This window comes from Leifsonia stereocauli (assembly GCF_038432415.1).
Lineage (GTDB): Bacteria > Actinomycetota > Actinomycetes > Actinomycetales > Microbacteriaceae > Orlajensenia > Orlajensenia stereocauli.
Genome location: NZ_JBCAUN010000003.1, coordinates 1 through 54,873 on the forward strand (window position 1 = coordinate 1; position 54,873 = coordinate 54,873).

The 54,873-nt window shown below is 69.4% G+C and carries 57 protein-coding genes and 1 rRNA gene (1 of these 58 only partly in view); 30 read left to right on the forward strand and 28 right to left on the reverse strand.

From position 1 onward, the window contains the following. From rrf to AADV74_RS14200, 4 genes are all read left to right on the forward strand, one after another. A 5S ribosomal RNA gene (gene rrf, locus AADV74_RS14185) occupies nt 1–96 on the forward strand; the annotation flags it as partial. Between the two features lie 131 nt (nt 97–227). Next, nucleotides 228–2,153 (forward strand): primosomal protein, encoded by a 1,926-nt coding sequence (locus tag AADV74_RS14190; RefSeq protein ID WP_342115224.1) that lies wholly within the window; start codon nt 228–230, stop codon nt 2,151–2,153. After that, nucleotides 2,134–3,150 carry an HAD-IIA family hydrolase gene (locus AADV74_RS14195; protein ID WP_342115226.1) on the forward strand — a complete coding sequence of 339 codons (1,017 nt, stop codon included), beginning with the start codon at nt 2,134–2,136 and terminating at the stop codon, nt 3,148–3,150. The genes AADV74_RS14190 and AADV74_RS14195 overlap by 20 nt, the downstream gene beginning before the upstream one ends. 120 nt (nt 3,151–3,270) lie before the next feature. Further along, nucleotides 3,271–4,554 (forward strand): mechanosensitive ion channel family protein, encoded by a 1,284-nt coding sequence (locus AADV74_RS14200; protein ID WP_342115228.1) that lies wholly within the window; start codon nt 3,271–3,273, stop codon nt 4,552–4,554. A gap of 24 nt (nt 4,555–4,578) precedes the next feature. On the opposite strand, the gene AADV74_RS14205 is transcribed toward AADV74_RS14200, so the two are convergent. After that, nucleotides 4,579–6,180, reverse strand: a complete 1,602-nt coding sequence (locus AADV74_RS14205) for an AMP-binding protein (protein ID WP_342115230.1) — start codon at nt 6,178–6,180, stop codon at nt 4,579–4,581. A gap of 281 nt (nt 6,181–6,461) precedes the next feature. On the opposite strand from AADV74_RS14205, the gene AADV74_RS14210 reads away from it, so the two are divergent. Next, the gene (locus tag AADV74_RS14210) at nt 6,462–7,298 is read left to right on the forward strand and encodes a hypothetical protein (protein ID WP_342115231.1); all 837 of its coding nucleotides are present in this window, start codon (nt 6,462–6,464) and stop codon (nt 7,296–7,298) included. A gap of 39 nt (nt 7,299–7,337) precedes the next feature. On the opposite strand, the gene AADV74_RS14215 is transcribed toward AADV74_RS14210, so the two are convergent. The 5 genes from AADV74_RS14215 to purS all read right to left on the reverse strand — a co-directional run bounded on the left by AADV74_RS14215 (nt 7,338) and on the right by purS (nt 9,711). Then, a complete protein-coding gene (locus tag AADV74_RS14215) occupies nt 7,338–7,670 on the reverse strand; it encodes an SHOCT domain-containing protein (protein ID WP_342115233.1) in 333 nt (110 codons plus the stop codon). A 19-nt stretch (nt 7,671–7,689) separates the two neighbouring features. Further along, nucleotides 7,690–8,118 (reverse strand): DUF6325 family protein, encoded by a 429-nt coding sequence (locus AADV74_RS14220; RefSeq protein WP_342115235.1) that lies wholly within the window; start codon nt 8,116–8,118, stop codon nt 7,690–7,692. Between the two features lie 98 nt (nt 8,119–8,216). Continuing rightward, a complete protein-coding gene (locus AADV74_RS14225) occupies nt 8,217–8,747 on the reverse strand; it encodes a DUF3817 domain-containing protein (protein WP_342115238.1) in 531 nt (176 codons plus the stop codon). 2 nt (nt 8,748–8,749) lie between these two features. Then, nucleotides 8,750–9,454, reverse strand: coding sequence for a phosphoribosylformylglycinamidine synthase subunit PurQ (gene purQ, locus AADV74_RS14230; protein WP_342115240.1), 705 nt, complete (start codon nt 9,452–9,454; stop codon nt 8,750–8,752). Continuing rightward, on the reverse strand, nt 9,454–9,711 hold the full coding sequence (gene purS, locus AADV74_RS14235) for a phosphoribosylformylglycinamidine synthase subunit PurS (RefSeq protein ID WP_342115242.1): 258 nt from the start codon (nt 9,709–9,711) through the stop codon (nt 9,454–9,456). The genes purQ and purS overlap by 1 nt, the downstream gene beginning before the upstream one ends. A gap of 150 nt (nt 9,712–9,861) precedes the next feature. On the opposite strand from purS, the gene AADV74_RS14240 reads away from it, so the two are divergent. The 11 genes from AADV74_RS14240 (at nt 9,862) to AADV74_RS14290 (ending at nt 19,097) form a co-directional block, all read left to right on the forward strand. Next, a complete protein-coding gene (locus AADV74_RS14240; protein ID WP_342115244.1) occupies nt 9,862–10,266 on the forward strand; it encodes a DUF6325 family protein in 405 nt (134 codons plus the stop codon). A gap of 52 nt (nt 10,267–10,318) precedes the next feature. Then, nucleotides 10,319–10,666 (forward strand): SHOCT domain-containing protein, encoded by a 348-nt coding sequence (locus tag AADV74_RS14245; RefSeq protein ID WP_342115246.1) that lies wholly within the window; start codon nt 10,319–10,321, stop codon nt 10,664–10,666. Continuing rightward, a complete protein-coding gene (locus tag AADV74_RS14250; protein ID WP_342115249.1) occupies nt 10,667–11,422 on the forward strand; it encodes an IclR family transcriptional regulator in 756 nt (251 codons plus the stop codon). A gap of 105 nt (nt 11,423–11,527) precedes the next feature. Then, entirely contained in the window at nt 11,528–12,706 is a 1,179-nt protein-coding gene (locus AADV74_RS14255) for a 4-hydroxybenzoate 3-monooxygenase (RefSeq protein WP_342115251.1), read from the forward strand. 13 nt (nt 12,707–12,719) lie between these two features. Further along, entirely contained in the window at nt 12,720–13,511 is a 792-nt protein-coding gene (pcaH, locus tag AADV74_RS14260) for a protocatechuate 3,4-dioxygenase subunit beta (protein ID WP_342115253.1), read from the forward strand. Beyond that, nucleotides 13,504–14,088: a protocatechuate 3,4-dioxygenase subunit alpha gene (pcaG, locus tag AADV74_RS14265; protein WP_342115256.1), complete on the forward strand. Its 585-nt coding sequence runs from the start codon at nt 13,504–13,506 to the stop codon at nt 14,086–14,088. The genes pcaH and pcaG overlap by 8 nt, the downstream gene beginning before the upstream one ends. After that, complete coding sequence (locus tag AADV74_RS14270) at nt 14,081–15,253, forward strand: lyase family protein (RefSeq protein ID WP_342115258.1); 1,173 nt, start codon at nt 14,081–14,083, stop codon at nt 15,251–15,253. Before pcaG ends, AADV74_RS14270 begins: the two co-directional genes overlap by 8 nt. After that, nucleotides 15,250–16,440: a bifunctional 3-oxoadipate enol-lactonase/4-carboxymuconolactone decarboxylase PcaDC gene (gene pcaDC / locus AADV74_RS14275; protein ID WP_342115260.1), complete on the forward strand. Its 1,191-nt coding sequence runs from the start codon at nt 15,250–15,252 to the stop codon at nt 16,438–16,440. The genes AADV74_RS14270 and pcaDC overlap by 4 nt, the downstream gene beginning before the upstream one ends. Continuing rightward, the gene (locus AADV74_RS14280; RefSeq protein ID WP_342115262.1) at nt 16,433–17,233 is read left to right on the forward strand and encodes a CoA transferase subunit A; all 801 of its coding nucleotides are present in this window, start codon (nt 16,433–16,435) and stop codon (nt 17,231–17,233) included. Before pcaDC ends, AADV74_RS14280 begins: the two co-directional genes overlap by 8 nt. Then, nucleotides 17,233–17,886, forward strand: a complete 654-nt coding sequence (locus AADV74_RS14285; protein ID WP_342115264.1) for a CoA transferase subunit B — start codon at nt 17,233–17,235, stop codon at nt 17,884–17,886. Before AADV74_RS14280 ends, AADV74_RS14285 begins: the two co-directional genes overlap by 1 nt. Then, nucleotides 17,883–19,097 (forward strand): acetyl-CoA C-acetyltransferase, encoded by a 1,215-nt coding sequence (locus tag AADV74_RS14290; RefSeq protein WP_342115266.1) that lies wholly within the window; start codon nt 17,883–17,885, stop codon nt 19,095–19,097. The genes AADV74_RS14285 and AADV74_RS14290 overlap by 4 nt, the downstream gene beginning before the upstream one ends. 49 nt (nt 19,098–19,146) lie before the next feature. On the opposite strand, the gene AADV74_RS14295 is transcribed toward AADV74_RS14290, so the two are convergent. The 3 genes from AADV74_RS14295 to AADV74_RS14305 are packed head-to-tail and all read right to left on the reverse strand — an operon-like array spanning nt 19,147 to nt 22,383. Continuing rightward, on the reverse strand, nt 19,147–20,445 hold the full coding sequence (locus AADV74_RS14295; protein WP_342115268.1) for a kynureninase: 1,299 nt from the start codon (nt 20,443–20,445) through the stop codon (nt 19,147–19,149). Then, nucleotides 20,442–21,479: an amidohydrolase family protein gene (locus AADV74_RS14300; RefSeq protein ID WP_342115270.1), complete on the reverse strand. Its 1,038-nt coding sequence runs from the start codon at nt 21,477–21,479 to the stop codon at nt 20,442–20,444. The genes AADV74_RS14295 and AADV74_RS14300 overlap by 4 nt, the downstream gene beginning before the upstream one ends. Nucleotides 21,480–21,498: 19 nt before the next feature. Then, nucleotides 21,499–22,383 carry a tryptophan 2,3-dioxygenase gene (locus tag AADV74_RS14305; RefSeq protein ID WP_342115272.1) on the reverse strand — a complete coding sequence of 295 codons (885 nt, stop codon included), beginning with the start codon at nt 22,381–22,383 and terminating at the stop codon, nt 21,499–21,501. Nucleotides 22,384–22,550: 167 nt separating this feature from the next. On the opposite strand from AADV74_RS14305, the gene AADV74_RS14310 reads away from it, so the two are divergent. Together AADV74_RS14310 and AADV74_RS14315 are read left to right on the forward strand one after the other, a co-directional pair. Continuing rightward, entirely contained in the window at nt 22,551–23,066 is a 516-nt protein-coding gene (locus tag AADV74_RS14310; RefSeq protein ID WP_342115274.1) for a MarR family winged helix-turn-helix transcriptional regulator, read from the forward strand. Between the two features lie 12 nt (nt 23,067–23,078). Continuing rightward, nucleotides 23,079–23,501 (forward strand): organic hydroperoxide resistance protein, encoded by a 423-nt coding sequence (locus AADV74_RS14315; RefSeq protein ID WP_342116362.1) that lies wholly within the window; start codon nt 23,079–23,081, stop codon nt 23,499–23,501. A 102-nt stretch (nt 23,502–23,603) separates the two neighbouring features. Here the strand turns inward: AADV74_RS14315 and AADV74_RS14320 are convergent, their stop codons facing one another. The 4 genes from AADV74_RS14320 to purD form a co-directional block, all read right to left on the reverse strand. Then, the gene (locus AADV74_RS14320; protein ID WP_342115276.1) at nt 23,604–24,497 is read right to left on the reverse strand and encodes a VOC family protein; all 894 of its coding nucleotides are present in this window, start codon (nt 24,495–24,497) and stop codon (nt 23,604–23,606) included. A 67-nt stretch (nt 24,498–24,564) separates the two neighbouring features. Next, nucleotides 24,565–24,990, reverse strand: coding sequence for a YybH family protein (locus AADV74_RS14325; protein WP_342115278.1), 426 nt, complete (start codon nt 24,988–24,990; stop codon nt 24,565–24,567). A gap of 111 nt (nt 24,991–25,101) precedes the next feature. Further along, nucleotides 25,102–26,031: a phosphoribosylaminoimidazolesuccinocarboxamide synthase gene (locus AADV74_RS14330; protein WP_342115279.1), complete on the reverse strand. Its 930-nt coding sequence runs from the start codon at nt 26,029–26,031 to the stop codon at nt 25,102–25,104. Between the two features lie 145 nt (nt 26,032–26,176). After that, nucleotides 26,177–27,460: a phosphoribosylamine--glycine ligase gene (gene purD, locus AADV74_RS14335; RefSeq protein ID WP_342115282.1), complete on the reverse strand. Its 1,284-nt coding sequence runs from the start codon at nt 27,458–27,460 to the stop codon at nt 26,177–26,179. 122 nt (nt 27,461–27,582) lie between these two features. On the opposite strand from purD, the gene AADV74_RS14340 reads away from it, so the two are divergent. Both AADV74_RS14340 and AADV74_RS14345 read left to right on the forward strand, forming a co-directional pair. Then, nucleotides 27,583–27,945 carry a sterol carrier family protein gene (locus AADV74_RS14340; RefSeq protein ID WP_342115284.1) on the forward strand — a complete coding sequence of 121 codons (363 nt, stop codon included), beginning with the start codon at nt 27,583–27,585 and terminating at the stop codon, nt 27,943–27,945. Nucleotides 27,946–28,318: 373 nt separating this feature from the next. Beyond that, nucleotides 28,319–28,681 carry a potassium transporter Trk gene (locus tag AADV74_RS14345; RefSeq protein WP_342115286.1) on the forward strand — a complete coding sequence of 121 codons (363 nt, stop codon included), beginning with the start codon at nt 28,319–28,321 and terminating at the stop codon, nt 28,679–28,681. A gap of 109 nt (nt 28,682–28,790) precedes the next feature. Here AADV74_RS14345 and AADV74_RS14350 read toward each other — a convergent pair whose 3' ends face one another. Beyond that, a complete protein-coding gene (locus AADV74_RS14350; RefSeq protein WP_342115288.1) occupies nt 28,791–29,072 on the reverse strand; it encodes a hypothetical protein in 282 nt (93 codons plus the stop codon). 104 nt (nt 29,073–29,176) lie between these two features. Here AADV74_RS14350 and AADV74_RS14355 point away from each other — a divergent pair, with 104 nt between their 5' ends. Continuing rightward, nucleotides 29,177–29,962: a maleylpyruvate isomerase N-terminal domain-containing protein gene (locus AADV74_RS14355; protein WP_342115290.1), complete on the forward strand. Its 786-nt coding sequence runs from the start codon at nt 29,177–29,179 to the stop codon at nt 29,960–29,962. Nucleotides 29,963–30,117: 155 nt separating this feature from the next. On the opposite strand, the gene purF is transcribed toward AADV74_RS14355, so the two are convergent. Together purF and AADV74_RS14365 are read right to left on the reverse strand one after the other, a co-directional pair. After that, the gene (gene purF, locus AADV74_RS14360; RefSeq protein WP_342115292.1) at nt 30,118–31,575 is read right to left on the reverse strand and encodes an amidophosphoribosyltransferase; all 1,458 of its coding nucleotides are present in this window, start codon (nt 31,573–31,575) and stop codon (nt 30,118–30,120) included. 131 nt (nt 31,576–31,706) lie between these two features. Then, the gene (locus AADV74_RS14365; RefSeq protein WP_342115294.1) at nt 31,707–32,198 is read right to left on the reverse strand and encodes a carboxymuconolactone decarboxylase family protein; all 492 of its coding nucleotides are present in this window, start codon (nt 32,196–32,198) and stop codon (nt 31,707–31,709) included. Between the two features lie 46 nt (nt 32,199–32,244). Here AADV74_RS14365 and pdxR point away from each other — a divergent pair, with 46 nt between their 5' ends. Then, nucleotides 32,245–33,657, forward strand: coding sequence for a MocR-like pyridoxine biosynthesis transcription factor PdxR (gene pdxR / locus AADV74_RS14370; RefSeq protein WP_342115296.1), 1,413 nt, complete (start codon nt 32,245–32,247; stop codon nt 33,655–33,657). Here pdxR and AADV74_RS14375 read toward each other — a convergent pair. After that, nucleotides 33,638–34,252, reverse strand: coding sequence for a zinc-binding alcohol dehydrogenase (locus tag AADV74_RS14375; RefSeq protein ID WP_342115298.1), 615 nt, complete (start codon nt 34,250–34,252; stop codon nt 33,638–33,640). The two genes, pdxR and AADV74_RS14375, sit on opposite strands and share 20 nt — an antisense overlap. Before the next feature lie 92 nt (nt 34,253–34,344). Between AADV74_RS14375 and purM the strand changes: the two genes are divergently transcribed. After that, nucleotides 34,345–35,451 (forward strand): phosphoribosylformylglycinamidine cyclo-ligase, encoded by a 1,107-nt coding sequence (gene purM, locus AADV74_RS14380; RefSeq protein ID WP_342115300.1) that lies wholly within the window; start codon nt 34,345–34,347, stop codon nt 35,449–35,451. Between the two features lie 118 nt (nt 35,452–35,569). Here purM and AADV74_RS14385 read toward each other — a convergent pair whose 3' ends face one another. After that, the gene (locus tag AADV74_RS14385; RefSeq protein WP_135121239.1) at nt 35,570–35,800 is read right to left on the reverse strand and encodes a DUF3073 domain-containing protein; all 231 of its coding nucleotides are present in this window, start codon (nt 35,798–35,800) and stop codon (nt 35,570–35,572) included. 144 nt (nt 35,801–35,944) lie between these two features. Between AADV74_RS14385 and AADV74_RS14390 the strand changes: the two genes are divergently transcribed. Next, nucleotides 35,945–37,012: an NAD(P)-binding domain-containing protein gene (locus AADV74_RS14390; protein WP_342115304.1), complete on the forward strand. Its 1,068-nt coding sequence runs from the start codon at nt 35,945–35,947 to the stop codon at nt 37,010–37,012. A 48-nt stretch (nt 37,013–37,060) separates the two neighbouring features. Here the strand turns inward: AADV74_RS14390 and AADV74_RS14395 are convergent, their stop codons facing one another. The 6 genes from AADV74_RS14395 to AADV74_RS14420 all read right to left on the reverse strand — a co-directional run bounded on the left by AADV74_RS14395 (nt 37,061) and on the right by AADV74_RS14420 (nt 42,087). Further along, nucleotides 37,061–37,429: a fluoride efflux transporter FluC gene (locus tag AADV74_RS14395; protein ID WP_342115306.1), complete on the reverse strand. Its 369-nt coding sequence runs from the start codon at nt 37,427–37,429 to the stop codon at nt 37,061–37,063. After that, the gene (locus AADV74_RS14400; RefSeq protein WP_342115307.1) at nt 37,426–37,845 is read right to left on the reverse strand and encodes a fluoride efflux transporter FluC; all 420 of its coding nucleotides are present in this window, start codon (nt 37,843–37,845) and stop codon (nt 37,426–37,428) included. Before AADV74_RS14400 ends, AADV74_RS14395 begins: the two co-directional genes overlap by 4 nt. 8 nt (nt 37,846–37,853) lie before the next feature. Then, nucleotides 37,854–39,968, reverse strand: coding sequence for an APC family permease (locus tag AADV74_RS14405; RefSeq protein WP_425287308.1), 2,115 nt, complete (start codon nt 39,966–39,968; stop codon nt 37,854–37,856). 75 nt (nt 39,969–40,043) lie between these two features. Continuing rightward, complete coding sequence (locus tag AADV74_RS14410; protein WP_342115309.1) at nt 40,044–40,571, reverse strand: GNAT family N-acetyltransferase; 528 nt, start codon at nt 40,569–40,571, stop codon at nt 40,044–40,046. A gap of 32 nt (nt 40,572–40,603) precedes the next feature. Further along, on the reverse strand, nt 40,604–41,218 hold the full coding sequence (locus tag AADV74_RS14415) for a PadR family transcriptional regulator (RefSeq protein ID WP_342115311.1): 615 nt from the start codon (nt 41,216–41,218) through the stop codon (nt 40,604–40,606). Then, entirely contained in the window at nt 41,215–42,087 is an 873-nt protein-coding gene (locus AADV74_RS14420; protein WP_342115313.1) for a DUF4097 family beta strand repeat-containing protein, read from the reverse strand. The genes AADV74_RS14415 and AADV74_RS14420 overlap by 4 nt, the downstream gene beginning before the upstream one ends. Before the next feature lie 212 nt (nt 42,088–42,299). On the opposite strand from AADV74_RS14420, the gene AADV74_RS14425 reads away from it, so the two are divergent. Then, nucleotides 42,300–43,058: a MerR family transcriptional regulator gene (locus AADV74_RS14425; RefSeq protein WP_342115315.1), complete on the forward strand. Its 759-nt coding sequence runs from the start codon at nt 42,300–42,302 to the stop codon at nt 43,056–43,058. A gap of 399 nt (nt 43,059–43,457) precedes the next feature. On the opposite strand, the gene yczE is transcribed toward AADV74_RS14425, so the two are convergent. After that, nucleotides 43,458–44,153 (reverse strand): membrane protein YczE, encoded by a 696-nt coding sequence (gene yczE, locus AADV74_RS14430; protein WP_342115317.1) that lies wholly within the window; start codon nt 44,151–44,153, stop codon nt 43,458–43,460. A gap of 61 nt (nt 44,154–44,214) precedes the next feature. Between yczE and yczR the strand changes: the two genes are divergently transcribed. Beyond that, complete coding sequence (gene yczR / locus AADV74_RS14435; RefSeq protein WP_342115318.1) at nt 44,215–45,693, forward strand: MocR-like transcription factor YczR; 1,479 nt, start codon at nt 44,215–44,217, stop codon at nt 45,691–45,693. A 19-nt stretch (nt 45,694–45,712) separates the two neighbouring features. Here the strand turns inward: yczR and AADV74_RS14440 are convergent, their stop codons facing one another. Then, nucleotides 45,713–46,279 (reverse strand): HhH-GPD-type base excision DNA repair protein, encoded by a 567-nt coding sequence (locus AADV74_RS14440; RefSeq protein ID WP_342115319.1) that lies wholly within the window; start codon nt 46,277–46,279, stop codon nt 45,713–45,715. Nucleotides 46,280–46,487: 208 nt separating this feature from the next. On the opposite strand from AADV74_RS14440, the gene AADV74_RS14445 reads away from it, so the two are divergent. Both AADV74_RS14445 and AADV74_RS14450 read left to right on the forward strand, forming a co-directional pair. After that, entirely contained in the window at nt 46,488–49,625 is a 3,138-nt protein-coding gene (locus AADV74_RS14445) for an efflux RND transporter permease subunit (protein WP_342115322.1), read from the forward strand. Between the two features lie 93 nt (nt 49,626–49,718). Then, the gene (locus AADV74_RS14450; RefSeq protein WP_342115324.1) at nt 49,719–50,192 is read left to right on the forward strand and encodes an NUDIX hydrolase; all 474 of its coding nucleotides are present in this window, start codon (nt 49,719–49,721) and stop codon (nt 50,190–50,192) included. 36 nt (nt 50,193–50,228) lie between these two features. Here AADV74_RS14450 and AADV74_RS14455 read toward each other — a convergent pair whose 3' ends face one another. Further along, nucleotides 50,229–52,421 carry a heavy metal translocating P-type ATPase gene (locus AADV74_RS14455; protein WP_342115326.1) on the reverse strand — a complete coding sequence of 731 codons (2,193 nt, stop codon included), beginning with the start codon at nt 52,419–52,421 and terminating at the stop codon, nt 50,229–50,231. 134 nt (nt 52,422–52,555) lie between these two features. On the opposite strand from AADV74_RS14455, the gene AADV74_RS14460 reads away from it, so the two are divergent. Continuing rightward, complete coding sequence (locus tag AADV74_RS14460) at nt 52,556–53,521, forward strand: arginase family protein (RefSeq protein WP_342116368.1); 966 nt, start codon at nt 52,556–52,558, stop codon at nt 53,519–53,521. Nucleotides 53,522–53,642: 121 nt separating this feature from the next. On the opposite strand, the gene AADV74_RS14465 is transcribed toward AADV74_RS14460, so the two are convergent. Next, nucleotides 53,643–54,446 (reverse strand): dienelactone hydrolase family protein, encoded by an 804-nt coding sequence (locus tag AADV74_RS14465; RefSeq protein WP_342115327.1) that lies wholly within the window; start codon nt 54,444–54,446, stop codon nt 53,643–53,645. 64 nt (nt 54,447–54,510) lie between these two features. On the opposite strand from AADV74_RS14465, the gene AADV74_RS14470 reads away from it, so the two are divergent. Next, nucleotides 54,511–54,873, forward strand: partial view of a SixA phosphatase family protein gene (locus tag AADV74_RS14470; protein ID WP_342115330.1) — the 5' portion only. Its footprint extends 165 nt past the window's final position; 363 of the gene's 528 nt are visible here — the first part of the coding sequence; its start codon is at nt 54,511–54,513; the stop codon falls past the right edge of the window.

Here is a 54,873-nt window from a genome sequence, read left to right on the forward strand (position 1 = left end):
GAAACGCCCGGTCACATTCCGAACCCGGAAGCTAAGACTCTCAGCGCCGATGGTACTGCAGGGGAGACCCTGTGGGAGAGTAGGACACCGCCGGACTTAACTCAACGAAAAGGCCACCCACCACCGGGTGGCCTTTTCGCATTTAACACCAATTCAACAGAGACCCCGCGATAATGGCGAGGGCGGCGCGCCTGTTCGCGCGCCCTGCGCAAGAGAAGGACTTCCTCGTGAGCGACTATCCACCCAGAGACCGTGCGCCGAAGCGCGACGACGATCGGCCGGCACGTTCGGGCAGCTCCGGAGGTTCCCGCGGGGACGGCGACAAGAAGCCCTGGGAGAAGCGCGACGGCGCGCCTCGCAGCGGCGGCGACCGCAAGCCGTACGACTCCGATCGTCCGCAGCGCTCTGGTGCGGCATCCGGAGACCGCAAGCCCTGGGAGAAGCGCGATGGCGCACCCAGCGGTGACCGCAGGCCGTACAACTCCGAGCGGAAGCCGTACGACAACGATCGTCCGCAGCGATCGGGCGCGCCCTCGGGTGAGCGCAAGCCGTGGGAGAAGCGCGAGGGTGCGCCCAGCGCCGACCGGCGCCCGCCGCGCGATGGCGACCGCAAGCCGTACAACTCGGATCGGAAGCCCTACGGTTCCGATCGTCCGCAGCGATCGGGCGCGCCCTCGGGTGAGCGCAAGCCGTGGGAGAAGCGCGAGGGTGCTCCCAGTGGCGACCGCCGTCCTCCCCGCGATGGCGACCGCAAGCCCTACAACTCGGAACGGAAGCCCTACGGCTCTGATCGTCCCCAGCGCAGCGGTGGCGCCTCGGGCGACCGCAAGCCCTGGGAGAGGAACGACGACCGCGGCGGCTCGAAGCCGTGGGAGAAGCGTGACGGAGCACCCAGCGGAGACAGCCGAACCCCCTGGGCCGGTGACCGCAAGCCGCCGCGCGATGGGGACCGCAAGCCGTACAGCTCCGAGAGGAAGCCTTACAGCTCCGACCGTCCGCAGCGTTCCGGCGAGCCCTCCGGCAAGCCGTGGGAGAAGCGCGACGACCGAGGCGGGTCGTCCTCCGGCAAGCCGTGGGAGAAGAAGGACGACCGCGCGCCGAAGAAGCTCTGGACCCGCGACGGTGCTCCGGCCCGGGGCGACCGCGGTGCCTTCGAGGCCGAGGTCGAGCTGACCGAGGAGGAGAGGCGCGCCGAAGAGCTGCGCATGATCCGCCCGCGTCACGACGACCCGTGGGTGCCCGACGGCGTCGAGCCCGATGAGCTCGACCGCGTCGCCCGCAACGAGCTGAAGACCCTCACCAAGGAGAACGCGGAGTGGGTGGCCAAGCACCTGGTGATGGCCGTCCGTCTCATCGAGGACGACCCCGAGCTCGCCCACCAGCACGTGATCTCGGCGTCGCGTCGCGCCGGCCGCATCGCGGTGGTGCGCGAGACCCTCGCGATCACCGCCTACGCCGTGGGCGACTACGCCCTCGCGCTCCGCGAGCTGCGTACCTTCCGTCGCATCTCGGGCAAGAACGACCAGCTGCCGCTGATGGTCGACAGCGAGCGTGGAGTCGGTCGCCCGGACCGCGCCCTCGAGCTCGGCCGATCCGTCGACCGCTCGACCCTCGCCTCAGACGTGCAGGTCGCCCTGGCCATCGCCATGTCGGGTGCGCGTCTCGACCTCGGCCAGACCGACGAGGCCCTGGCCGAGCTCGAGATCACGCAGCTCGACCCGAACAAGGCCTTCTCCTACAGCCCCGGCCTGTTCGCGGCCTACGCCGACGTGCTGGAGGACCTCGGCCGCAACGAGGACTCGGCTGCCTGGCGCGAGCGCTCGGAGCGTGCCGCTGCAGCGATCACTGCCCGCGACGGTGGCGACGACGACTACGTCGAGGTGCTCGAGGAGGATCTCGAGTTCGATGACGTGGAGGAGGACGTCGACGGGGAGTACGCCGAGGACCGCGCGGCCGATGCCGCGATCGAGGCTGACGCCGAAGCCGAGGAGGAGGGCGAGGAGCTCGAGGCCGAGCTCGACGCCGACTTCGAGGAGGCCCTCGAGGCCGACGAGCCTGTCACCGACGACCCCGACGCCGACGAGCCTGTCGCCGACGAGGCGGACGCGATCGAGCCCGACGCCAGCGTGACCGATGCCGAGACGGAGAAGTAGCGGCGTGACACCTCTCGATGGTGTCGACGTCGTTCTCGCCGATCTCGACGGAGTCGTCTACGCCGGTCCGCGGGCCATTCCGTTCGCTGTCGAGGCCCTCAACGCGGCATCCGCGCATGCCCGCATCGGCTACATCACCAACAACGCCTCGCGCACCGATGCCTCGGTGGCGACCCATCTCTCGGAGCTCGGCCTGAGTGTCGCGCCGAGCGATGTGGTGACGTCGCCGCAGGCAGCAGTGCGCCTGCTCGCCGGGCTCGTGCCCGCGGCATCCGTGATCCTCGTGATCGGCGGAGACGGTCTGGTGACCGAGGTCGAGAAGGCCGGCTTCACGGTGACGCGCTCGGCCGAGGACTCCCCCGCCGCCGTCATCCAGGGCTTCGCGCCCGAGCTGGGCTGGAAGCAGCTCGCCGAAGCGTCGTTCGCCTTGGCGGACTCCGGCGACGGCGGCATCCCGTGGGTGGCGACGAACACCGACTGGACGATCCCGCAGGAGCGCGGCATCGCACCGGGCAACGGCACGCTCGTGTCTGCTGTGCACACGGCGGTGGGGCGACTGCCGGTCGTGGCCGGCAAGCCCGAGGTGGCGATCTTCGACGAGGCTCGGCTGCGTTTCGAGGCGAGCGCCCCGCTGTTCATCGGGGACCGGCTCGACACCGACATCCTCGGGGCGAACCGGGCGGGCATGCCGTCGGCGCTCGTGCTCACCGGCATCGACAAGGCCAAGCAGGTGCTGGCCGCGGTTCCCGACCAGCGGCCGACGTTCATCCTCGATGACCTGAGGCAGCTGAGCCAGCCCTACCCGGAAGTCCAGGTGACGGATGCCGGAGCCAAGGTGACGGTGGGGAAGGCCGTCGTGCGGCTGAGGGGCGAGAACGTGGAGATCGTGAAGCGCGGCGACGCTCCGATAGACCTGCTGCGAGCGGCGTGCGCTCTCATCTGGGGGACCGGCAAGCCGATCTACGCGCTGCGGGTGCCCGAGGAGCTGTACAGCTAGGCTGCGCTTCGCCCGCGGACTTCGTCCGGGCCTCAGCGAGCGGAGTGGCGCGGACTCCGTCCGGCCCTCCGCGGGCGTACGAGTCCGTAGGCTGGATGCTTCGACCGATGGGAGGCATCCGTGCTCGACGGATTCGAATGGCACTCGTGGCTGGGCTTCGGCGTGGCCGTCGTGATCGCGGCGATCGCCGCACTGGTGATCACGGCGATCGCCCGACAGATCGCCCGCGCTGTCGGCCGACACAAGGAATGGCCGCGCATCCTGCTGAAGCGCGCGCGCTGGCCGTTCCGCCTGTTGCTCTTCATCACCGGTCTCTGGATCGTGGTGGTCGCCACCCTCGATGAGAGCGAGGTGCGCGCAGCCTTCGAGCACCTGCTCCTCATCGCCATGATCGTGGTCGGCTCGTGGTTCGTCTGCGAACTCGCGCTGTTCGGCATGGATCTCAGCACCGCCCGCTACCGGATCGACGTCGCCGACAACAAGGTCGCCCGTCGGGTGCGCACGCAGATTGCCATCCTTCGCCGCCTGGTCGTCGTGGTGGCCGTGGTCGTCGCCATCGGCGGAGTGCTGCTGAGCTTCCCCGAGGTGCGTCTCGTGGGAGCGAGTCTGCTCGCGTCGGCCGGCCTGCTGAGCGTCGTGGCCGGTCTTGCTGCGCAGTCGACCCTCGCGAACCTGTTCGCCGGCATCCAGCTCGCCTTCAGTGAGGCGATCCGCGTCGACGATGTGGTGGTCGTCGAGGGCGAGTGGGGCAAGATCGGCGAGATCACGCTGAGCTACGTCGTGGTCAATCTCTGGGACGAGCGCAATCTCGTGCTGCCGTGCACCTACTTCACCACGCAGCCGTTCCAGAACTGGACTCGCGAGGGCAGCGCCCTGCTCGGCTCGGTGGAGCTCGACCTGGACTGGCGCATCGCTCCCTCCCTCATGCGCGAGCAGCTCGCTGCGTCGCTCGAGCGCACAGAGCTCTGGGACCAGCGTGCCTCGGTGCTGCAGGTGACCGACGCCGTCGGCGGCTTCGTGCGCGTGCGCATCCTCGTGACGGCGGCCGACGCCCCCACTCTCTTCGACCTGCGCTGCTACGTGCGCGAGGAAATGGTGGCGTGGGTGCAGACGCAGCACCCGACGTCGATCCCGCACCAGCGGGTGCTCGTCGATCCCGCCGCTGTCGACGCGACACCGGATGCCGCATCCGCTCGCCCCGAGAAGAAGTCGTCGCGCAGGCACGAGCCGGAGCCCGAGCCATTCGTCGACGTGCCGTCTCCGCACACGGGCGAACAGTCGAACCTGTTCTCAGGCTCCCCAGAGGCTGAGGAACGCGCCAGCATGTTCACCTCGGCCATCCCGATCCAGACCGGAGCGAGCGACCAGGAGGTCGAGGAGACCCTCGACCGCGACGGCGCCTGAGCGCTCGTCGCGGTCGGCCGGTCGTCAGTCCTCCGAGGGGCGGGCGCGCAGGTCCTTGCGCAGGATCTTGCCGGCGCTCGACTTCGGGATGACGTCGATGAACTCCACCCGGCGCACCTTCTCGTAGGGCGCGACGTGGGCCGCGACATGCTCCATGACACCGGCCTCGTCGAGGTCGGCATCGGGCTGGAGCACGACGAAGGCCTTCGGGATCTCCTGGCCGTCGTCGTCGAGCACGCCGATGACAGCGGCGTCGGCGATGGCGGGGTGCCCGAGCAGCACGGCCTCGAGAACTGCCGGCGCCACCTGGTAGCCCTTGTACTTGATGAGCTCCTTCAGCCGGTCGACGATGTAGTACACGCCGTCGGCAGTCACGGTGGCGATGTCGCCCGTGTGCAGCCAGCCGTCGCCGTCGAGGGTTCGGCCCGTTGCGTCGTCGTTGTTGAGGTAGCCGAGCATGACCTGCGGTCCGCGCACGAGGAGCTCGCCGGACGGGCTCTGGCCGTCGGCCGGCACGTCGACATCGGCGCCGCTCTCGACGTCGACGATGCGAGCCTCGGTGTTGGGCAGCAGGATGCCGATGCTCGAGCGGTCGATCTCGTGGTGCTCGACCGGGATGGAATGCGACACCGGGCTGAGCTCCGTCATGCCGTAACCCTGGCAGACGATGCAGTCGAGGCGCTGGGCGACGAGGTTGGCGAGCGAGCCGTCGAGGGGAGCCGCCCCCGAGAACACGACCTCGACGCTCGAGAGGTCGAACTGGTCGACCAGCGGATGCTTCGCCAGTGCCACGGCGATGGGCGGGGCGATGAAGATCCAGGTGACCTTGGTCTCGGAGACCACGCGCAGGAACTCGGGCAGGTCGAACTTGGGCATCGTGACGAGGGTGGCGCGCTCGCGGAGGGCGAAGTTGAGCAGCACGGTCATGCCGTAGATGTGGAAGAACGGCAGCACGGCGAGCACCCGGTCGCCGGCGCCGAGGCCCCTGTCGCCGAGGCCGATGGAGCCGCTGGACTGCGCGATGTTCGCGATGAGGTTGCGATGGCTGAGCATGACGCCCTTGGGGTGCCCGGTGGTGCCTGAGGAGTAGGGCAGCACCGCGACGTGCGTGGCCGGGTCGAAGCTCACCGCTGGGGCCTGCTTCCCCTCGCCGAGCAGGTCGCGCAACGACGGGTGGCCCTCGGCGCCGTCGAGGACGATCAGGTGGTCGGCCGGGATTCCGCTCGCCTCGGCAGCGGCCTCGGCCTGGGGGAGCATGGGCGAGATGGTGAAGAGCCACTGGGCTCCGGCATCCGTCAGCTGGTTCGTGATCTCGCCCGGGGTGTAGAGAGAGTTGATCGTGGTGGCCGTGGCCCCAGCGCGCAGCACGCCGTGGAAGACAGTGGCGAACGCGGGGATGTTGGGGCAGAGGATGCCGACGACGTCACCGACGCCGACCCCGCGGGCGGCGAGGGCCCCGGCGAGCAGGGAGATCTGCCCGACCAGCTGGCGATAGGTGGTCTCGGCTCCGGAGGTGCCGTCGACGAGGGCGATCTCGTCGAGGTCGGCGGCCTCGAGCCCACCGAACAGGTACTCGAAGATGGACGTGTCGGGAATCTCGACGGGCGGGTGGGGGCTCAGTGCCATGGGGTCTCCAGTGATCGACGTTGATCGGGAACTCGCGTGCACTCATCTTAGACACGGATGAACTCCAGACCGACCGTTCGGAATCCTGCTTCCTGCGCACCGGTGGAGGTTCTTCGGGCTCTCTGCGTCCTCCTCGGACTCGCGCAGGTCGGGTCGCCGCGGACGCCCTGACCGCGCGGCGGCATACTGGGCAGATGGCAGCAGTCGATGAGACGGGTGCTCCGGAAGGTGCGCAGCCCAATTCCCAGCCAGGGCCTCGGCCGACTCAAGCGCGCGGTCGCATGCGAACCCGTGTCGAGGCGATCGCGGCGCAGTCGGTGGTCGGTCGCCTCGGCCTGCGCACGGCGGAGGCACTCGTGCAGGTCGAGCTCTTCGACCGCTCGATGACCCTCGCGGCGCAGGCGTTCACCTCCGTCGTTCCGATCATCATCGCCGCAGCGGCCCTTCAAGGCGGCGACGCGCAGCCCGTCGGGCAGAATCTCGCCACGCACCTCGGGCTGAGCCACTCGGCGAAGTCGGTGCTCGAGTCGGCCGTTCCGCCGGCGTCTGACGTGTTCAGCGCGCTCGGCTGGTTCGGCATCCTCGTGCTCATCGTCTCGGCCACAGCGCTGTCGCGCGCCCTGGAGCGCTTCTACATCAGGGTGTGGTCGGCGAGGAAGGCCGGACTTCGCTTCGCCTGGCGCTGGCTCGCGGCCGTCGCGGCCGTGGTGATCGGAGTGCTCCTGGTGCAATTCACCCGCTCGGTCATCGAACCGCGGAGCGGGTTCGGGGCGTTCGGCTTCGTGCTCGAGGTGGTCATCTGGGCAGCGGTCTGGCTCATCACTCCGTGGGTCGTGCTGAATCGCACGGTCTCGTTCCGGATGCTGTTACCCGGCGCAGTGCTCGCCGGCATCGCGCTGGCGATCATGGGCCTGGTGGGACGCGTCTACCTGCCGATCGCCCTGTCGGCGGCGGCCGCGCAGTTCGGCGTGCTCGGCATCACCTTCAGCTACATCGGCTGGCTGTTCGTGCTCATGTTCGTGCTGGTCGCGGCCACGACGATCGGGCAGGTTCTCGTCACAGACGACGGAGCGACCGGTCGCATCCTCCGAGGGGAGAAGCGGCCGATCGCTCCCTGATCAGTCCGTGCCGACCCCGTCGGCGCCGGATGCCGCGGATCAGATTCCGAGCAGCTTGGCCTTCGCCGCCGAGAACTCGGCGTCGCTGATGACGCCTGCGGTCTTGAGGGTCGCGAGCTTCTCGATCTGCGCCGTCAGGTCGTCGGCCGCAGGAGCCGGAGCTGCCGCAGGAGCTGCCGCGTACTGGGGCTGCTGAGCTTCGTACTCGGCCTGCTGTTGCTGCTGCTGGTAGGCGTCGGCATCCGCAGCCTGCTGGGCCCGCCCGGCCTGGCGTCGCTGCACGTTGCCGGACACGGCGGTGGCTGTTCCCGCGACGACCGCGGTGCGAGCCGCCATGCCGATCAGTCCGGGGCGTCCCATTCTTCCTCGCATGCCAGATCTCCTTCGTTGTTCAGTCGATTTCGGGAACGGTCGCGAGGATCTCGTCGACAACGGGGCCGGGAATGCGCACGCTGTCGAGCAGCACTCCGCCGTTGGCGAATATGGTGTCGCGGAGAGGCTTCAGCCAGGTGTGCTCGAAGACCAGGATGGCAGCAGAGGTGCCCGGTTCGAGTCCGGAGACGAGTTCCTCGACGTCCTGGTCGGACACCAGTCCGTCAACGCGGTCGAGCAGGTCGGCCAGCGCCGCTGCATCCTCGTCTCCGCCGGACTCGGCGAGCTCGGCGAGAGTCACCGATCCGTCCAGGTCCTTCTGGGCGACCAGGCCGTCGACGATGGTGACGACTCCCGACTCGACCAGCTTGCTCAGTTCGGGGAGGATCTTCCCCGTGAGTGGTTCTGTGAAGCCGATGACCACGATCTCGACAGGTCCTGATGCCATGAGGATGCCCTTTCGTTGATACTCATGGTCAGCGTATTGAGGGGCGATGGGGAACACAAGGATCGCTTCTCGAAGCGAGGAGGCGCGGTGCCCGTGACTCAGTCGCGGCCGCCGGGAGGACCGATCAGGAGCAGGGTGACGAAGACGACGGCGACGCCTACGACGGCCAGAGCCGCCAGAAGCCCCGGGTGCGCGAGGCCCCAGCGGAGAAGGCGGTTCACGACGGTGCCGTCCGACGGGTGGCCGTCGGCCTGCGTACGCCAGGGACCATCGAGGCGACCGGTCCGATCCGCCCACAGGTCGAACGGGATGGTGGCGTACGGCACGACGGCGCTGGCGATGCCCGTGGCCGCGACACCGAGTGACCAGCGCTGGTTGACGGCCACGAGCACGACGCTCGCGGCGTAGACGATGAACACGAAGCCGTGCAGTCCACCGCCGAGGCTGACGCCCCATTCACCGGCGTCGAAGACGTACTTCTGCAGCATTCCGGCGATCAGCAGCGTCCACGTGATCGCCTCGGCCACTGCGACGACACGGAAGTAACGCTGCGGAGTCGCCGCGAAGCCGCGACCTGCCGCCGGCGCAGGCATCGAGACCGGGCCTGGTGAGCCCGCTGCATCCGTCATTCTCAGACTGAGGCCAGAGTGCGCTGGATGACGCTGGTGAAGAAGGCGAGCCCGTCGACTCCGGAGCGCATGGCGACGTCGGTGTCGGGTCCGAAGCCGGGCTCGACGGCGTGCTCGGGGTGCGGCATGAGGCCGACCACGTTGCCGCGCTCGTTGGAGATTCCGGCGATGTCGCGGAGTGATCCGTTGGGGTTGACGTCGACGTAGCGGAAGACCACACGGCCCTCGCCCTCGAGCCGGTCGAGCGTCTCGTCGGAGGCGATGAAGCCGCCCTCGCCGTTCTTCAGCGGGATGGTGATGTTCTCGCCGGTCTCGAAGTCGCGCGTCCACGAGGTGTCGGTGTTCTCGACGCGCAGCACCTGGTCGCGACAGATGAAGGAGCCGTGGTCGTTGCGGATGAGACCGCCCTCGAGCAGGTGCGCCTCGGTGAGCATCTGGAAGCCGTTGCAGATGCCGAGCACGGGCATGCCGGAATTCGCGGCGGCGACGACCTCGGTCATGATCGGCGACAGGCTCGCGATGGCGCCGCAGCGCAGGTAGTCGCCATAGCTGAACCCGCCGGGCAGGATGAGGGCGTCGACGCCCTCGAGATCGTGGGAACCGTGCCACAGGGCGACGGGCTCGGCTCCGGCGATGCGCACGGCGCGCTGGGCGTCGCGGTCGTCGAGGGAGCCCGGGAAGGTGATCACTCCGACGCGGGTGGCCATCAGATTGCAGCCTCGACCACGTGGATGCCGACGACGTCCTCGATGACCGAGTTCGAGAGGATCTCCTCGGCCACGGTGCGAACTTCGGCGAGGATCGCGTCGTCGACGGGGCCGTCGACCACGATCTCGAAACGCTTGCCGATGCGCACAGACGCGAAGGTGCTGGTGCCGAGGCGGGCGAGGGCGCCGGCGACGGCCTTCCCCTGCGGGTCGAGCAGTTCGGCCTTGGGCATGGTCTCGACGATGATCGTGGTCACCTGAGGCTCCGTCCGGGAGTAGAGAGGGGGATGGCACCAATTCTATCGGGTGGCTCCGCGAGGTCGGCGCCGCGCTGCCCGTGCCGGGGGTGACGGTGGCGTCGTCGTCCGAGTAGCGTTGCCGTGGGCGGGATGAAGGAGGAGTCACGGATGCCGATCGGACCAGTAGAGGTGCTCGTGCTGACCTTCCCCGAGGGCGGCGGCCTGCGGGCCATCGCCGAAGAACTCGAGAAGCTCGTCGATGGCGGCAAGATCGCCGTGATCGACGCCATCGTCGTGACGCGTGATGCCGAGGGCCTCATCTCGGCCCGTGACATCGAGCAGGACGAGGTGCCGGGCTTCGAGAGCTTCGCTCCAGACCCGCGCGACCTCCTCAGCGACTCGGATGCCGAGATCGTCGGAGAGGCGCTCGAACCCGGAACCGTGGCGCTGGTGCTCGCCGTCGAGCACCGCTGGGCGTTCCGGCTCTACGAGGTGCTGCGCGAGCAGGGCGGCGAGGTGGCCCTGCACGTGCAGATCGACCATGAGGACGCCGTCGCGGCGCTCGTGGACTGATCCGATTCCCAGAATCGACTGTTAGACAGATCCCGGAACGAGGGGAACCACCATGCTCATCGGACGACGCTTCGGGCGACCCGGACTCATCGGCACCGTCGCGCGCACAGCAGTCATCACCGGCACGGCTGCCATGACGGCGGGGGCGATCGCGCATCACCAGCAGCAGAAGTACGCCACCCAGCAGGATGCCGACGCGTACGAGCGGGAGCAGGGGACCGATCAGTACGGCTCGGCGACGCAGGCAGCGGCGCCTGCTGCCGAGCCCGCCCGGCCTCCGGCATCCGGTGCCACAGACCCCCTCATCGACAAGATCAACCAGCTGGCTGCTCTCCACGCGAGCGGAGTGCTCACCGACACTGAGTTCAGCGAGGCGAAGGCCAAGCTGCTCGCCGGCTGAGTGGGCGACTTGGGAGGCGCGGGTCGATCCGTCGCCGACAAGCTGTTCTCCATCGCCGATGCCTTCCAGAGCGGTGACGAGCTGACTCTCACGGAGGTCGCCCAGCGAGCGCGCCTTCCGATCTCGACGACGCACCGCCTGTTGGCGGAGTGGGTCGAGTGGGGAGGCTTGATGCGTGGCGACGATGGGCGCTACAGGGTGGGGATCAAGCTCTGGCGCCTCGGGACCCGCCAGCCGACGGCGGGACGACTCCGTGATCTCGCTCGCCCCTATCTCGACGATTTGCTCGACGCGACCCGAGAGCACGTGCACCTGGCCGTTCGCGACGACCTGGGAGCCGTGTACCTCGAGCGCCTGTCGGGACGCGACGCGGTCCCCGTCATCTCGGATGTGGGGACGCGCCTGCCGCTGCACGCCACGGGCGTTGGGCTCGTGCTGCTCGCGTTCTCGCCGCCCGAGGTCTTCGACGCCGTTCTCGCAGCCGGCCCGCGGCGCTACCTCCCCAACACCCTGACGTCGGACGGGCCGCTGCGCGCCCGCCTCGCCGAGATCCGCCTCACAGGCCTCGACACCTCGGTCGAGGAACTCACGAGCGGGGCGTTCTCGGTCGCCGCACCCGTGCGCGACGCGACGGGGACCGTGGTCGCGGCCGTGTCGATCGTCGCGCGGGTCGAGCGGAGGGCTGAGCCGCAGTTCGCGCTCGGTGTGCGGATGGCGGCCCGTGGCGTCTCCGCCGCGCTCGGGTGGCGGCCCTAGCCCCGGATCATCGATTCAGTTTCCACTGAGTGGAAACGTCAACGCTGTACGTGCCCGATGGCGCGACAGTGGGAGCACCTTCCCATCGATGCGAGAGGCTCTTCAGTGCAGACGAGCGTGGCCATCATCGGCGCCGGCCCGGCCGGGCTCCTTCTCGGGCACATCCTCGGGCAGGCGGGCATACCGTTCGTCATCCTCGAGCGGAGCTCCCGCGAGCACGTTCTGAGCCGCATCCGAGCCGGAGTGCTCGAGCAGGGCTCCGTCGACGTCGTCGCCTCTCTGGGGCTCGACGCGAACCTGCGCGAGCGCGGACTCGAGCACGGAGGCATCCATCTGCAGTACGAGGGCAAGCGTCGGCACGTCGACTTCCGTGAGCTCGTGGGACGCACCGTCACCGTCTACGGTCAACAGGCACTCGTGACGGACCTGCTCGCTGAGCACGAGCGCCTCGGCTCTGCCATCGTCTTCGACGCCTCCGACGTCTCTCCCCGCGGCATCGACGGCGCGGATCCCGTGGTCGGGTACTCGAAGGACGGGATCCGCCACGAGCTGCACTCCGACTTCGTCGTCGGCGCTGACGGCTATCACGGCATCTGCCGGCCGAGTTTCCCGTCCGGCTCGCTTGAGACGTATGAACGCTCGTACCCCTTCGCCTGGCTCGGCATCCTCGCCGACGTGGCCCCGTCGACCGACGACCTCATCTACGCGCTGCATCCCGACGGCTTCGCCATGCACTCGATGCGATCGCGGCGGGTGTCGAGGCTCTACCTGCAGGTGAACCCGGGCGCATCGATCGACGACTGGAGCGACGAACGCATCTGGGACGGCCTGCAGACCCGGCTCGGAGTCGACGGCTGGACCCTGGAGCAGGGACCGATCACCGAGAAGTCGATCACGCCGATGCGCAGCTTCGTCACGTCGACCCTCGCGAGCGGGCGGCTGTTCCTGGTGGGAGACGCCGGGCACATCGTGCCGCCGACCGGTGCCAAGGGTCTCAACTCGGCCATCGCCGACGTGGCCCTGCTCGGTCGGGCGCTTCTCGAGCAGCGGGCGGGTGACGATGCCCCGTTGGCGAGCTACAGCGACCGAGCGCTGGCCAGGCAGTGGCAGGTGCAGCACTTCTCGCAATGGATGACGGAGATGCTGCACGTTCACCACGAGGTTCCGGATGCCGCGGCCCGCGCCTTTCGGTACCGCAGCCAGGTCGGTCAGCTGGAGTACGTGACCGGGTCGCAGCACGCGATGGCGAGTCTCGCCGAGCAGTACGCCGGCCTTCCCTTCTGAGAGCGAGGACATCATGACGATTCCAGCGGAGCAGCTGACCCAGGAGATGGTCTCAGCGGAGATCGAGCAGATCCACGCCGAGCACGGGGAGTGGGCGCGGGCGACCGGCCGCCCGCTTCCGGTGCATCCTCCGCGCGACTTCCTGCCGTACCGCAGCACGGCCCTGCGGCATCCGACCCACGAACTCGTCCGAGCCGACCCGGAGGAGATCGAGCTGGCGTCGCCGGTCTTCGGGCACACCGATGTGGCGGCGGAGGAGAGTGTCCTCACCATCCAGCACACCGGCGAACCGCTCGGCGAGCGCATCATCGTGACCGGGCGTGTGCTCGACGGGGACGGCCGGCCCGTGCGCAACCAGCTCGTGGAGATCTGGCAGGCGAACGCCTCGGGCCGGTACGTGCACAAGCGCGATCAGCATCCGGCGCCGCTCGACCCGAACTTCACCGGGGTGGGCCGCATCATCACCGGCGATGACGGAAGCTACCGTCTCACCACGATCAAGCCGGGCGCCTACCCGTGGAAGAACCACCGCAACGCGTGGCGGCCGGCACACATCCACTTCTCCTTCTTCGGCTCCGCCTTCACTCAGCGGCTCATCACCCAGATGTACTTTCCGGGCGACCCGCTGTTCGGCCTCGACCCGATCTACCAGTCGATCGTCGACCCGGCAGCCCGCGAGCGACTCATCGCCCGGTACGACCACGAGGTGAGCGAGCCGGAATGGGCGCTCGGCTACCGCTGGGACGTCGTGCTGACCGGCCCGAAGTCCACCTGGATGGAGCCGGAGGACGCCGACCATGCCTGAGCTCCCCGAGTCCGAGTTCCTGCAGACGCCCTCTCAGACCATCGGTCCGTTCTTCGGCTACGCATTGCCGTTGGGTGGCGGCGAGAGGGTGGCAGCTCCGTGGCATCCGGCCGCCATCCGCCTGCACGGAACCGTGTTCGACGGCGCCGGGCACCCCATCCCCGACGCCATCGTCGAGATCTGGCACGCGGATGCCGCCGGCCGTGTGATCTCCGAACTCGGCAGCCTCGCCCGTGACGGCCACACCGTGACCGGATTCGGACGCACACCCGTCGATCGTCGCGGACACTACGACTTCTCCACCATCAAGCCCGGGGCGACCCGGGCGGGTGCCGCGCCGTACATTCTCGTCACGATCTTCGCCCGTGGACTCACGCACCACCTGTTCACCAGGGCGTACTTCGGCGACGAGGTGGACCGCAACGACTCGGACGCCTTCCTCGGTGGCGTCGATCCGTCGCGTCGATCGACGTTGATCGCGACATTCGACGCTCCGCACAGCTACCGTTTCGATATACGGCTGCAGGGCGACGACGAAACCGTCTTCCTCGATTTCGATGCGGAGAGCCATGACTGAGGAGCGCGACCCGGGCTGGACCGACTGGGGACTGCTCGAGCCCCTGGCGGCGTCAGCCGGCGCCACCAGCGACGACGCCGTGCTGGAGGCCATGATCGACGTGGAGCGTGCGCTGCTCCGGGCCGGCGGAGACCTGTCGGTCCGCGACGCCGACACCGTGGCGGATGCGTTCCGCCCCGAGGCTGTCGACCGAGCCGCCCTGCTCGAGGGCCTCCGCACCGGTGGCGTTCCCGTCATCCCGCTCGTGTCGCAGCTGCGCGCCATGGCCGAGGCCGTCGTACCGGGCTCGAGTTCGTCAGTGCACGCAGGCGCGACCAGCCAGGACGTGCTCGACAGTGCGCTCGTGCTCGTGGCGAGCCGGACCATCCGTGTCGCCCGCGAACGCCTGCTCGACACCGGCGCCGCACTGGTGGCGCTCGCCACGAACGAGGTGCAGACCATCGCGATCGCCCGTACCCTCGGCCAGCACGCCGCCCAGAGCACTGTCGGCGTGGTCGCGGCCGGATGGCTCGACGGCGTGACGTCTGCCATCGAAGAGGTCGACTCGCTCAGCTTCCCCGTGCAGCTGGGCGGCGCCGTCGGCACAGGCGAGAACTTGGGTCCCGACGTGCGCGCCGTCATCGCCGCCGACCTGGGGCTCGACGACCCGGGCAGGTCGTGGCACACCGAGCGCAGCCCGATCCTCCGCATCGCGGCATCCGTCGCCGTCATCGCCGCCGTGCTCGGCAGGATCGGCCGGGACGTGGGATTCCTCGCCCGCACCGAGATCGGCGAGGTGGTGCTGGGGGCGACCGGCGGCTCATCCGCCATGCCGCACAAGCGCAATCCCGTCGACGCGGTGCTGTTGACGGCGAACGGACTGCGCGCCCCCGGGCTGCTCGCGACGGTGCACACAGCCGCCGTCTCGCAGGACGCCCGACCGGTCGGCGAGTGGCATGCCGAGTGGGCGGCGTTCCGCACGCTTCTGCGCATCGCGCTCGAGAGTGCCGATGCCGCGGCCTCGATGCTCTCCGACATCAGCATCGACCACGCCGCGGTACAGAAGTCGCGCGCCATCAGCCCAGGACTGCAGCACGACGAGGCCGCGACGATCGCTGCTTCGCAGCGCGTCGTCGGCGTGGCCGTCCGGCGCTTCCGCTCCCTCTCGACGAAGGATCCCCGATGACCATCCCCCGCCTGCTCGGGTCGATCACGCCCGCAGCGGACACCGCGACGTCTAGCGGCCTGCTCGTCCTCCTCCCATCACTCGGGACCACAACCGCCGTCTGGGACGGCGTCGTCGCCGAGGTCGCGCACGCGCTGCCCACCCTGCGCATCCTGCGCATCGACCTGCCGGGGCATGGCGCCAGCCCGGCGGCCGGCTCCCCGTTCACCATCGCCGAGCTCGCCGAGGCGACGCTGCGCCTGGTCGACGAGGCCGGCGGCGGACGTTTCCATGTGGCCGGCCTCTCCTTGGGCGGAGCCGTCGCACTCGAACTCGCGGCGTCGCATCCGGAGCGGCTTCTGACGATGGCGTCGTTCTGCAGCGGATCGCGCATCGGCGACCCTGCAGGCTGGGCCGAGCGGGCCGCGCAGGTGCGGGCGTCGGGCACAGCGTCGGTGGTGACCGGGAGTGCGGCACGCTGGTACGCGCCCGGCCATCTCGAGTCGGACCCGAGCGGCCCCGGCGCCCGAGGCCTCGGTACCCTCATCGATGTCGACGACGAGTCGTACGCCCTCTGCACGGATGCTCTCGCCAACTTCGACCGCACGCCCTCGCTTCCCGAGATCGTGGTGCCCGCCCTCGTCGTGAGCGGGGAATACGATCTCGTCACGACGACCGAATCGATGCACGCCTTCGCCGATGCACTGCCATCCGCGTACTTCGCCGAGATCGCCGGCGCAGCGCACCTCGCGCCCCTCGAGAAGCCCGTGGCGTCAGCAGCCCTGCTGCTGGAGCTGATCGAACAGCACACCCCGACCGACGTGCGCGCCTCAGGCATGGCGGTGCGACGCTCGGTGCTGGGCGACGCCCACGTCGATGCAGCGACTGCCGCCGTCACCGCGGAGACCGCTCCGTTCCAGGACTTCATCACGCGCTACGCGTGGGGGGAGATCTGGGCCCGCCCTGAGCTCTCGCGCCGGGAACGCAGCATCGCGACGCTCGCCTCTCTGGTGACCGGCGGCCATGATGCCGAGATCCGCATGCACGTGCGCGCGGCCATCCGCAACGGTCTCAGCCGCGCTGAGATCGCCGAGGTCATCCTGCACACGGCGCTCTACGCCGGTCTTCCGGCCGCGAACGCGGCCAGCACCGTCATGCGCGAGGTCTTCGCCGAATCGACCACCCCGGGAGAGCCGACCCATGGATAAGACCGTCGCCAGCGCCGCCCAGGCCGTCGCCGACATCCCGGCCGGCGCGTCGCTCGCCGTCGGCGGCTTCGGGCTCTCCGGTGTGCCGATCGTGCTGATCCGGGCGCTTCTCGCGAGCGGGGTGGATCGCCTCGAGGTGGTCTCCAACAACTGCGGAGTCGACGGCTGGGGCCTCGGCGAGCTGCTCGGCGCCGGCCGCATCCGTCGGGTGATCGCGTCGTACATCGGCGAGAACAAGGAGTTCGCGCGGCAGTACCTCGGCGGCGAGGTCGAGGTCGAACTGACTCCACAGGGAACCCTCGCCGAACGACTGCGAGCTGGCGGTGTCGGTATCCCGGCGTTCTACACGGCGACCGGGGCTGGCACGGCAGTCTCGGACGGCGGGATGCCGCTCCGTTACGCCGCCGACGGATCCGTGGCGCTCACCAGCCTGCCCAAGGAGCTGCGGCCGTTCGACGTCTTCGGCAGCGCGCGGGAGTACGTGCTCGAGCAGGCCATCCGCACCGACTACGGCCTCGTGCGGGCGGCCGTCGGCGATCGGCACGGCAACCTGCGCTTCGAGAAGTCGACCCGCAACTTCAACCCGCTGGCAGGAATGGCCGGGCGCATCACCATCGCCGAGGTGGACGAACTCGTGGAGCCGGGAGTTCTCGCCCCGGACGATGTGCACCTGCCGGGAATCTACGTGGACAGGGTCGTGCAGCTCACGCCGGAGCAGGCGACGGAGCTTCCGATCGAGAAGACGACAGTCAGGCCCAGGCCGGGCACGACCGAGGAAGAGGACGCCGACTGATGCCGCGCACCCGCGACGAGATGGCCGCCCGCGCGGCCGAGGAACTCGAGGACGGCAGCTACGTCAACCTCGGTATCGGGCTGCCGACCCTGATACCGAACCACCTGCCGCACGGCACCCAGGTCGTACTGCATTCCGAGAACGGCATATTGGGGGTCGGGCCCTATCCATGGGAGGGCGAAGAGGACCCGAAGCTCATCAACGCGGGCAAGGAGACGGTCACGGTGCTTCCCGGGGCAAGCTACTTCGACTCCGCCGTATCCTTCGGAATGATCCGCGGCGGACGCATCGCGACGGCCGTGCTCGGGGCCATGCAGGTCTCGGCGGGCGGAGACATCGCCAACTGGGCCGTGCCGGGCAGGATGGTCAAGGGCATGGGCGGTGCGATGGACCTCGTCAACGGCGCCGAAAGGGTGATCGTCGTCATGGAGCATGTCGCCAAGGACGGCACGGCAAAACTGGTACCCGAATGCACCCTGCCTCTCACCGGGCGCGCGTGCGTCGATCGCATCATCACCGATCTCGCCATCATCGACGTCACGGCCGACGGCCTCGTGCTCCGCGAACTCGCCGACGGCGTGAGCCTCGAGCAGGTCGTCGCCGCGACCGGCGCCCCCCTCTCGATCGACCCGGCCCTGGACGGAGCATCATGACCGAACTGCGCGATGTCGTCATCTGCTCTCCCCTGCGCACACCCGTCGGGCGGATGGGCGGATCCCTCGCTGCGGTCTCGGCACTGGAGCTCGCGACGACGGTGCTGCGTGCCGTGATCCAGCGCAGCGGCATCGACCCTGCCGCCGTCGACGGCGTCATCGCGGCGCAGGGCTACCCGACCATGGAGGCGCCGGCCTTCGGGCGGGTTGCGGCCCTCGACGCCGGGCTGCCGGTGACGGCGACCGGCTATCAGCTCGACCGTCGGTGCGGAAGCGGACTGCAGGCCGTGCTCAACGCTGCCATGGAGGTGCAGACCGGCATCAGCGACGTGGTCGTGGCCCTGGGCGCCGAGTCGATGAGCAATGCGCCGTTCTACACGGTGGAGGGCAGGCGCGGCCTGCCGCCGGGCGGCCTGCTCCTGCACGATGCGCTCGCACGCGGCCGGGAGACCGTCGGTGGGCGCGACCATCCGACCCCCGATGGCAACGTGGGCACGGCCGAGACGCTGCGCGCCGAGTACGGGATCAGCCGCGAGGCGCAGGATGCGCTCGCCCTCCGTTCGCACCAGCGCGCCGTCACAGCCCAGGACTCGGGTGCGTTCGACGCCGAGCTGGTCGCGGTCGAGGTGCCCGGGCGCCGCGGCCCCATGCGCGTCGATCGCGACGAGCATCCGCGGGCCGACACATCGCTCGAAGCCCTCGCGTCGCTCCGCGCCATCCTGTCGAGGTCGGATGCGACGGCCACGGTGACCGCGGGGAACTCGAGCGGGCAGAACGACGCAGCGGCAGCGGCCATCGTCACCACGCCGAGCCGGGCGTCGGAGCTCGGCCTCGTACCCATGCTGCGGCTGCGATCGTGGGCGGTCACGGGCAACGAGCCGGAGCGATTCGGGGTCGCACCAGTCGCGGCGTCGAACCTCGCGCTTCAGCGGGCAGGTCTGGTCTTCGACGACCTCGACCTGATCGAGCTCAACGAGGCCTTCGCCGTGCAGGTCCTGGCCTGCCTGGCCGACTGGGGTGTCGACCCGGAGGACCCGCGTCTCAACCCGCGCGGGAGCGGGATCTCGATCGGGCATCCGATCGGCGCCACCGGCCTGCGCATGCTCGCGACCCTCGCGAACGAGTTGCCTGCGCTCGACGGTTCGCTCGCACTGGAGACCATGTGCATCGGCGGCGGCCAAGGCCTCGCCGCGGTGTTCGAGCGCGTCTGACCGATCGCGGTCGGGTCGTCTACGCGGCTGGTCGGGCGCTGCCCGGCGTCTACGCCAGCCCGGCCTGCTCTCGGAGCACTCCGCGCAGGGTCTCCCGCACGGCGGCCAGGCCGGCGTGGGTCTCCTGGTAGCTGGTCGAGAGCGGCGACAGGCCGATGCGGAGGCCGCCCGGATCGCGGTAGTCGGGAATGACGTCCTGCTGCCAGAGCAGGGCCGTCACCTCGCGCATGGCCGGGTGCGACAGCGTCACGTGGCCGCCGCGACGCTCGGCATCGCGCGGCGAGGCCACGGTCACCCCGAGCGGTGCCAGCCAGTCGTCGGCGAGGGTGATCGCGAACTCGGTGAGCGCGACCGACTTGGCGCGAACGGCGTCCATGCCGGCATCCGCGATCATGGCGATGGTGTCCTGCATGGCGAGCATGCCGACGATCGCCGGGGTCCCGCTGATGAAGCGCCTGATACCCGGGGCCGGAACGTACTCCGGACCCATCTGGAAGGCATCAGCCGACCCGAGCCAGCCGCGGATGGGCTGCGCGAGCACGTCCTGCAGGTCGGCGCGCACGTAGCCGAAGGCAGGGGAGCCGGGCCCGCCGTTGAGGTACTTGTAGGTGCAGCCGACGGCGAGGTCGACACCCCAGGCGTCGAGCTCGGTGGGGACCGAGCCTGCCGAGTGGCAGAGGTCCCACAGCACGAGGGCGCCGGCATCGTGCGAGATGCGCGTGATGGCAGGCACGTCGGCCAGGAAGCCGGAGCGATAGGCCACGTGGCTGAGCACCACCAGTGCGGTCTGCGGACCGACGACAGCAGCGACCTGCTCGGGCGTGACGCCGGCCTCGGTGTCGGCGACGATCCAGCGGATGCTCATGCCCCGCTCTCCGGCGATGCCGTCGAGCACGTAGCGGTCGGTCGGGAAGTTGTCGGTGTCGACGACGATCTCGGTGCGCGCCGGGTCGCGTGAGAGCTGCGCGTCGACCGCGGCACGGGCCAGCTTGTAGAGCGTCACTGTCGTGGAGTCGCCGATGTACGTCTGACCGGATGCCGCTCCCAGAGCAGCGCTGCCCAGGGCGTCGCCGATCGCGAACGGCAGGTCGAGCCACTCCTCGTCCCAGCCGCGGATGAGCCGGCCGCCCCACGCCTGGGTCACGAAGCGCTGCAGCCTCTCGCCCGTGGTGATGGTGGGCCGCCCGAGGGAGTTGCCGTCGAGGTAGGCGACGACGGCCTCGGGTGCTGCGCCGTCGGCGGCATCCGTCACCCCGACGAATCGCTTGCGCAGGTGCGCGAGGCCGTCGGAGCGGTCCATGCGTCGAGCGAAGGACAGGTGCGGATCGGGGGTGGTCGCTGCGGTCATGCCAGGGTCTCCTCGAGGTAGTCGATGGTGGTGCCGCGGGCTGTCGACAGCCAGGCCGGAACGTCTCCGGCGCGGGTCGGCGGGAGACCCGGCACCCAGGCGAAGCGGGGGCCGACGGCGTCGGGCGTCCACGATCCGGCGATCGACTCGACGACGGCGTCGCGGTCGAGCGCGGCGTCGGCGATGGCCGTCAGCTCGCGGGAATTGACGCCGATCGGGAGCGGTCCGTTGCCGAGATCGGTGCCGTAGCGCACGCGACCCCCGGCGGCTGCGAATCGGCGCAGGTTGTCCTGGGCGATGACGAAGGCCCGCGTGGGGGCGCCCCAGCCGTGGATGTCGAGGGTGGAGATCATGGCGGTGCCGGCGCGCGACATGCGTGCGATCAGCTCGGTGTCGAGCTGCTCGCTGAACGGGGTGTGCGCGAAGGCGTTCACTCCGGCGTCGAGGGCGCGCCGGGCCATGCCGACGCCCTCCGCGTGGGCGGCCACGGGAACGCCGTGAGCCCGCGCGGAGAGCACGATGGCCGTGAGCAGTTCGTCGCTCGGCACGGGGCCGGCGACGGAGTTGAGGGTGACCTTGATGACGGATGCCCCCAGCGCGACCTGCGCCCGTACGGCCTCGTCGGCGTCGTCGGGGTCGGCGAGCTCGACCGTCGCGCCCGTAGGCGCCCAGCCGCTCACGGCCGGGTAGCCCCCGGTGCAGGTGAGGAGCCCGCCCGCGATGCGCACCTCGGGCAGCGTGGATCCGGGATAGCGGCTGTCGGTGTGCCAGCCGGCTGCGACATCCGGGATCCATCCGAGATCGACGACGCTCGTGATGCCGGCTGGCAGCAGGCGCTCGGCGTCGACGAGGCCGAGGTGCACGTGGTGGTCGGTGAGGCGGGGGAACAGAGTGCCCGGCAGTTGGAGGTCTGCGGTGGCTGCTGCATCCGTCGACGGATGCAGCATGCCGTCGCGGACGGTGAACAGGGTGCGTCCGTGCCACCCGGCCGCCCAGTACTCCTCGACGCCGAGGAGCAGGCCCTCCTCGATCATGTGGTGGGCTCCGGCTCGATCATGCCGTCGGCTCTGGCGGCTCCACCGGTGGCTGGCCGATGCGCGTGCGCACGGCGTAGAGCTCGGGGAAGAAGGTGAGCTCGAGCGCCTTCTGCAGGAAGGCGGCGCCCGTCGATCCGCCGGTGCCCGTCTTCATGCCGATCGTGCGCTGCACCGTCTTCAGGTGCCTGAACCGCCAGAGCTGGAAGTTCTCCTCGAGATCGACGAACTCCTCGCAGGCCTCATAGGCCGACCAGTTGTCATGGGCGCCCTCATAGATGTCGCGGATGACACCGACGAGCGACTCGTCGAAGACCCAGGCCTCGGTGACGTCGCGGTCGAGGATGTGCTGGGGAACGGCATGCCCGGTGCGAGCGAGGTAGCGCAGGAACTCGTCGTAGATGCTCGGCGCCTCGAGCAGTTCGCTGAGCAGGGCGTGAGCCGTGGCATCGGACTCGAACACGCTCAGCATGCGACGGTTCTTGTTGCCGAGCACGAACTCCACGGCGCGGTACTGGTACGACTGGAAGCCGCTCGAGTTGCCGAGGAAGCCGCGGAACTCCGCGTACTCGGTGGGAGTCAGGGTGGCCAGCACGGACCACTGCTCGGTGAGCGTGCGCTGGATGTGCTTGACCCTGGCGACGCGCTTGAGGGCCTGCGGCAGCTCATCGGCGCGCAGGAGGTCGCGGGCGCTGGCGAGCTCGTGCAGCATGAGCTTCAGCCAGAGCTCGGTGGTCTGGTGCTGGATGATGAACAGCAGCTCGTCGTGGTGCTCGGGCGCGCTCACGGGGTTCTGGGCACTCAGCAGGGTCTCGAGGTCGAGATAGCCGCCGTAGCTCATCCGCTCCCGGAAGTCGGTGACGATGCCCGCGTCGAATTCCCGCGTGTTCTTCTCGATCGCCAACGGATGCCTCCAAGTGAGTGGGCTCCCAGCCTATGCTGACGGGCCGGCCGCCGGCCCCCGCTTTCCCGCTCGTCGAGGCCCGCGCGCAGCGCGCGGCCGAAGCGCCACTGGCGTCGCCGTCCAGGACATAGGTTGTGCACAACTCAATTGTGTGCAATCGTTAGGACATGGCCACCCCCACCGCACCCGCGACGACGACGTCGCCCGACGGCTCCGAGCATCCGTCACCCCTGGATCCGCTGGTGTGCTTCGCGCTCTACCGCGCGTCGCACGCCACCAGCGTCGCCTATCGGGAGTTGCTCGCGCCGTGGGGTCTCACCTACACGCAGTACCTCGTGCTGGTGCTGCTCTGGACAGAGGGCACGGCGTCGGTGCGCCGCCTCGGCGACCACCTCGGGCTCGACTCCGGAACGCTCTCGCCGCTGCTGAAGCGGCTCGAGGAGCGCGGCCTGGTCGAACGCCGCCGAAGCGACGGCCGCGACGACAGGGTCGTCATGGTGACACCGACCGCTCGGGGTGATGAGCTCCGCACCGAACTCGAAGACGTTCCGCGCTGTGTCGCGGAAGCGACCCGGCTCTCGGCTGAGACCGCACCTGCGCTCCTGCAGACGCTGCGCGAGCTGACCGCCGGGATGAATGAGGTGACCGCCGGGCTGCGCACGCCGACGGATGCCGCAAAATAAGGAAAGAAGATGATGGACGTTCTCTACACCGCCGAAGCCCTCTCGACCGGCGAGGGCCGCAACGGCCACGTGCGCTCGACCGACGGTCGCATCGACCTCGAGATGGCCATTCCCGCAGGCATGGGCGGATCGGGCCTCGGCTCGAACCCCGAGCAGCTCTTCGCCGCCGGATACGCCGCCTGCTTCCACTCCGCGCTGCACGCCGTTGCCCGTGGCCAGAAGGTCAAGCTCGTCGACTCCACCGTCGGTGGCCGCGTCGATATCACGCCGAACGGCCAGGGCGGATTCCAGCTCGCCGTGCTGCTCGAGGTCTCGCTTCCCGAGGTCGATCGCGAGCAGGCTCAGGCCCTCGTCGACGCCGCGCACCAGGTGTGCCCGTACTCCAACGCGACCCGCGGCAACATCGACGTGACGATCGAGCTCACGGACGACTAGCCCTATTGGCTGAAATGGCGAAGTGAAAACCTGGTCGACTTCGTCGGGCCACGTTTTCACTTCGCCATTTCAGCTGGGCTGCGCTAGCTGCTCGACTTCTCCTCAGCGAGCGATGTGGGCGGGCACAGTCACCCTGATCAGGTTCGCCCAGGGGTCCTCGAAGGCGACCGTCTGACCGTCGTCGCGGGTCTTCACGCCGTAGTGCCGCATCCGTTCGTCGAGGGCTCCGATGTCGTCGGCGCTCGGTACCACGATGTCGACCTGACCGAGCCCAAGCGCGAGGCCGCGCCTGCCGGCGCCGGCGCTGTTCCACGTGTTCATGGCCATGTGGTGGTGGTAACCGCCGGCCGACACGAACAGCGCCGAGTCGCCGAGCGCAGCCGTCGTCTCGAAGCCGAGCTTGTCGACGTAGAACGCCCGTGCGCTCGCCACATCGCCGACCGAGAGGTGCACGTGGCCGACGACGGCCGTGCCGAACGGCGCGGCCGCCGCCGACTCGAGTGCGACCTCGGTGAGGTGCTCCTGCAGGTAGGCGTTCGGGTCGAGGTGGAGCGTCGCCATCTCGATCTGGCCGTGCGCCCAACTCCAGGTGGTGCGTGACCGGTCCCAGTACAGCTCGACTCCATTGCCCTCGGGGTCGGTGAAGTAGAACGCCTCGCTCACCAGGTGGTCGGCGCTGCCGGTGAACGTCCCCGGGTAACGCGTGGCGACCGAGTAGATGGCGAGTGCCAGCGCGGTCTGCGAGTCGAACACGATGGCCGTGTGGAACAGCCCGGCGCTGCGCGGCGCGGCTGCCCTCAGCTCGGGGGCGTGCTGCAGGATGATGATCGGCGTCGTGCCGCGCCCGAGCACCGCCGTGCCGCCATCGTTCGCGATCAGCTCGAGGGTGACGCCGTCGCGGTAGTAGGCGATCATCGCATCGAGATCGCCGACCCGCAGGGTCACCGCGCCCATCCCGGTGTCCGGGGCGAGGAGATCGGATGCTGTGTCGCTCATGATTGTCGCAACAACTGATTTCTGGAGGCTATTCCCGCCGTAGCGTCACGGCATCATGGCCACGCCATCACTCCGGCGGCGCAGCGACCGACCTGTGCTCGTGGGTGATGAGCCAGACTCCCCGTGTGCGGCGCAGTCCCGTCGTCACGCGCAGCCAGAGTTGGAAGCGTCGTCCGCCGACCGGCGTGGCCGTGAAGCGATCGATGCTGTGCGCGAACGCCACGTCATCGCCGACGACGACGGTGAGGTCGCGGACGGAGTACTCGATGGAGTCCTCGAACCCGTCGAACCAGTCGCGGAGGCCTGCGGCATCCGTCACCGCCGAGCGATGGGCGTTCAGCGGCGGGGTGAGATCGAAGCTGGTCGATCCGGGGGCGAGACGCGAGACGAGATAGTCGGCGTCTCGGGCCTTCACCGCCGAGGCCCGCTTCGAGAGCAGCCAGCCGATCTCGGTCTCATCGATCTCACGGTCGAGGTCGAGCAGGGTGGTCATGGTCGTCTCCTGTCCGGCGCCGCTGGTGGGCGCTCATCAGGACGACGAACGGATGCCGCCCCGAATCGACAGGGAGGTCAGTTCGAGCTCAGACCCCAGCTCAGGCCGGGCTCAGGCCGCGTCGCCGGTGAGGCGCTCGAGCAGCTCGCGGTAGCGCAGCGCGGTGCGTTCGACGATCTCGCTCGGAAGGGTGGGCGGCGGCGTCACGCCGTCGTCCTCCCAGTTGGCGGCGAGCCAGTCGCGCACGATCTGCTTGTCGAAGCTGGCCATGCGCTCGGTCGGGGTCGTTCCGGTGCTCCAGGCCTCGGCATCCCAGTACCGGCTGGAGTCGCTGGTGAGCACCTCGTCGGCGAGGGTAGTGACGCCGGTCTCCCGATCGGCGCCGAACTCGAACTTGGTGTCGGCGAGGATGACCCCACGCCCTTCGGCCACGTGCGAGGCCTGCGCGAAGATCTCGAGCGAGAGGTCGCGCAGCTCGGCGGCGACGATGGGGCCGACGAGCTCCACGGTCTGCTCGAAGTCGATGTTCTCGTCGTGCTCGCCCATCGGCGCCTTGTACGCCGGAGTGTAGATGGGTTCGGGCAACCTGTCGCCGTTCTCCAGTCCGGCGGGAAGCGGCAGCCCGCACACAGTCTGCGTGGCCTGGTACTCCTTCCAGCCTGAACCCGTGAGGTAGCCGCGCACGACGCACTCGATCGGGAACATGTCGAGCTTCTTCACCAGCATCGCGCGACCTGAGACGGATGCCGGGATGCGGCTGGACCCGTCGACGCGGTGGTCGGGCACGAGGTGGTTGGGCACCCGCAGCTGGTCGAACCACCAGAGGCTGAGGGTGGTGAGCAGCTCGCCCTTGCCCGGGATGCCGGGCTCGAGGGCGTGATCGAAGGCACTGACGCGGTCGCTCGCGACGACGAGCATGGTGGCATCGGCCGGGTCGACGGGTTCGTAGAGGTCGCGCACCTTGCCCGAGTAGACGCGGGTGAAGCCCGGAAGGCCCTCATCGGTGGTCGGGGCTGGCGTATGTCCTGGCGTCGCGGTCACGCGCCCAGTCTACTTTCGAGCGACTGGGCGCACGGCCGGATGCCGCTGACGGATGCCGCCCGGCAGGCTGGATGCCGCTCGGCAGGCTGGAATCGGCGCATCGAGCCTTCCGGATCGGATCCGGCCTGGGCTGTGGGCACGCCGGTCAGGACACCTTCGCGGCGATGTCGGTGCGGAACTGCCCACCCTCGAGGCCGATGCGCCCGAGGGCGTCGTAGGCGCGGGCGCGCGCCTCGGCGAAGTCGGCTCCGACGGCGACGACGCTGAGCACGCGGCCGCCCGTGGCGACGAGCTCGCCTGCGGCATCCGTGCCCTCTGCGCCGTGGGCTGTGGCCGCGTGGGCGAGGTGCACGCCGGAGACGGATGCGGCATCCGCGAGCCCGAAAAGGATGCGCCCGGTGATGGGCGGCTCGGGGTAGTTCTCGCTGGCGATGACGACCGTGACGGCGGCGGTGTCGGAGAAGACGGGGCGCTCGAGCTCGCCGAGGGTGCCCGTGGCGGCGGCGAACAGGAGTCCGGCGAGCGGGGTCTCGAGCCGCGGGAGAACGACCTGCGTCTCTGGATCGCCGAACCGGGCGTTGAACTCGATGACGCGGATGCCCTTCGACGTGAGGATGAGCCCGCAGTAGAGCAGGCCGACGAAGGGCGTGCCCTCGGCGGCGAGCTGGCGCACGGTGGGCAGCGCGATGGTCTCGATGACCTCGTCGACGAAGGCCTGCTCCGAACCGAACTCGTCGGCGAGCCAGGGCAGCGGCGAGTAGGCGCCCATGCCACCGGTGTTGGGGCCGGCGTCGCCGTCGAGCAGGCGCTTGAAGTCCTGCGCCGGCGAGAGGGGCAGCACGTGCTCGCCGTCGGAGAGCAGGAACAGCGAGACCTCCTGGCCGTCGAGGAACTCCTCGATGAGCACGCCGCCACGCGGCGCCCACTGGGCGGCGTGGGCGATGGCGGCGGCTCGATCGCTCGTCACGAGCACGCCCTTGCCCGCAGCGAGGCCGTCGGCCTTCACGACGTAGGGGGCGCCGAACTCGTCGAGGGCGGCGGATGCCTCCTCGACCGAGGCGGCACGCACGGCGCGGCCGGTGGGAACGCCGGCGGCGTCCATGATGCGCTTGGCGAAGGTCTTCGACCCTTCGAGTGCTGCGGCGGCCTGATCGGGGCCGAACACGGGGATGCCGGCGGCGCGCACGGCATCGGCGACGCCGGCAACGAGAGGAGCCTCGGGTCCGACGACGACGAGGTCGACTCCGTGCTCCGCCGCGAGGGCGGCGACGGCATCCGGATTCTCCGCGTCGATCGGGAAGATGGGAACGTCGCCGGCGATGCCGGCGTTGCCCGGAGCAGCGATGACCTCGTGGCCGGCGGCATCCGCGAGCAGTGCGGTGATGATGGCGTGCTCGCGCGCGCCCGGGCCCAGAACGAGAATCTTCACGCCCTCAAGGGTAGGGGATGCACCGAGTTGCCCACTTCCGCTGGTCACGTGCGCCCGACACTAGCGGAAGTGGGCAACTCGGCGGGTGCGCGAGACAGTCGGGTGCGCACGACAATGGAGACATGGGACGCGCGCGCATCGATGAGGGACAGGGGCTGGCCGCCCTGCGGCTGTGGCAGGCGGATGCCGTATCCGCGAGCCGTGACACGAAGGCCATGGCCGTGCGGTTCACGCTGCAGGCTCTCGCCGATCGCGCTCCGGGCAACACCGTCGAGGTGAGGGTTCCGCCGTTCGGCGCCACGCAGTGCATCGAGGGACCCCGGCACACGCGTGGAACACCGCCGAACGTCATCGAGACCGATGCGGCGACCTGGCTCGCGCTCGCCACAGGAGCCGAGGCCTGGGACGACGCTCTCGGCTCCGGCCGGGTGCACGCCTCTGGCCAGCGCGCGCAGCTCGACGGGCTGTTGCCGGTCGTACGGTAGCGGGCCGCTCAGCACCACGGTCATCCCGCTGGAAGAAGGCACGGGAGCGAAGCGAGCGCGTCGAGCCACCTCGACGGCGACATCGTGGCTGTCTTCGGCGAGCGGAGTTGGGCGAGCGTGACGCGCTTCGGACGCCGACTTCGTCCAGTGAGCGACTCGGGCTGGTGGATCTGGGCCGTCGTGGCGCTGCTCGTGATCGCGGCAGTCGTGGCCGCCGTCATCCTGCGACGTCGGGCCGTGGCAGCGCGGGCCGACAAGCAGTAACCAGCGGGCCGCACCCGATGTGCGGGGAGGGTCCGGTCTCCGGACCGCCCCGCACATCGTGCTGCCGGCGAATGGGCATCGGGCTCCGAACGGGTGGGACAATGAAGGAGTGAGCCTCGAGAACCCCGCCGATCGTCCGTCCTCCGAACCCGATGGGGTGGCGGATGCCGCTGACGACGCCGCGAATGTGGAGATCGAGCGCGGCGAGGCCGTGGTGCGTCGCTCGCCGCGCTACCTGCGATTCCTGCTCTCCGGCGCCATCGTCGGAATCGTGGTGGCGCTCATCCTCACCGTGACGTTCCCAGCCAACGACGAGTTCAGCATCGGCCAGGTCTTCGGCTTCCTGCTGCTGCTCTGCGGTGTCATCGGCATGACGCTGGGCGCCGTGGTCGCGCTGGTCTTCGACCGTGTCCTGGCCAAACGCGCTCACACCGAGCAGGTCGAGCACACGACGCTGACGACACCCGAGTGACCGCTCGCTGAGGCCTTCCCGCTCGCTCAGCCGTCCCGCTCGCTGAGGCCCGGACGAAGTCCGCGGTCGAAGCTGCGGCGGCGCCGGGATCCTCCCTCCGGAGCGGCCGTCAGAGGACGGTTCCTCGCAGGCTGTCGATGGGTTGTTCGTCCCAGGTCGTGAAGGGATCATCACCGACCTCGGCCATCAGCGGCCCGGAAGCGGCCCGGGCATCGCTGGCGGACTCCCATACGGCGATTCCGACGAGTCGTCCGCCGGCGTCGTCGACGATGCCCGTCCAGACGAAGCCGGGCTGCTGACGAGCCACGTGGCTGTATCGCTTCATCGAGTCGACGACAGCCCCACGATGCTCGGCGCGAGGAGAATGAACGGACACGACGGCGTAGGTCATGCGGCATCACAGCACACTATGGCCGGTCTCTCAACCCTGCGGCGGTCTCCGCGTCGCTCGGACTTCGCTGTCGAGTCGTCGGAGCGCAGTGATAGAACGGCGGGATGGACAAGATTCTCACGTTCCCGGATCAGCTGCGGCTGATCAGCGAGCGGTCGAACGTTTTCCGCGCTGCGGTCGCCGCGGCGCCCAGCCTCGATGTTCAGATGCTGACCCATCCCTCACGGACGCTGTTCGATCACGTGCAGCACGTGGGCCTGGGTCGTCGCAAGGCAGCAGCCATCGTCACAGCCGGGCCGGCGGACGGTCCGCCAGAGGAGTCAGCGTGGGGAGGCGGCACTGGTGCGCCTCGGGAGCGCGAGGCTCTCCTGGCCTGGTGGGCAGAGTCCGTCGGGCACCTGGAGAGGGTGCTGCGCGAGGCGGGTCCGGATCGCGAGTGCTGGACATGGTGGGCGGACTCGCCCTCGCCGCAGACCTCCGGGGCGTGGGCGCGGCGACAGCTCCACGAGATCGCGGTGCACACCTATGACGTCCAGCTCACTGGGGGTGCCCCGAAGCCGATACCGGAGACCATCGCCCTCGACGGTTTCGACGACTGCCAGTTCACCCTCTGCGCGACGACGGTCGCCTGGCCGCACGACCCCGCCATCGTCGACTACCACGCCACCGAGGGCCGCTCCTGGCGCCTCCGGCTGTCCGACGACGGCGCACAGGTCACCCGCCTCGCGCCAGCTTCCGGTGAGGACCCAGTCACGGTCGACGCCTCCGCCCGGGGCACGGCCAGTGACCTGGTGCTGTTCTTCTATGGCCGCATACCGCTGGATTCCCTCCAGTTCGAAGGCGACCGTCGTATCTTCGATCAGCTCGGAGCCTGGGACCCGTCCGTGTGACGGCCCGACCTGCGATCTCGTGCATCCGAGGCCGCATCGACGTCGCAGGAATCCGGCTCGGGTGGTTACGCTCGCGATCACTGCATCGATCGGCCGTCGACCTCACTGCACCCGCGCGTCGACCGCGCGCTTCGCGCGAGCCTCAGCGAACGGGATCAGGAGAGCTGCGTGCGCTCGACCCAGTCGAGGTACTCGGGCGTCACGGTGCCGGTGACGTACTCGCCGGTGAAGCACGAGAGGTCGAGGTCGGTCACGTCGCTGCCCTCGATGATGGCAGAACGCAGGTCGGCCACCTCCTGGTAGATCATCGCGTCGGCACCCAGCTCGGCACCGATCTCGGGGATCTTGCGTCCGGCGGCGACGAGCTCGGTGCGCGACGGCATGTTGATGCCGTAGACGTGCGGGTAGCGCACAGGGGGAGCCGCCGAGGTGAAGGTGACCTTGTTGGCGCCGGCGGCGCGAGCCATCTCGACGATCTCCTTGGAGGTCGTGCCTCGCACGATGGAGTCGTCGACGATGAGGATGTTCTTGCCCTTGAATTCCGTGCCCATGGCGTTCAGCTTCTGGCGCACACTCTTCTTGCGCTGGGCCTGGCCCGGCATGATGAAGGTGCGGCCGATGTAGCGGTTCTTGTAGAAGCCCTCGCGGTACTCGATGCCGAGCTTCTGGGCCACCTGCATGGCGGCCGGGCGCGACGAGTCCGGAATCGGCATGACGACATCGATGTCGCCCTTGTCCATGTGGGTCGCGATGGTGTCGGCCAGGCGATCGCCCATGCGCAGGCGCGCCTCGTAGACCGAGATGCCGTTCATCACCGAGTCGGGGCGCGCGAGGTAGACGTACTCGAACGAGCACGGCACCAGGCGGGGGTTCCGGGCGCACTGCTTCGAGTGCAGCGTGCCATCGAGCGAGATGAAGATGGCCTCGCCCGGGGCGACGTCGCGCACGATCTCGTAGTCGCCGTTCTCGAGCACGAGCGACTCCGAGGCGACGATCCACTCCTCCTTGCCGGCATCCGTCACGCGGCGACCGAGGATGAGGGGGCGGATGCCGTACGGGTCGCGGAACGCCAGCAGGCCGTAGCCCGCGATGAGCGAGATGACGGCGTACGAGCCCTCGACGCGCTCGTGCACCTGGGTGACGGCGTCGAAGATCTGGGCGGGGTCGAGCGAGAGGCTCGTGATCTGGCCCTGCAGTTCGGTCGCGAGGACGTTGAGCAGCATCTCCGTGTCGCTCGCCGAGTTCACGTGGCGGCGGTCGATGCGGAACAGGTCGTCGCTGAGCTCGCGGGTGTTGGTGAGGTTTCCGTTGTGCACGAGGATGATGCCGTAGGGCGCGTTCACGTAGAACGGCTGCGCCTCGTCCTCCCGCTCTGCGGCGCCCTTCGTGGCGTAGCGCACGTGGCCGAGGCCCATGTTGCCCATCAAGGAGCGCATGTCGCGGGTGCGGAACGCCTCGCGCACCTGTCCCTTGGCCTTCGTGATGTGGAAGGTCGGGCCGTCGGCCGTCGCGATTCCTGTCGAGTCCTGCCCGCGGTGCTGCAGGAGGAGGAGGCTGTCGTAGACCTGCTGATTGGCCGCCTCAGTCGAGACGATGCCGACGATGCCGCACATGCGGAGAGGGCTCCCGGGGGTTGGCTTCTCGGCCCTGATTCGAGCCGCGTCAAGTCTCGCACATCGCAGGCTGCGGATTCGCTGCACGGATGCCGCCCGCTGCGCATGCGAGCGGCATCCGATCAGGCGGGTCAGTCGCGGTCGCGCCGAGGACGCCAGGCGCGGGTCGCCACGGCGATGGCGTTCCACGCATTGATCGTCACGATGGCGGCGAGGAGCGCGCCGACCTCGTCGTCCGAGAAGACCGCACGGGCTTCGTCGACGACCTCGTCCGGCACGTGTGTGTCGGCCAGACGGGTCACCGACTCGGTGAACGCGAGGGCCGCGCGCTCACGCGCGGTGAAGAAGCCGGACTCCTTCCAGACCGCCACGGCGTGCACGCGCTGGTGGGTGTCGCCGACCGCCACGGCGGCCCTGCTGTGCTGATCGACGCAATAGGCGCATCCGTTCAGCTGGGACGCCCGCAGGCGCACGAGCTCCCGGAGCCGGGCATCGAAGCCCACCCTGTCGAGTTCGGCCGTTGCCGCCTCGTCGAGAACGCTCATGGCTCTCGAGTAACCGGGCGTCGCACTGTCGAAGTCGATGCGCACAGGGATGCTGATGAAGGTGTCAGTTGTCGTCATGACTCCCACGCTAGGAAGGAATGGCGCACTGCTACAGTCCATTCCGATGAGCGAATCATGGGCCAATTCGGGTCTCGACCTGCATCTCGATCTCGGCCGCACGCGCCGGGCGGCGACCGTCGAGGCTGCCATCCGCGCTGCCATCCTCGACGGCCGTCTGGCGCCGGGATCCAGGCTGCCGCCATCGCGCTCCCTCGCCGCTGACCTCGGCATCGCGCGCAACAGCATCGCGGACGTCTACGGTCGACTCGTCGCCGAGGGGTGGCTCGAGTCACGCGTCGGCTCGGGCACCTGGGTGAGTGATCGGCGGGTCGTGGCGCCCGAGCGAACGCCGGTCGGCACTGATACCGCCTTCTCGCTCGACCTGCGCGGTGGGCTTCCGGATGCGTCGGGGTTCCCGCGGTCGGAGTGGGCGGCGGCGACACGGCGAGCACTCGCCCGAGCCGCGGTGAGCTCGTTCGGTTACGGGGACCCCGCCGGCCATGGAGCGCTGCTCTCCTCCTTGGCCACCTACCTCGGCCGGGCCAGGGGCGTGTGGGCGGAGCCGGACCGTGTCGTCGTGATGCACGGCTTCGGCGAGATCCTCGCCGTGGTCAGCAGAGCGCTGGTCGCTCGCGGTGCCCGGCGCGTCGGCGTCGAGGCCTACGGCCACGAACGGCACCGGCGGATCCTCATGGCCGCAGGACTCGACATCGTCGCTCTCTCCCTGGACGCCGAGGGGGCCGACGTCTCCCGACTCGACGAACTCGGAGTCGACGCGGTGCTGCTCACCCCTGCCCACCAGTTCCCCACCGGTGTGCCGTTGTCGCCGGCCAGAAGGGTCGAGGTCGTGCGGTGGGCGGAGCGAACGAACGGACTCGTCATCGAAGACGACTACGACGGCGAGTTCCGCTTCGACGGGCGCACCATCGGGGCGCTCCAGGCGCTCGCCCCCGAGCGCGTCGTCTACGCCGGCACTGCGAGCAAGAGCCTCGCCCCGGCGGTCGGCCTGGCCTGGGCCGTGGTGCCGCCTGACCTCCGGCCGTGCCTGCTCGAGCAGCGGCTCCTCCTCGGCTCCTCCGTCGACTCGCTCGCCCAGCTCTCCCTGGCCGAGTTCATCGACGGAAACCAGTACGACAGGCACCTGCGTGCTCTGCGGTCGATGTATCGCGAGCGCCGACGGCACCTCGAGGAGGTCCTCGATGGGCTGCTCCCCGGGTGTGCGGTCACGGGCATGGCAGCCGGGCTGCACTGCCTGGTGGAGCTGCCGCCCGGGGTCGACGAGGCGGATGTCGAGGCTGAGGCGGCCGAGCGCGGGCTGCGCGTCGAAGGGGTGTCGCGTTACCTCGTCGAGGGCGCACCGCCCAGCGTCGTCCGGGCGCTGGTGCTGGGCTTCGGAGCTCCGCCGCCGCACCGCTACGACGAGGCGCTCGCCATCGTTGCCGAGGCTGTGCGCTCCGCTACGCGATCTCGGCGATGATCGGGTGGATCGCCGCGTCGAAGGCTGCGGCATCCGTCCTCAGGGAATCGGTCACGGCCACGGTGAGCGATCCGATCCACCAGACTCCACGCTCGGCGAGAGGCAGCACCTCGACGTTCAGCTCGAAGGAGTGCGCCCGTCGGCCCACCTCGCGCTCGTGCTCGGCGATGGTGCCTGCGTAGGCGCGGTAGCTGTCGGACGGACGACCGCTCGCCGCCTTCGTGTAGCCGCTGCGCGCCCATTCCACCCACGAGGTCGCGGCGACGTGCAGCGGACGGATGGCCGCAGCCAGGTCGTCGGCACCCGATGTCGGCAGGGCCACCCAGGTGCCGTACTCCTCGATGAGTTCGAGGGGCACCGGCGACGGATGCGCCTCGGGCTCCACCGTCATGGCCCACCACTCGCGCCACTGGCGTTCGAGGCGGTCCTGTTCGTCGACGTCGCGCTCGGGGGCGTCGGCAACGGGAACGCCGCGGAGGCGGGGCAGGTCCGTGGGGGAGGCGATGTGCAGGGTCTCGCGCAACCACAACGCGAGGAGCACGGGGATGCTCGAATCCTCGTGGATCATCCAGGACGGCTGACCGTCGGCGCTCATGGCGTGGATTCTACGCCGCAGAGCTGGCGCAGGCGCGGATCCACGCGGATCGACGCGGAACCGCCGCCTCGACGAGCCGGTACTCTGGACGCGTGAGCGCCAACTCGTCCTACGCCGCAGCCGGAGTCGACACCGCTGCTGGCGATCTCGCCGTCGAGCTGATGAAGGAGGCCGTCGCCAAGACGCACGGTCCCAACGTCCTGGGGGGCGTCGGCGGGTTCGCCGGCCTCTACGACGTGTCGTTCCTCACCAAGTTCAAGCGGCCGCTGCTCGCGACCTCCACCGACGGCGTCGGCACGAAGGTCGCCATCGCGCAGGCCATCGACAAGCACGACACCATCGGCCAGGACCTCGTGGGCATGGTCGTCGACGACATCATCGTCGTGGGTGCGACCCCCCTCTTCATGACGGACTACATCGCCTGCGGCAAGGTCGTGCCCGAGCGCATCGCGGCCATCGTCGGCGGCATCGCGAAGGCGTGTGCCGAGACCGGAACGGCCCTCGTCGGCGGCGAGACCGCAGAGCACCCCGGACTCCTCGGCCCCGATGACTACGACGTGGCCGGCGCTGCCGTCGGTGCCGTCGAGGCCGACGCCCTGCTCGGCGCCGACCGCGTGCAGCACGGCGACGTCGTCGTCGCGCTGTCGTCGTCGGGCCTGCACTCCAACGGCTTCTCGCTCGTTCGCCACATCCTGAGCGAGGGCGGCATCGGCTACACGGACTCGCTCCCCGAGCTCGGCGGTCTCGTGGGCGAGGCACTGCTCGAGCCCACGCGCCTCTACACCGGCCCGCTCGTGCGCCTGCTCGGCGACCCCGATCTCTCCGGTGCCGTGCACTCCCTGAGCCACGTGACCGGCGGTGGAATCGCCGCCAACCTCGCCCGCGTGCTGCCCGTCGGAAGCTGGGTGGAGCTCGAGCGCTCCAGCTGGTCGCCGTCGCCGGTGTTCCGCGTGCTCAGCGACATCGCAGGCTCCAGCCTCGAGAGTTCGGAGGGCACCTGGAACCTCGGCATCGGCATGTTCGCCGTCGTTGCGGCGGATGCGGCATCCGACGTCATCGCCCGCATGCAGGCCGAGGGCATCCCGAGCTGGGTCGCCGGCCGGGTCTCGACTGCGGCGAACGACCTCAGTGCCTTCGTGCAGGGCGAGAAGGGCGTGAACGGCGGAGCCGTACGCCTGGTCGGCAGCTACGCGGCCTGATCCGCGGACGCCCGGTCATCCGGGCGGCGGGAATCACCTGCGAGCGCGTTCGGGCCGAATAGACAACGTGAAAGCGCGACGCGAGTGATCGCGCCGCGCTGAAGAGGGTGACAGAACGCTACGCGCGCTTCTGCTCGTCTTCCGTCGCGTAGTGGTCGACGTACTCGTCGGACTCGCTGGCCTCGTACTCGGGCCACTTGGCGAGGTCCTCATCGAGGCGCTCGTCGACGACACGAGCGTCACCGTGCGTCAACTCACGCTCCAGTGCACCGTAGTTGGTGTCGGGGCTGAAGTACTTGAGCTCGCGAGCGACCTTGGTGTGCTTCGCCTTCTGACGGCCACGCCCCATGCGAGACCCCCTCACAATGCTGGCCGGTGGCGTGTTCGCCTCCCGGACTGTGGACCGGACTAATGAAAACTTCCCCGTAGTTTAGCATGGAGGACTGGCCGGACTTCCGTCTGTGCCCACAGTGCCGCCACGGGAAGAGGGTGTATGTCCATCGCGGCGACCACTGTGGTGGTCATCGGTGCCGGTCAAGCCGGATTGTCGGTGGCGTACTACCTGAAGCGGTTCGATCTGGAGCCGGGAATCGACTTCCAGGTGCTCGATCGCGGCCCGGCCCCCGGCGGCGCCTGGCAGCATCGCTGGGAGGCGCTGAAGCTCGGCACGGCTCACCGCGTCAACGACCTGCCGGGCATGGCCGAGATGGGCCTGAGCTTCGACACCGCCGACCGCAGCTGGGCGGCGCGGGAGATCGTCGGCGCCTACTACGGCAGCTACGAGCAGTTCTACGGACTCAAGGTGCGCCGACCCGTCGAGGTGTCGAGCGTGGAGAACGCCGGCGTCGACCTGCTGGTGCACCACTCCCAGGGTGAGACCCGCACCCGCTTCCTGGTGAACGCCACAGGTACATGGGGCTCCCCGTTCATGCCCTACTACCCGGGCATGCGCGACTTCGCAGGCCGTCACGTGCACACCTCCGACTACGTGTCGGCCGACGAGTTCCGCGACCGGAACGTGGTCGTCGTGGGCGGCGGCACCTCCGCCATCGGTTTCCTGCTCGAACTCGAGGGCGTTGCCGCAAGCTCGGTCTGGGCCTCGCGTCGACCCATCGACTGGGTGGAGGGGGAGGCCCTCGATCTCGAGGGAGCATCCGCCGCCGTCGCAGCGCAGGATGAGGCCGCCCGCTCGGGTCGAGCCCTACCGAGCATCGTGAGCGGGACTGGCGTGCCCAAGAGCCGGCGCATCGCTGCAGGCATCGAGCGCGGCGTGCTCGAGGCACGTCCCATGTTCGAGCGGATCGAGGCTGACGGCGTGCGCTGGAGCGATGGTTCGTTCTCCCCGGCCGATGCCATCATCTGGGCAACGGGGTTCAGGCCCGAGCTGCGCCAGCTCGCGCCGCTCAAGCTGCGCGAGAAGGCCGGCGGCGTGAGCGTCGGTGCCGGCGCGTCGTGGAGTGATCCGCGGGTGTTCCTCGCCGGGTACGGGCCCCAGGCATCCACGATCGGTGCTCAGCGCGCCGGCCGCATGATCGCACGGCAGATCGTGGCGTTGCTGTAGGCGCTTCGGCCGCGGACTCCGTCCGGGCCTCAGCGAGCGGTGTGGAGGTCAGCGCGCAAGGAGGTACGCGCCCGCCGTGACCGCGAGGCCGAGGGCCAGGGTGACCGCGATGTTCAGCCCCGCGGCCCTCCATCGTCGGCCCTCGGCGAGCTCGATGGTCTCGACGGTCCAGGTGCTGAAGGTGGTGAGGCCGGCGCAGACACCGCTCAGAATGACGAACTGCCACTCGGCCGAGACCGCCGCCCGTTCGGCGAGTCCCAGAGTCAGGCCGCCGACCAGCGACCCGACGATGTTGACGATGAGCACGCCGCGAGGCAGGTGCCCTGGCACCACGGGCAGCGCCTTCGTCGCGAGGAAGCGGATGACGGCGCCGATCGCGCCGCACAGCAGGGTCGCGATCACGACGAGAGGAGTCACAGCGTCTCGCCCTCCTGGACCTCACCGGGCATCATGAGGTGCGCCAGCGTCGATCCGACGCGGAGGCCCGTGAACGCGGCAGCGAGGCCGAGCACGAGCGAGGCCACCAGGTAGACGGATGCCGGGCCGACGGCATCCGCAGCACTCATCCCCACCACAGAGACCATGACGGCCGAGAAGGTGGTGAACGAACCGAGCACGCCGGCACCGAGACCCGCCCGCACCCAGTGCGGCAGGCCGGGCTTCTTCCAGAGGACGCCGACGAGCAGCCCGAGGATCAGGGCACCCACCACGTTGATGATGAGCGTCGACCACGGGAACTGCGCGCCGGCGTGCGGCAGGGCGGCGTCGATCGACAGGCGCAGGCCAGTTCCCACGAGGCCGCCCACGAAGACGGCGATCAGGTCACGACCCACGTCGGCGGCTACTTGCGCTTGCGTCGCCGCGACGCGGCCGGCCGAGAGGCGCCGGGCGGCGCGGGCGGAGGAGCAACAGTCGTGGTCGTGATGATCGCGGGCGGCATCGGGGCACGAGGCACCGGTCGCACCGGCTCGCCGCGGCGGTCCTGGCCGGGCAGCGGGCGGGAACGGCGGCCGTAGAGCAGGTCGGAGGAGTCGAGCAGCCACGGCACGAGCGCGATGGTGACGCCGTGCACGAGCATCAGCTTCTGACGGATGCGGCGGGCCTTGTGGTTGTGCAGCAGCGACTCCCACCAGTGCCCGACGATGTACTGCGGCATGTAGATGGTCGTCACCTCGGAACCGTGCTCGGCACGGCGATCCTTCACGTGACGGATGACGGGGTAGCTGAGGTCGCGGTACGGCGACTGGATGATGCGCAGCGGCACCTGGATGTTCATGCGCACCCAGTCCTTCTTGACCTGCTTGGTCTCCTCGTCGTCGATGGAGACGTGGACTGCCTCGAGGCTCTCGTGGCGAGCGGCGATGGCGTAGTCGAGAGCCTTGAGCACGGGCTTCTGCACCTTGCCGACCAGCACGATGGCGTGGTCGCCCGTGGCGCCGAAGGTCGTGGTCGGGTCGACCTCGACCTCCTTGGCCACATCGCGGTAGTAGCGGTTCACGCCCATCATGAGCAGGAACAGGATCGGCATCATCACGAACACGATCCACGCGCCGTGGGTGAACTTGGTGATGGTCACCACGATGAGCACGATGCCCGTCATCGCTGCGCCCAGGGCGTTGATCGACAGGCTCTTGACGATGGAACCGCGGTGGGCGCCGGGCAGCTTCAGCTCGCGCAGCCAGTGTCGCACCATGCCGGTCTGGCCGAGCGTGAACGACACGAAGACGCCGATGATGTAGAGCTGGATGAGTACGGTGAGGTTCGCCTGGAACACCACGAGGATGACCACGGCGGCGAGGCCCAGCAGAAGCACGCCGTTGGAGTAGATGAGACGATCGCCGCGGGTGGAGAGGGACTTGGGCGCGTAGCCGTCCTTCGCGAGCACCGAGCCGAGCAGCGGGAAGCCGTTGAACGCCGTATTGGCCGCGAGCAGCAGCACGAGGGCCGTGGCCGCCTGGATGACGAAGAACATGATGGTGCTGTTGCCGAACACGGCCGCGGCGATCTGGGCCATGAGCGAGAGCTGCGGCGCTGTGGCGCACTCGGCCCAGCCCTGGAGCGAACACGGGTTCTCCGCGTAGTGCACGTTCGAGATGAGGGCGAGAGCGGTCAGTCCGACGAACAGCGTGATGGCGATGCCGCCCATGATCACGAGGGTGTGCTGCGCGTTCCTGACCTTGGGGAGGCGGAACGCCGGAACGCCGTTGGCGATGGCTTCGACGCCCGTGAGGGCGGAGCATCCGCTCGCGAAGGAGCGCAGCAGCAGCAACACGATCGCCGCCTGGGTCAACTGCTCTCCCTGCACGGTGTACGCGGCGGACTCGGCGACCGGCGCGGTCCCGAAGAAGGTCTGGCCCAGGCCGACCACGATCATGAGGAAGACGCTGCCGATGAAGATGTACGTCGGGATGGCGAAGGCCTTGCTGGACTCGCTCACTCCGCGCAGGTTGACGGCCGCGAGGATGATGACGAAGAACACGGCCAGCTCGACCCGGAATGGGGCGAGCCAGGGGAGGGCCGAGATGATGTTGTCGACTCCGGATGCCACCGAGACGACGACGGTCATGACGTAGTCGACGAGGAGGGCAGAGGCGACGACGAGGCCGGCCTTCTCGCCGAGGTTCTTGTGTGCGACCTCGTAGTCGCCGCCGCCTGACGGGTAGGCCTTGACGAGCTGGCGATAGGACAGCACGACGGTGACGAGCAGGACGACGACCGCCAGCGCCACCCACGGGGCGAACGCAAGGAAGGAGAGCCCGCCGAGAAGCAGGATCATCAGGAGTTCCTGGGGCGCGTAGGCCACCGAGGAGAGCGGGTCGCTCGCGAAGATCGGGAGCGCGAGGTGCTTCGGAAGCAGCTGCCCCTCGAGACGTTCGCTGGGGAGCGGGTCGCCGATGATCCAGTGTTTCGGCGACTTCAGTTCTGGTGGGGGCGTGGATGCCCCGTCATTTGCCACGGGGGACAAACCTACTCACTCGGCGCGCACTGTCAAGTTCCACACGTTTCCCTCACGGATCCCTTACGCGCGACGCTACTCCGCCGCTCCGATGACGGGAGGAGGCTCGAGGGTGAATTCCCAGTCGTTGCACCGGATGGGATTGCCCGGCGGGTACTCGAAGTCCATCTCCCCGTTGAAGGTCATGCCGGCCTTGGCGCAGATCGTGTTCGACGCCGCGTTGTCGGTGCGCGGATAGGCGTGCACGGAGTGTCTGCCGCCCACGAACCGGGCATGGTCGAGTGCTGCAGTGAGTGCTCGGGTGCCGATCCCCTGGCCCTGGTACCCGGGTTCGACGCTCCACCCCGTCTCGTAGACGGACACGTCGTCGTGCACCGCGTTCCAATAGCCGATGACCCCCACTCCCTCCGGATGCTCCGCCGTCACGATGCGGAACATGTGGGCCTCGCCATCCCGGCCGAGGCGGAGGTAGCGCTCGTGGCGGGTGCGCAGCTTCTCCTCGGTCTCGGGGCCCCCGAGGTAGGTCATCATCTCGGGGGCGTTGCTGCGTCGCAGTGTCTCGAGGTCGTCGGCGGCCCAGGGCTTGAGTGTCACGTCTGCCATGACCACATCACACCATGGGCCGCCGACGGGCGTCAGTCCTTCACGGACAGCGAGTCGACGAACTCGGTGCGCAACTCGACGAGCCGCTCGCGCAGCAGGTTGACGTTCGCATCCGTCACTCCCCCGCGCGCGGCCTGCAGACGCAGGTCGGTGCGCAGCTGCTGGCGGAACTCGTTGATCGCGACGTCGGCGTCGCGCACGGCGCGGTTGGTCTCCGTCGTGACGCTGTCGCTCGCGCGAGTGGTCGTGCCCGCACGCCTGGCGTCGCGGGCGGCGCTCGCCAGGTCGGCGCGCAGGCTCTTCATCGCGGAGCTGACCTCGGATCGCACCTCGTCTGCGAGGCGCCGCACGGAGTCCGTCACCTCGTCCTCGATGCCGGCGAGCTCGGGCTCGCGGGCGGCGAGTTCGGCGCGTCCGGCATCCGTGATCTCGTAGACGGTCTTACGGCCGTCCGTCGATTTGGTGACGAGCCCCTCCTCCTCGAGCTTCGCGAGGCGTGGGTAGATGGTGCCGGCGCTCGGGCTGTAAGTGCCGCCGAAGCGGTCGCTCAGCGCAGTGATGAGCTCGTACCCGTGGCGTGGCTGCTCGGCCAGGAGGCTGAGCAGGTAGAGGCGCAGGTTGCCGTGGGCGAAGACGGGCGGGGTCATTCTGCGGCCTGCCCGTCGCTCTGCTCGGCCTGGTCGGTCGAGGCCGGTGACTCGGCCGGCACCACGGTGCGGCCGACGATGGAGACGTCGCCGGCGACGGAGTTGGCCTGCAGGTCGAGCCAGGATCCGCCGTCGAGCGATCCCGTTACGCGCTCGAAGCCCTTGCCCAGCGTGCCCTTGACCGTCACGTCGTCGAGCTGCACCTTTCCGCTCACGGTGTTGATGCGGTAGCGCGCGCCGTCGCCGCGGATGAGCCGCAACGTCAGGTTGCCCGACACCGTGTTGGTGTTGACGTAGGAGGGCGTGCCCGAGGCGTCGATGACGATGTTGCCCGAGACGCCGTCGGCCGAGAACCGGCTGATGTCGCCGCTGGCGATGAGGTCGCCCGAGACCGTGTTGGCCCGGATGCGCCCCGTGTGATGGCCGACCGACAGCTCGCCGCTGACGGAGTTGAGCTCCAGGTCGCCGGTGATGTTGTCGGCGACGACATCACCCGAGACCGTGCTGAGGCGGGCGTCGGTCTGGAGTCCGGCGATCAGGGCATCGGCCGTGACGACTCCGAGCTTCAGCTCGACGTCGCGTGGCACGAGGACGCTGACCTCGGCCTTGGCGTGCCCGCGGAAGCCCTTGAACACCTCGATGAAGTTGTCCCAGCGCACCATGGGGTGATCGATCACGAGACGATCGCCGTCGATCTCGACGGTGAGCTCCTTGCTCGTGACCGTGCTGATCTCGACCCGGGCGTTCGGCTCGTCGTGGCCGATGATGTTCACGCGTCCGCCGATGAGGCTGACCTTGAGCTTGCGGACGAGCTCGAGGTCGATGACCTTGGTCTGGCCGGGCTGGATGACCCATTTCTCGATCGCCATGGTGTTCTCCTTGCTGTGTCATGCGGTGTGACATCCGCGATTCGGATGCCGGAAGTCTTCGTTCGCGATATATCGCGTCTGCCGCTGAAATCACGATATATCGCGTTCTAGCGCGATGCAACAAACTCAGGGAAATTCCAGCTTGACCTTGACGCAACGTCAACTTGTAGCGTAAGGACATCGGCACGGGGCACAAGGGAGGAGGTCGACGGATGGACTGGTCCATTCAGGAGATCGCCCGGCTCGCGGGAACCACGAGCCGAACGCTTCGCCACTACGGCGAGGTGGGGCTGCTCGAGGCGACCCGCGTCGGGAGCAACGGCTACAGGTACTACGACGAGCAGGCGCTCGTGCGATTGCAGCGCATCCTGCTGCTCCGCGACCTGGGGCTCGGGCTCCCCGCCATCGGCGAGGTGCTCGAGAACGAGCGCGACTCCGGGCGCGCGCTGTTGAACCACCTCACGTGGCTGCAGCGCGAGCAGGAACGGCTGGCGCGGCAGATCGCGTCGGTCGAGAACACGATTCTGGGAATGGAGGGAGGTGAACAACTGATGGCAGAGAACATGTTCGACGGGTTCGACCACACCGAGTACAAGGAGGAGGTCGAGGACCGTTGGGGTGAGGACGCGTACGCGAAGAGCGACACGTGGTGGCGCTCGATGAGTGCAGCAGAGAAGAAGGGCTGGCAGCAGCGTCAGGCGGCGCTCGCCGCTGACTGGGCTGAGGCCGCGTCTCGCGGAGTGGCGCCGGACAGCGATGAGGCCCAGGCTCTGGCGAAGCGCCAGGCCGACTGGCTCGGCGGCATCCCGGGAACTCCGGGCAGCGCGCAGGGCCGCCCGACGAAGGAGTACTTCGTGGGGCTCGGCGAGCTGTACGTGGCCGACGAGCGCTTCGCGGCGAACTACGGCGGAACGCAGGGGGCGACCTTCGTGCGCGACGCGATGAAGGTCTACGCGGAGAAGCTCGGCTGAGCTACCGCTCGCTGAGGCCCGAGCGGAGCGACCGGCCGAAGCGCATCGAAGAGGTGCGCTTCGGGCGGTGCGCTTCGGCCGCGGACTGCGTCCGGGCCTCAGCGAGCGGGAGGAGTGCGCTGCGGCCGGGCCTCAGCGAGCGGGAGGAGTGCGCTGCGTCCCGGCCTCAGCGACCGGGAGGAGTGAGCGCGGCGCTCAGCGCGTCGGCGTGCGCCGGTGCCCGTCGCGGGCGACCGCGACGACGGTGCCGGCGATGCCCCACAGGGCGAGGATGGCGAGGGCTGCGATGGCGACGAACATGGGGCACCTCCTGGTGCTCTGGGGGGATTGAAGGGTCGCCGATCACCGCCGGGCCTCAGCGAGCGGGGTGGGGCGGTGAGTGGGTGAGTGGAGAGGTGCCTAGTTCGCCGGGGAGTCCACGGCGGGCTCCGAGGGGAGCGCGTCGCCTTCGAGCACCTGTTCCGTCGCGGCATCCGTCGCCCTCGTCGCCTGGGTGATGGCGAAGAACGGGATGGCCCAGCCGCAGAGCGGTCCGACGAGCAGCGCGAACGCCAGCGTTCCGATGCCGACGTCACCGCCCAGCGCCCAGCCGATGGCTACGACGACGACCTCGATGCCCGTCCGGACGACCCAGATCTTCCAACCCGTTCGGCGGTGCAGGCCCGTCATGAGGCCGTCGCGCGGCCCCGGACCGAAGTGCGCGCCGATGTAGAGGCCGGTGGCGCCGGCCAGCACGAGCAGGCCGGCGATGAAGACGAAGATGCGCGCGACGAGCGGCAGGTCCGTGGGGATGAGTGCCAGGCCGATATCGGCCGACGGGCCGACGAGCAGGGCGTTCAGCACGGTTCCGATGCCGGGTCGCTGCCGCAGGGGGATCCAGAGCAGCAGCACCACGCCGCTGGTGAGGATGGTGATGAGTCCGAATGTCAGGCCCGTGTGCTTCGCGATGCCCTGGGTGAGCACGTCCCAGGGGGCCGCGCCGATCTGACCGCGCACGATGAGTGAGATGCCGATTCCGTAGAGGAACAGTCCGACCAGGAGCTGCGCGATGCGGCGGCTCATGAGCAGGGGTGCGGAAGCGGCGGTCGAGGTCATGATGCAATCCAATTACACGATTGGCCTTTCATCCAATATCCAATTTGACTAAAGTGGCCTTATGGCCGAGACAGTGCTGACCGCCCGCTCCGTGGAGAACCTGCTTGGGGACTGGCGAGCCGGGGGAGCTGCGGCCTATCTGGCCCTGGCCGAGCGCATCCGTCTGCTGATGCTCGACGGGCGCATCCCCGTCGACACCAGGCTGCCGGCCGAGCGCGAACTCTCGGAGCGGCTCGGAGTCAGTCGCACGACCGTCACTGCGGCCTACAGGCACCTGCGCGAGGCCGGCTACCTCGACAGCGTGCGCGGCTCGGGCAGCGCCGCCAGACTGCCGGGAGCGCGCCAGGCCGCAGCTCCGTCGCACGACGCCGGCTTCCTCGACTTCAGCCAGGCGACGACTCCGGCCATCCCGGGTCTCGCCGACGATGCGCGCGCCGCTGTGGAGGAACTCCCGCTCCATCTCGGCGGCCACGGGTTCGACCCCGTCGGCATCCCGTCACTGCGCGAAGCACTGGCGCAGCGATACAGCGACCGGGGACTGCCCACCAGTCCCGACCAGATCATGGTGACCATCGGCGCCCAGCACGCCATCGCCCTGCTGGCACGCACCCTCGTCAGCCGCGGCGACCGCGCCGTCATCGAGGTGCCGACCTATCCGCACTCCTACGAGGCCCTGCGCGCGGCGGGAGCCAGGCTCGTGCCCGTCGGCATCACCCCGGAGAGGGATGCCGCGGCTCGTGCCGACGGTGTCGTCGACGACGACGGCTCCGCCGACGACAGCGCAGACGAGGCCGACGACCTCGTGCAGGCCATCAGCTTCAGCAACCCGGCCTTGGCCTACCTCATCCCCGACTTCCACAACCCGACGGGTCGCTCGATGACGGTGGAGGCGCGTGAGAGGATCCTCGCAGCCGCGTCGCGTCAGGGCACGATCATCGTGGCCGACGAGACCACCGCCGAGATGGACATCGACCGCCGGCAGTCCTACCTGCCCCTCGCCGCCTACGGCGACGCCGTGATAATCGGCTCCGTCGGCAAGACGGTCTGGGGCGGGTTGCGCCTCGGCTGGATCCGTGCCGAGGCCCCGCTCATCCGTCGCCTGGTGGCCAACAGATCGCACAACGACCTCGGAACGCCCATCCTCGACCAGTTGGTGGTGAAGCAGGTACTGCGCCGCATGGACGAGGTGCTGGCCATCCGCCGCGAGCAGCTGCGGGTCGGCCGGGATCACCTCGAGGGCCGCCTCGCCGAGGCCTTCCCGGAGTGGACGGTGCCGCACGTGAACGGCGGCCTCGCCACCTGGGTGAACCTCGGAACCCCGGTGAGCTCGCAGCTCGCCCTCGGCGCCCGTGCACACGGGCTCATCATCGCGGCGGGCCCGCGCTTCGGCATCGACGGCGCCTTCGAGAGGTTCCTGCGCATCCCCATCGGCTACACGCCGGAGGAGACGGACCGCGCCGTCGAGGCTCTCGCGCGTTCGTGGGCCGCCCTCGGCTCGCATCCGGTCCCGGATGCTCCCTATCTGGCGGCAGTGGTCTGAGGCGTTCGGCCGGTACGCGCTACTTCTTCGCTGCGGCCTTCGCCGCCCGCTTCGTCTCGCGCACCTGCGCGAGCGAGTCGGCGTCGACGATGTCGGCGACGGAGCGGTGCGAGCCCTCCTCGCCATACGCCCCGGCCGCTTCGCGCCATCCGTCTCCGGTGAAGCCGTACTGCTTGCCGAGCAGGGCGACGAAGATGTGCGCCTTCTGGTCGCCGAAGCCGGGAAGTTCCTTGAGGCGGCGGAACACCTCGGCGCCATCGGGGTCGCCGCGCGTCCAGAGTTGCGCGGCGTCGTCGCTCCAGTCCGCGGCGATGGCGGCGCACAGCGCCTGAACGCGGCCGGCCATCGAACCGGGAAAGCGGTGAACAGCCGGTGTGGTGCGGAACAGCTCGACGAAGTCGGCTTCGGGGAAGGCCGCGATGGTCGACGCGTCGAGGGTGCCCATGCGGTCGCGGATCTTGGCCGGCCCGGCGAACGCCGTCTCCATCGGCACCTGCTGGTCGAGCAGCATGCCGATGATGAGCGCGAGGGGGCTCTGGGTGAGGAGGTCGTCTGCGGCGTCGTCGCCGGTGATGTGGAGGGCCATGCCATCCAGTCTGCTCTGGCGGCGGCTTGATCGCGAGTGATCTCGTTACGCGTGGACTGCGTCGGCGCTGCTCGATCAGCGTGGGGTTCACAGCTGTCCGTGACCTTTTTGCAGTCACTGCAATGCGATACTGAACCCTGGTGAGTCGCCGCCGACCACTGTCCGCCGCAGCTCGCGGCACCCACACCTGTTCCCGAGGGGATCATCCGTGCACTTCCTTGCCGTTCTCAGCATGAAGAACCGCGCGCTCATCGCGCTCATCACAGTGGTGGTGGCGATCTTCGGTGGCATCACCCTCACGACGCTCAAGCAGGAGCTCGCGCCGTCGATCCAGTTCCCTCAGCTCGCGATCGTGGCGACCTACCCCGGTGCGTCGCCGGAGGTCGTGAACAACGACGTCAGCACGCCCGTCGAGTCGGCCATCCAGGGCGTGCCCGACCTCGAGAGCACCACAGCCGTCAGCAACACGAACCAGTCGCTCATCACTGCGCAGTTCACCTACGGAACCGACCTCGCGACGGCCGAGCAGAAGCTCACCCAGGCCATCAACCGCATCAAGGGCACGCTGCCGGACGGCGTCGACCCCCAGGTGTTCAGCGGAAGCTTCGACGACCTGCCCATCGTGCAGCTGGCGGTCACGAGCGATGACGACGAGAAGACCCTCGCAGCCGACATCACCAAGCTCGCCCTTCCCGACATCGAGGAGGTCGACGGCGTCAACGGCGCCCAGCTGACCGGCGCCATCGGCCAGCGCGTCACGATCACGCCGGACGACGCCGCGCTCGCCGAGGCGGGGCTCACCAGCCAGGCCATCAGCGACGCCCTCAAGCAGAACGGCGTGCTGCTCCCCGCCGGCTCCATCACCGAGGACGACCTCACCCTCACCGTGCAGTCCGGCACGAAGCTCGACTCCGTCGACGCCATCTCGGCGCTGCCCCTGGTTCCGACGGATGCATCGGGGTTCGCGGCCGGCATCAAGACCGTCGGTGATGTGGCGACAGTCGCCGAGACCGACGACCCGACCACCTCGATCTCGCGCGTCGACGGGAAGCCGGCTCTCACGATCGCCGTGACGAAGCTGCCGTCGGCCAACACGGTCGACGTCTCGAAGGGCGTCAACGCCCTCATCCCCGACATCGAGGACAAGCTCGGCTCGAACGCGACGATCACGGTGGTGTTCGACCAGGCTCCATTCATCGAACAGTCGATCCAGTCGCTCACCGAGGAGGGCCTGCTCGGCCTCTTCTTCGCCGTGATCGTCATCCTGATCTTCCTGATGTCGGTGCGCTCGACCCTGGTGACGGCCATCTCCATCCCGACGAGCGTGCTCATCACGTTCATCGGCATGCAGGCGACGGGCTACACGCTCAACATCATCACGCTCGGCGCCCTGACCATCGCCATCGGCCGAGTGGTCGACGACTCCATCGTGGTCATCGAGAACATCAAGCGTCAGATGGTCGCGGGCGTGGATCGGGCCGAGACCATCCTGCGCGCCGTCAAGGAGGTGGCAGGCGCCATCACGGCGTCGACCATCACCACCGTCGCCGTCTTCCTGCCGATCGCCTTCGTCGGCGACGTGACGGGCGAGCTGTTCCGTCCGTTCGCCCTCACCATCACGATCGCTCTGTTGTCGTCGCTGCTGGTGTCGCTGACGATCGTGCCGGTGCTCGCGTACTGGTTCCTGCGCCCGCCGAAGAGCCGCAAGCACGAGGCCGTCGACCTTCCGGCCGACGAGGGCGGGTCCGTCGACTACGACGAGCTCGAGCACCCGTCGCGACTGCAGAAGGGCTACCTGCCCATCATCCGCTGGACGCTCAGGCACTCCGTCGCGACCATCCTCATCGCCGTGCTGGTGCTGCTCGGCACCCTCGCCCTCACGCCCCTCATGAAGACCAACTTCCTCGGGGCGACGGGCCAGAACACGTTGACCGTCACCCAGACGCTCGAGCCGGGCGCATCGCTCGAGGCTCAGGATGCCGCGGCGACAGTCGTGGAGAAGGCCCTGCTCGACACCGACGGCGTCGAGACCGTGCAGCTCACCATCGGCTCGTCCGGCAGCGCTCTCCGCGACGCCTTCACCGGCGGCGCCGGCGGCATCACCTACTCGATCACGACCGACCCCGACGCCGACGCGACAGCGGTGCAGGCCGACATCGAGGACCAGCTCGCCGACATCACCGACCAGGGTGAGATCGCCGTGACGGCATCGAGCGGCTTCGGCGGCGGCAGCGACATCCTCGTCGACGTGACGGCCTCCTCGAGCGACGACCTCCAGAAGGCCTCCGACGAGATCGTGACCGCCCTCGGCGACCTCGACTCGATCAAGTCGGCCTCGTCGAACCTGAGCGCTTCGTTGCCGTACATCGCCGTCACGGTCGACCGTGACGCCGCAGCCCAGGCCGGCCTCAGCGAGGTGGCCATCGGCAGCATCGTCTCGCAGGCCATGCAGCCGAGCACGATCGGCACCATCGCCATCGACGACTCGACGCTGACGATCTACCTGCAGTCGGAGAACCCGCCGACGACGATCGCCGAGCTCTCGGCGCTGCAGATCCCGACTCTGGCCGGACCCGTCGCGCTCGACACCCTCGCCACGGTGGAGAACACCCAGGGTCCGGCATCCGTCACCACCGTGAAGGGCCTGCGCAGCGCCACCATCACGGCGACGCCGGGCACCGACAACCTCTCGGTGGCCAACACCGAGGTGACCGCGGCCCTCGCCGACGCGAAGCTCCCGCAGGGTGCGAACGCCGAGATCGGCGGCGTCACGGCCAGCCAGGGCGACGCGTTCAGCCAGCTCGGCCTCGCACTGCTGGCGGCCATCCTCATCGTGTACATCGTCATGGTGGCCACGTTCCGCTCGCTCCGCCAGCCGTTGCTGCTGCTCGTCTCGGTGCCGTTCGCGGCTACCGGCGCGATCATCCTGCAGATCGTCTCGGGCATCCCGCTCGGTGTGGCCTCGCTCATCGGTGTGCTGATGCTCATCGGCATCGTGGTGACGAACGCCATCGTGCTCGTCGACCTGGTGAACCAGTACCGACGGCGCGGCATGGGCGTGGAGGAGGCCGTCATGCACGGTGCCTCACGTCGTCTGCGCCCGATCCTCATGACGGCTCTCGCGACGATCTTCGCGTTGCTGCCGATGGCGATCGGCCTCACCGGCCACGGCGGATTCATCTCGCAGCCCCTCGCCATCGTCGTGATCGGCGGCCTGGTGTCGTCGACGGTGCTCACGCTCGTCGTGCTGCCGACGCTGTACAACCTGGTCGAGGGCGCCCGCGACCGCCGGGCCGCGAAGAAGGCGGCCAAGGCCGACCCGTCGGAGGCGGCGCCCGCGCAGTAGCGCCGTGACGTATGCAGGATGAGAGCCGATACGAGCGCGATATGCGCCCGAGTCGGCTCTCATCCTGCATACGCGGCGAAGTAGGGTGACGTCATGCCCACCCCCGACTTCGTGCTCGACCTGCGCCGCTCGATCGGTACCGCCCCGCTCTGGCTGAGCGGGGTCACCGCGGTGATCCTGCGCGGTGACGAGGTGCTGCTCGCCCGCCGCGCCGACAACGGCCGCATCGCCCCGATCGCCGGCATCATCGAGCCCGGCGAGGAGCCTGCCGTCGCCGCCGTGCGCGAGGCCTGGGAGGAGGCCAACGTCGTGATCGAGGTGGAGCGGCTCGCCTGGGTGCACGTGCTCGCGCCCATCACCTACGAGAACGGCGACCAGTCGGTGTACCTCGACCTTGCATTCCGCTGTCGGTATGTCTCGGGCGACCCGCATCCGACCGATGGCGAGAACACCGAGGTGATGTGGGTGCGCGTCGACGATCTCGACTCCGTCGGCATGACGGATGACCAGCGCCGCCGCATCGACTACGCCCTCTCAGCCGACGAGGCCGCGCACTTCGAGCGGTGACGGTCGCGGTCGCGTCACCTCGAGCCCGAATCGCCCTCAGCGGCGTACCGACACCTCGGGTCGCAGGTCGAGTCGACGCAGCAGTTGGGCATTCGCGGCCACGATGATGGTCGACAGGCTCATCAGGATGGCACCGACGGACATCGGCATCACGAAGCCGATCGGCGCCAGCACGCCGGCCGCGAGCGGAACCGACAGCAGGTTGTAGCCGGCGGCCCACCAGAGGTTCTGCTGCATCTTGCGGTAGCTCGCCGTCGACAGCTCGATGACGGACAGCACGGAGCGCGGATCCGAACTGGCCAGGACCACGCCGGCCGAGGCTATGGCAACGTCGGTTCCGGCGCCGATCGCTATGCCGACGTCGGCTTGGGCGAGCGCGGGAGCATCGTTCACGCCGTCGCCGACCATGGCGACGCGCAGCCCCTCGGCCTGCAGTTCCTGCACCTTCGCGGCCTTGTCTTCTGGGCGAACGCCGGCGAAGACGCGATCGATGCCCAGGCTTGCGGCCACCGTGCGGGCCACGGGCTCGGCATCGCCGGTGATCATGACCACCCTGATGCCGCGACGGTGCAGGGCGTCGACGGCCTCGCGCGACTCCGGCCGGACCTCGTCGGCCAACGCGAGTGCGCCTGCCATCCGCCCGTCGACGACGACGTGCAGCACGGTGGCTCCGGCCTCCGACCAGCCCAGCGACGACGCGATGGGCGCGAGAGCGTGCTCGGCGAGCAGCGCCGGTCCGCCGACGTGCACATCGCGTCCGTCGACGACGGCGCTGACGCCCACGGAGGGCGAGGCGCGGAAGCCCGACGCGGGAGCCACCTCGAGACCCCGGAACGCGGCGTTCGCCACGATCGCCCGGGCGAGCGGGTGCTCGGAGTCGGCCTCGGCGGCCGCTGCGAGGGCGATCACGGTGTCCGGGTCGAAGCCCGGCGCGGCCGCGGCATCCGTCACAACGGGCTCGCCCTTCGTGAGGGTGCCGGTCTTGTCGAACAGCACTGCGTCGACGGTGCGCATGGTCTCGAGGGCGAGGCGGTCGGTGACGAGCACTCCGCCCTTCGCCGCGCGCTCGGTGGCGATGGAGACGACGAGGGGGATGGCGAGGCCGAGGGCGTGCGGGCAGGCGATCACGAGCACTGTGATGGTGCGCACGACGGCGTCGTCGGGGAGCCCGAGTGCAGTCCAGACCGTGGCTGTGATGAGGGCCGATCCGAGTGCGAACCAGAACAGCCAGGCGGCCGCCTTGTCGGCGATGCGCTGCGCGCGCGAGCTCGAGGCCTGCGCCTTGGCGACGAGCCGCTGGATGCCGGCGAGGGCGGTGTCGTCGCCGACGGCACTGACGCGGATGCGGATGGCCGTGTCGGTCGCGACGGTTCCGGCCACGACGTGGTCGCCCGGGCCGCGGGTGACGGGCCGTGATTCGCCGGTGATCATCGACTCGTCGACGTCGGCTGAGCCGTCGGTCACGTCGCCGTCGGCGGGCACCCGGCCGCCAGGACGCACGATGACCACATCGCCGAGCGCGAGCGCCGAGGGGGAGACCAGCTCGGTGCCGGCATCCGTCACGCGCTCGGCCTCATCGGGGAGAAGGGCGGCGAGGGCGTCGAGCGCCGACGATGCCTGGGCGATCGAGCGCATCTCGATCCAGTGGCCGAGCAGCATGATCACGATGAGGAGGGCCAGCTCCCACCAGAAGTCGAGCTGATGGTCGAGCAGGCCGAGGCTCGCGCCGAAGGAGGCGACGAAGGCCACGGTGATCGCCAGCGCGATGAGCAGCATCATGCCCGGCTGGCGGCTCTTCAGTTCGGAGACGCCGCCCGACAGGAACGGCCAGCCGCCCCAGAAGAACATGACCGTGCCGAGCACCGGAGAGATCCAGTCGACGACAGATGCCGCTGGCAACTCGTAGCCGAGCAGCATCGCGAACGCAGGACTGAACGCGATGACGGGCACGGCGATGACGAGCATGATCCAGAACAGACGGCGGAACTGCGCGACGTGGTGGGCGTGGCCGCCGTGACCTGCATGACCTGCATGAGCGTCGTGTCCCGCGTGGGAATCGTGTCCGGTGTGGGCGTCGTGGTCGTGCCCCGCGTGGTGGGCGTGCTCGTCGTGCCCGGCGTGGGCGTCGTGCCCCGCGTGGTTGGCGTGCTCGACGTGCCCTGCGTGGGCGTCGTGCATGCCGTGCGCGTGCTCGGCGTGCGCATCCGTCGCCGCGTTCTTCTCAGCCATACCGGCGTCACTCCTCAGTCGTCGCTCAGATACCCCTGGGGGGTACCACTCAATACAACCACAGATCTCCGTCCCTGTTCCCGATTCCCTCGAACCGGCCTCCTCGTTAGGCTCGAAGCGTGACCGATCCCGCGATGGACCCCGCCTCCGATCTCGACGCCGAGCACGGTCTGCCGCACGATCCGTCGTGGCCGCGTGCCGGGGACTGGCCGTCGCTCGACGAGCTCGAGCCCGGCATCCACCCCGACCTGGCGATCATCGGGATCCCGGCCTGGCGCACCTCGCTCTCGCCCACGGGCGCTCACGCCACCCCGACGGCGATCCGCGACGTGCTCCGTCGCTACAGTCCGGCCCTCATGCCCGACCGGAGCTCCACCTCGCGACTCGTACTCGATCACGTCGACCTGGGTTCGCTCGTCACCATCGACGTCGGTGACGTCGACGATCCAGACGGGCCCATCGGCGAGGGGCGCGCGATCGCGGCGGTGGCGGATGCCGCCGAGCAGGCGCGCCTGCTCGTGGCCCTCGGCGGTGACAACTCACTCACCGTGGCCACCGCCCTCGGTGTCTGGGGCGAGCAGCTCCCGGCAGCCGGGCTCATCACACTCGACGCTCACTACGACCTGCGCGATGGCGAGTCGAACGGATCACCCGTGCGCCGCCTCATCGAGGCCGGCCTCGACGGGCGCCGGATCGTGCAGATCGGCATCGCCGACTTCGCCAACTCGGCCGAGTACGCCCGCCGCGCCTTCGACCACGGCATCACCGTCGTGCACCGCGACGAGCTGCATCGCCGTCCCATGAGCGACGTCATGGCCGAGGCGCTCGACATCGCCGGCGCTGCAGGCGGACCGATCCACGTCGACCTCGACGTCGACGTCTGCGACCGGTCGGTGGCACCGGGGTGCCCGGCTTCGGTGCCCGGCGGCATCTCGGCCTATGAGCTGAGGATGGCCGCCCGCGCCGCAGCGGCCGACGACAGGGTGCGCTCCATCGACATCGCCGAGGTCGATGCCACCGCTGATGCCGAGGACGGCCGCACGGTGCGCCTCGCCGCCCTGCTCGTGCTCGAGGCTCTGGCGGGAGTCGCGCTGCGCTGAGGCGCCGGCGGCCCCCGCGCGCTCCCTGCGCGCCGAGCATCGATCTGCCCACTTCCGCCAGTGTGGACGCCTGCCGACCTGCGGACGTGGGCAACTCGGCAGTCAGGGTGCGGCGGCGGGCTCAGCCGAGCCGCTCGTGCAGGAACGCGACGACGCGAGCGCGGGCATCCAGTGCCGGGTGGCCGGGGGTCTCGCGCAGCTCTCCCGTCAGCACCGAGTGCGCCGTGGACGGGAACCCACCCGGGTTGCCGGGCGACGAGTCGAGCTCGATGATCTCGAAGGCGTCGCCGAGGCGCGCCTTCACTGTGCGGAAGCGCGCGCCCTGGGCCGCCCTGTCCTGGCTGAATCGGAGCCCCATCGCACACAGGTCGCCGGATGCCGCCCGCTCGGCGACCCTGTCGAACTCGGCCGCGCTCATGCCCGAGTCGGCGATGCGCCGTGCGCCCAGGGGGAACGGCACAGAGGGCTGGCTGGCGACAGCGGCGAGCACTGAGTCGTCGACGGCGGCCGCCAGGGCGAAACCTCCGGTGAAGCACATGCCGATCACCCCGACACCCGCGCCCGGGGTGCGCGCGTTCAGGTCGGCGGCGACGGCACGCAGGTAGGCGCTCACGGGGCGGGCGGCATCCGTTGCGAAGGCCCGGAACTCCGTCGAGACGCAGAGCCGCGTGACGACGCCCACCGTGTAGCCCACGGTCATCGGCCGCCCGGGTTCGCCGAACGGTGACGGCACCAGCACGGTGAACCCCTCGGCCACGAGGTGTTCGGCGAGGCCGAGCACCTCGGGCGTGATGCCCGGGATCTCGGGGATGAGCACGACGCCCGGCCCGCTGCCCTTCTCGTAGCAGTCGTGGGTGAGGCCGGCGCCGGTGAACTGCGCCACGACCCAGCCGTCGAGGGTGGCTGTGGCGGCGGCGGCGGTCATGGGGCGATCGTAGTCGTCGCCGCTCACTGGGCGTTGCGGCGGTGCCGGAGTAGCGTGGACTGGCATGAAGACCCTCGTGATCGTGCGGCACGCGAAGTCCGACTGGGACGATCCCGATCTGAGCGACCATCAACGTCCGCTGAACAATCGGGGTCAGCGCGATGCTCCGCGCATGGGCCGACGGATGCGGGAACGCGGCCTCGCGCCCGACGTGGTGTTCTCGAGCAGTGCCGTGCGGGCGCTGACCACGGCCACGATCATCGCCGAGGAACTCGGCTACGCGATTGACCGCATCAGGGTGCTCGATCGGCTCTACGGGGCGTCGCCGGCGACCATGCTCGATGTCATCGCCGAGTTGGACGAGACGGATGCCGACGTCGACGCCTCCAGCTCCACCGTCCTGGTGGTCGCGCACGACCCCGGCATG

Excerpts from the sequence above, each read along its gene's own strand:
- AADV74_RS14195 (WP_342115226.1), top strand. The coding sequence starts at position 2,134 with ATGCCGAGACGGAGAAGTAGCGGCGTGACACCTCTCGATGGTGTCGAC.
- AADV74_RS14205 (WP_342115230.1), bottom strand. The coding sequence starts at position 6,180 with ATGGCACTGAGCCCCCACCCGCCCGTCGAGATTCCCGACACGTCCATC.
- AADV74_RS14210 (WP_342115231.1), top strand. The coding sequence starts at position 6,462 with ATGCGAACCCGTGTCGAGGCGATCGCGGCGCAGTCGGTGGTCGGTCGC.
- AADV74_RS14215 (WP_342115233.1), bottom strand. The coding sequence starts at position 7,670 with ATGCGAGGAAGAATGGGACGCCCCGGACTGATCGGCATGGCGGCTCGC.
- AADV74_RS14220 (WP_342115235.1), bottom strand. The coding sequence starts at position 8,118 with ATGGCATCAGGACCTGTCGAGATCGTGGTCATCGGCTTCACAGAACCA.
- AADV74_RS14225 (WP_342115238.1), bottom strand. The coding sequence starts at position 8,747 with ATGACGGATGCAGCGGGCTCACCAGGCCCGGTCTCGATGCCTGCGCCG.
- purQ (WP_342115240.1), bottom strand. The coding sequence starts at position 9,454 with ATGGCCACCCGCGTCGGAGTGATCACCTTCCCGGGCTCCCTCGACGAC.
- AADV74_RS14240 (WP_342115244.1), top strand. The coding sequence starts at position 9,862 with ATGCCGATCGGACCAGTAGAGGTGCTCGTGCTGACCTTCCCCGAGGGC.
- AADV74_RS14245 (WP_342115246.1), top strand. The coding sequence starts at position 10,319 with ATGCTCATCGGACGACGCTTCGGGCGACCCGGACTCATCGGCACCGTC.
- pcaH (WP_342115253.1), top strand. The coding sequence starts at position 12,720 with ATGACGATTCCAGCGGAGCAGCTGACCCAGGAGATGGTCTCAGCGGAG.
- pcaG (WP_342115256.1), top strand. The coding sequence starts at position 13,504 with ATGCCTGAGCTCCCCGAGTCCGAGTTCCTGCAGACGCCCTCTCAGACC.
- AADV74_RS14270 (WP_342115258.1), top strand. The coding sequence starts at position 14,081 with ATGACTGAGGAGCGCGACCCGGGCTGGACCGACTGGGGACTGCTCGAG.
- pcaDC (WP_342115260.1), top strand. The coding sequence starts at position 15,250 with ATGACCATCCCCCGCCTGCTCGGGTCGATCACGCCCGCAGCGGACACC.
- AADV74_RS14280 (WP_342115262.1), top strand. The coding sequence starts at position 16,433 with ATGGATAAGACCGTCGCCAGCGCCGCCCAGGCCGTCGCCGACATCCCG.
- AADV74_RS14285 (WP_342115264.1), top strand. The coding sequence starts at position 17,233 with ATGCCGCGCACCCGCGACGAGATGGCCGCCCGCGCGGCCGAGGAACTC.
- AADV74_RS14290 (WP_342115266.1), top strand. The coding sequence starts at position 17,883 with ATGACCGAACTGCGCGATGTCGTCATCTGCTCTCCCCTGCGCACACCC.
- AADV74_RS14295 (WP_342115268.1), bottom strand. The coding sequence starts at position 20,445 with ATGACCGCAGCGACCACCCCCGATCCGCACCTGTCCTTCGCTCGACGC.
- AADV74_RS14300 (WP_342115270.1), bottom strand. The coding sequence starts at position 21,479 with ATGATCGAGGAGGGCCTGCTCCTCGGCGTCGAGGAGTACTGGGCGGCC.
- AADV74_RS14310 (WP_342115274.1), top strand. The coding sequence starts at position 22,551 with ATGGCCACCCCCACCGCACCCGCGACGACGACGTCGCCCGACGGCTCC.
- AADV74_RS14315 (WP_342116362.1), top strand. The coding sequence starts at position 23,079 with ATGGACGTTCTCTACACCGCCGAAGCCCTCTCGACCGGCGAGGGCCGC.
- AADV74_RS14320 (WP_342115276.1), bottom strand. The coding sequence starts at position 24,497 with ATGAGCGACACAGCATCCGATCTCCTCGCCCCGGACACCGGGATGGGC.
- AADV74_RS14325 (WP_342115278.1), bottom strand. The coding sequence starts at position 24,990 with ATGACCACCCTGCTCGACCTCGACCGTGAGATCGATGAGACCGAGATC.
- AADV74_RS14340 (WP_342115284.1), top strand. The coding sequence starts at position 27,583 with ATGGGACGCGCGCGCATCGATGAGGGACAGGGGCTGGCCGCCCTGCGG.
- AADV74_RS14350 (WP_342115288.1), bottom strand. The coding sequence starts at position 29,072 with ATGACCTACGCCGTCGTGTCCGTTCATTCTCCTCGCGCCGAGCATCGT.
- AADV74_RS14355 (WP_342115290.1), top strand. The coding sequence starts at position 29,177 with ATGGACAAGATTCTCACGTTCCCGGATCAGCTGCGGCTGATCAGCGAG.
- purF (WP_342115292.1), bottom strand. The coding sequence starts at position 31,575 with ATGTGCGGCATCGTCGGCATCGTCTCGACTGAGGCGGCCAATCAGCAG.
- AADV74_RS14365 (WP_342115294.1), bottom strand. The coding sequence starts at position 32,198 with ATGACGACAACTGACACCTTCATCAGCATCCCTGTGCGCATCGACTTC.
- pdxR (WP_342115296.1), top strand. The coding sequence starts at position 32,245 with ATGAGCGAATCATGGGCCAATTCGGGTCTCGACCTGCATCTCGATCTC.
- AADV74_RS14375 (WP_342115298.1), bottom strand. The coding sequence starts at position 34,252 with ATGAGCGCCGACGGTCAGCCGTCCTGGATGATCCACGAGGATTCGAGC.
- AADV74_RS14385 (WP_135121239.1), bottom strand. The coding sequence starts at position 35,800 with ATGGGGCGTGGCCGTCAGAAGGCGAAGCACACCAAGGTCGCTCGCGAG.
- AADV74_RS14390 (WP_342115304.1), top strand. The coding sequence starts at position 35,945 with ATGTCCATCGCGGCGACCACTGTGGTGGTCATCGGTGCCGGTCAAGCC.
- AADV74_RS14410 (WP_342115309.1), bottom strand. The coding sequence starts at position 40,571 with ATGGCAGACGTGACACTCAAGCCCTGGGCCGCCGACGACCTCGAGACA.
- AADV74_RS14415 (WP_342115311.1), bottom strand. The coding sequence starts at position 41,218 with ATGACCCCGCCCGTCTTCGCCCACGGCAACCTGCGCCTCTACCTGCTC.
- AADV74_RS14420 (WP_342115313.1), bottom strand. The coding sequence starts at position 42,087 with ATGGCGATCGAGAAATGGGTCATCCAGCCCGGCCAGACCAAGGTCATC.
- AADV74_RS14425 (WP_342115315.1), top strand. The coding sequence starts at position 42,300 with ATGGACTGGTCCATTCAGGAGATCGCCCGGCTCGCGGGAACCACGAGC.
- yczE (WP_342115317.1), bottom strand. The coding sequence starts at position 44,153 with ATGACCTCGACCGCCGCTTCCGCACCCCTGCTCATGAGCCGCCGCATC.
- yczR (WP_342115318.1), top strand. The coding sequence starts at position 44,215 with ATGGCCGAGACAGTGCTGACCGCCCGCTCCGTGGAGAACCTGCTTGGG.
- AADV74_RS14440 (WP_342115319.1), bottom strand. The coding sequence starts at position 46,279 with ATGGCCCTCCACATCACCGGCGACGACGCCGCAGACGACCTCCTCACC.
- AADV74_RS14450 (WP_342115324.1), top strand. The coding sequence starts at position 49,719 with ATGCCCACCCCCGACTTCGTGCTCGACCTGCGCCGCTCGATCGGTACC.
- AADV74_RS14455 (WP_342115326.1), bottom strand. The coding sequence starts at position 52,421 with ATGGCTGAGAAGAACGCGGCGACGGATGCGCACGCCGAGCACGCGCAC.
- AADV74_RS14460 (WP_342116368.1), top strand. The coding sequence starts at position 52,556 with ATGGACCCCGCCTCCGATCTCGACGCCGAGCACGGTCTGCCGCACGAT.
- AADV74_RS14465 (WP_342115327.1), bottom strand. The coding sequence starts at position 54,446 with ATGACCGCCGCCGCCGCCACAGCCACCCTCGACGGCTGGGTCGTGGCG.